This window comes from Camelimonas abortus (assembly GCF_042432745.1).
Classification (GTDB): domain Bacteria; phylum Pseudomonadota; class Alphaproteobacteria; order Rhizobiales; family Beijerinckiaceae; genus Camelimonas; species Camelimonas abortus.
In genome coordinates this window covers 2,451,780-2,508,657 of sequence record NZ_JBHLWR010000006.1, presented here as the reverse complement: position 1 = coordinate 2,508,657, position 56,878 = coordinate 2,451,780, and the positions used below count along the sequence as shown (strand labels likewise).

General features: G+C 68.7%; 53 protein-coding genes (2 of these 53 only partly in view). 34 read left to right on the top strand and 19 right to left on the bottom strand.

Annotated features, from left to right (window positions below):
- The 3 genes in view from gshB to grpE are tightly spaced (at most 57 nt apart) and all read left to right on the top strand, a layout consistent with a single transcriptional unit that may run on beyond the window.
- Window positions 1-528, top strand: partial view of a glutathione synthase gene (gene gshB / locus ACFFJB_RS13150; protein ID WP_376831913.1) — the 3' portion only. The gene continues 414 nt to the left of window position 1, outside the view; only the last 528 of its 942 coding nucleotides appear in the window; its start codon lies off the left edge, out of view; its stop codon occupies window positions 526-528.
- A 42-nt stretch (window positions 529-570) separates the two neighbouring features.
- Complete coding sequence (locus tag ACFFJB_RS13145; RefSeq protein ID WP_376831911.1) at window positions 571-3,396, top strand: [protein-PII] uridylyltransferase; 2,826 nt, start codon at window positions 571-573, stop codon at window positions 3,394-3,396.
- A 57-nt stretch (window positions 3,397-3,453) separates the two neighbouring features.
- The gene (grpE, locus tag ACFFJB_RS13140) at window positions 3,454-4,086 is read left to right on the top strand and encodes a nucleotide exchange factor GrpE (protein ID WP_376831909.1); all 633 of its coding nucleotides are present in this window, start codon (window positions 3,454-3,456) and stop codon (window positions 4,084-4,086) included.
- Between the two features lie 73 nt (window positions 4,087-4,159).
- Here grpE and ispG read toward each other — a convergent pair whose 3' ends face one another.
- Complete coding sequence (ispG, locus tag ACFFJB_RS13135; protein ID WP_376831907.1) at window positions 4,160-5,464, bottom strand: flavodoxin-dependent (E)-4-hydroxy-3-methylbut-2-enyl-diphosphate synthase; 1,305 nt, start codon at window positions 5,462-5,464, stop codon at window positions 4,160-4,162.
- Window positions 5,465-5,857: 393 nt separating this feature from the next.
- Here ispG and ACFFJB_RS13130 point away from each other — a divergent pair, with 393 nt between their 5' ends.
- The gene (locus ACFFJB_RS13130; protein WP_376831905.1) at window positions 5,858-6,319 is read left to right on the top strand and encodes a DUF2852 domain-containing protein; all 462 of its coding nucleotides are present in this window, start codon (window positions 5,858-5,860) and stop codon (window positions 6,317-6,319) included.
- Between the two features lie 61 nt (window positions 6,320-6,380).
- Here the strand turns inward: ACFFJB_RS13130 and rdgB are convergent, their stop codons facing one another.
- Together rdgB and rph are read right to left on the bottom strand one after the other, a co-directional pair.
- Window positions 6,381-7,058 carry an RdgB/HAM1 family non-canonical purine NTP pyrophosphatase gene (rdgB, locus tag ACFFJB_RS13125; protein WP_376831903.1) on the bottom strand — a complete coding sequence of 226 codons (678 nt, stop codon included), beginning with the start codon at window positions 7,056-7,058 and terminating at the stop codon, window positions 6,381-6,383.
- Window positions 7,055-7,771 carry a ribonuclease PH gene (rph, locus tag ACFFJB_RS13120; RefSeq protein WP_376831901.1) on the bottom strand — a complete coding sequence of 239 codons (717 nt, stop codon included), beginning with the start codon at window positions 7,769-7,771 and terminating at the stop codon, window positions 7,055-7,057. Before rph ends, rdgB begins: the two co-directional genes overlap by 4 nt.
- Before the next feature lie 207 nt (window positions 7,772-7,978).
- Between rph and hrcA the strand changes: the two genes are divergently transcribed.
- On the top strand, window positions 7,979-9,061 hold the full coding sequence (gene hrcA / locus ACFFJB_RS13115; RefSeq protein WP_376831899.1) for a heat-inducible transcriptional repressor HrcA: 1,083 nt from the start codon (window positions 7,979-7,981) through the stop codon (window positions 9,059-9,061).
- A gap of 34 nt (window positions 9,062-9,095) precedes the next feature.
- On the opposite strand, the gene ACFFJB_RS13110 is transcribed toward hrcA, so the two are convergent.
- Entirely contained in the window at window positions 9,096-9,617 is a 522-nt protein-coding gene (locus ACFFJB_RS13110) for a GNAT family N-acetyltransferase (RefSeq protein ID WP_376831896.1), read from the bottom strand.
- Window positions 9,618-9,757: 140 nt separating this feature from the next.
- On the opposite strand from ACFFJB_RS13110, the gene ACFFJB_RS13105 reads away from it, so the two are divergent.
- Window positions 9,758-10,564, top strand: a complete 807-nt coding sequence (locus ACFFJB_RS13105; protein ID WP_376831893.1) for an SDR family NAD(P)-dependent oxidoreductase — start codon at window positions 9,758-9,760, stop codon at window positions 10,562-10,564.
- Between the two features lie 342 nt (window positions 10,565-10,906).
- The gene (lepA, locus tag ACFFJB_RS13100; RefSeq protein WP_376831891.1) at window positions 10,907-12,712 is read left to right on the top strand and encodes a translation elongation factor 4; all 1,806 of its coding nucleotides are present in this window, start codon (window positions 10,907-10,909) and stop codon (window positions 12,710-12,712) included.
- 76 nt (window positions 12,713-12,788) lie between these two features.
- Here lepA and msrB read toward each other — a convergent pair whose 3' ends face one another.
- A complete protein-coding gene (msrB, locus tag ACFFJB_RS13095; RefSeq protein WP_376831889.1) occupies window positions 12,789-13,196 on the bottom strand; it encodes a peptide-methionine (R)-S-oxide reductase MsrB in 408 nt (135 codons plus the stop codon).
- Window positions 13,197-13,421: 225 nt separating this feature from the next.
- Here msrB and ACFFJB_RS13090 point away from each other — a divergent pair, with 225 nt between their 5' ends.
- The 20 genes from ACFFJB_RS13090 (at window position 13,422) to pnp (ending at window position 38,364) form a co-directional block, all read left to right on the top strand.
- Window positions 13,422-15,380, top strand: coding sequence for an adenylate/guanylate cyclase domain-containing protein (locus ACFFJB_RS13090; RefSeq protein ID WP_376831886.1), 1,959 nt, complete (start codon window positions 13,422-13,424; stop codon window positions 15,378-15,380).
- A gap of 135 nt (window positions 15,381-15,515) precedes the next feature.
- The gene (locus ACFFJB_RS13085; protein ID WP_376831884.1) at window positions 15,516-17,474 is read left to right on the top strand and encodes an adenylate/guanylate cyclase domain-containing protein; all 1,959 of its coding nucleotides are present in this window, start codon (window positions 15,516-15,518) and stop codon (window positions 17,472-17,474) included.
- A 210-nt stretch (window positions 17,475-17,684) separates the two neighbouring features.
- On the top strand, window positions 17,685-18,092 hold the full coding sequence (locus ACFFJB_RS13080; RefSeq protein ID WP_376832702.1) for a Fur family transcriptional regulator: 408 nt from the start codon (window positions 17,685-17,687) through the stop codon (window positions 18,090-18,092).
- Window positions 18,093-18,094: 2 nt separating this feature from the next.
- The gene (locus ACFFJB_RS13075; RefSeq protein ID WP_376831881.1) at window positions 18,095-18,874 is read left to right on the top strand and encodes a lysophospholipid acyltransferase family protein; all 780 of its coding nucleotides are present in this window, start codon (window positions 18,095-18,097) and stop codon (window positions 18,872-18,874) included.
- 190 nt (window positions 18,875-19,064) lie between these two features.
- On the top strand, window positions 19,065-20,492 hold the full coding sequence (miaB, locus tag ACFFJB_RS13070; RefSeq protein WP_376831879.1) for a tRNA (N6-isopentenyl adenosine(37)-C2)-methylthiotransferase MiaB: 1,428 nt from the start codon (window positions 19,065-19,067) through the stop codon (window positions 20,490-20,492).
- A complete protein-coding gene (locus tag ACFFJB_RS13065; RefSeq protein ID WP_376831877.1) occupies window positions 20,482-21,585 on the top strand; it encodes a PhoH family protein in 1,104 nt (367 codons plus the stop codon). Before miaB ends, ACFFJB_RS13065 begins: the two co-directional genes overlap by 11 nt.
- Window positions 21,582-22,106, top strand: a complete 525-nt coding sequence (gene ybeY / locus ACFFJB_RS13060) for an rRNA maturation RNase YbeY (protein WP_376831874.1) — start codon at window positions 21,582-21,584, stop codon at window positions 22,104-22,106. Before ACFFJB_RS13065 ends, ybeY begins: the two co-directional genes overlap by 4 nt.
- The gene (locus ACFFJB_RS13055) at window positions 22,103-23,086 is read left to right on the top strand and encodes a hemolysin family protein (RefSeq protein ID WP_376831872.1); all 984 of its coding nucleotides are present in this window, start codon (window positions 22,103-22,105) and stop codon (window positions 23,084-23,086) included. The genes ybeY and ACFFJB_RS13055 overlap by 4 nt, the downstream gene beginning before the upstream one ends.
- Complete coding sequence (lnt, locus tag ACFFJB_RS13050; protein WP_376831870.1) at window positions 23,086-24,723, top strand: apolipoprotein N-acyltransferase; 1,638 nt, start codon at window positions 23,086-23,088, stop codon at window positions 24,721-24,723. The genes ACFFJB_RS13055 and lnt overlap by 1 nt, the downstream gene beginning before the upstream one ends.
- Window positions 24,724-24,741: 18 nt before the next feature.
- Window positions 24,742-25,179, top strand: a complete 438-nt coding sequence (locus ACFFJB_RS13045; RefSeq protein ID WP_376831867.1) for a helix-turn-helix domain-containing protein — start codon at window positions 24,742-24,744, stop codon at window positions 25,177-25,179.
- Window positions 25,180-25,258: 79 nt separating this feature from the next.
- Window positions 25,259-26,434: a methionine adenosyltransferase gene (metK, locus tag ACFFJB_RS13040; protein ID WP_376831865.1), complete on the top strand. Its 1,176-nt coding sequence runs from the start codon at window positions 25,259-25,261 to the stop codon at window positions 26,432-26,434.
- 231 nt (window positions 26,435-26,665) lie between these two features.
- The gene (gene trmB, locus ACFFJB_RS13035; RefSeq protein ID WP_376831863.1) at window positions 26,666-27,364 is read left to right on the top strand and encodes a tRNA (guanine(46)-N(7))-methyltransferase TrmB; all 699 of its coding nucleotides are present in this window, start codon (window positions 26,666-26,668) and stop codon (window positions 27,362-27,364) included.
- Between the two features lie 195 nt (window positions 27,365-27,559).
- Entirely contained in the window at window positions 27,560-28,201 is a 642-nt protein-coding gene (rimP, locus tag ACFFJB_RS13030; protein ID WP_376831861.1) for a ribosome maturation factor RimP, read from the top strand.
- A 183-nt stretch (window positions 28,202-28,384) separates the two neighbouring features.
- Entirely contained in the window at window positions 28,385-29,995 is a 1,611-nt protein-coding gene (gene nusA / locus ACFFJB_RS13025) for a transcription termination factor NusA (RefSeq protein WP_376831859.1), read from the top strand.
- 103 nt (window positions 29,996-30,098) lie between these two features.
- Window positions 30,099-30,767 (top strand): RNA-binding protein, encoded by a 669-nt coding sequence (locus tag ACFFJB_RS13020; protein WP_376831857.1) that lies wholly within the window; start codon window positions 30,099-30,101, stop codon window positions 30,765-30,767.
- A gap of 226 nt (window positions 30,768-30,993) precedes the next feature.
- The gene (gene infB, locus ACFFJB_RS13015; protein WP_376831855.1) at window positions 30,994-33,717 is read left to right on the top strand and encodes a translation initiation factor IF-2; all 2,724 of its coding nucleotides are present in this window, start codon (window positions 30,994-30,996) and stop codon (window positions 33,715-33,717) included.
- Between the two features lie 182 nt (window positions 33,718-33,899).
- Window positions 33,900-34,319, top strand: a complete 420-nt coding sequence (gene rbfA, locus ACFFJB_RS13010; RefSeq protein ID WP_376831853.1) for a 30S ribosome-binding factor RbfA — start codon at window positions 33,900-33,902, stop codon at window positions 34,317-34,319.
- A gap of 69 nt (window positions 34,320-34,388) precedes the next feature.
- Complete coding sequence (gene truB, locus ACFFJB_RS13005; protein WP_376831852.1) at window positions 34,389-35,351, top strand: tRNA pseudouridine(55) synthase TruB; 963 nt, start codon at window positions 34,389-34,391, stop codon at window positions 35,349-35,351.
- A 182-nt stretch (window positions 35,352-35,533) separates the two neighbouring features.
- Window positions 35,534-35,803 carry a 30S ribosomal protein S15 gene (rpsO, locus tag ACFFJB_RS13000; RefSeq protein ID WP_376831850.1) on the top strand — a complete coding sequence of 90 codons (270 nt, stop codon included), beginning with the start codon at window positions 35,534-35,536 and terminating at the stop codon, window positions 35,801-35,803.
- 425 nt (window positions 35,804-36,228) lie between these two features.
- Window positions 36,229-38,364: a polyribonucleotide nucleotidyltransferase gene (gene pnp, locus ACFFJB_RS12995; RefSeq protein ID WP_376831848.1), complete on the top strand. Its 2,136-nt coding sequence runs from the start codon at window positions 36,229-36,231 to the stop codon at window positions 38,362-38,364.
- An 84-nt stretch (window positions 38,365-38,448) separates the two neighbouring features.
- Here pnp and ACFFJB_RS12990 read toward each other — a convergent pair whose 3' ends face one another.
- Window positions 38,449-39,159, bottom strand: a complete 711-nt coding sequence (locus ACFFJB_RS12990; protein ID WP_376831846.1) for a HugZ family pyridoxamine 5'-phosphate oxidase — start codon at window positions 39,157-39,159, stop codon at window positions 38,449-38,451.
- Between the two features lie 331 nt (window positions 39,160-39,490).
- Here ACFFJB_RS12990 and ACFFJB_RS12985 point away from each other — a divergent pair, with 331 nt between their 5' ends.
- The 6 genes from ACFFJB_RS12985 to ACFFJB_RS12960 all read left to right on the top strand — a co-directional run bounded on the left by ACFFJB_RS12985 (window position 39,491) and on the right by ACFFJB_RS12960 (window position 45,423).
- Window positions 39,491-40,189 carry a response regulator transcription factor gene (locus ACFFJB_RS12985; RefSeq protein ID WP_376831843.1) on the top strand — a complete coding sequence of 233 codons (699 nt, stop codon included), beginning with the start codon at window positions 39,491-39,493 and terminating at the stop codon, window positions 40,187-40,189.
- Window positions 40,190-40,372: 183 nt separating this feature from the next.
- A complete protein-coding gene (locus ACFFJB_RS12980) occupies window positions 40,373-42,139 on the top strand; it encodes a sensor histidine kinase (protein ID WP_376831841.1) in 1,767 nt (588 codons plus the stop codon).
- A gap of 37 nt (window positions 42,140-42,176) precedes the next feature.
- On the top strand, window positions 42,177-42,656 hold the full coding sequence (locus ACFFJB_RS12975) for an HPr kinase/phosphorylase (RefSeq protein WP_376831839.1): 480 nt from the start codon (window positions 42,177-42,179) through the stop codon (window positions 42,654-42,656).
- A 149-nt stretch (window positions 42,657-42,805) separates the two neighbouring features.
- On the top strand, window positions 42,806-43,207 hold the full coding sequence (locus ACFFJB_RS12970) for a PTS sugar transporter subunit IIA (protein ID WP_376831837.1): 402 nt from the start codon (window positions 42,806-42,808) through the stop codon (window positions 43,205-43,207).
- 14 nt (window positions 43,208-43,221) lie between these two features.
- Complete coding sequence (locus ACFFJB_RS12965; protein ID WP_376831835.1) at window positions 43,222-43,527, top strand: HPr family phosphocarrier protein; 306 nt, start codon at window positions 43,222-43,224, stop codon at window positions 43,525-43,527.
- 300 nt (window positions 43,528-43,827) lie between these two features.
- Window positions 43,828-45,423 carry a phosphoenolpyruvate carboxykinase gene (locus tag ACFFJB_RS12960; RefSeq protein WP_376831833.1) on the top strand — a complete coding sequence of 532 codons (1,596 nt, stop codon included), beginning with the start codon at window positions 43,828-43,830 and terminating at the stop codon, window positions 45,421-45,423.
- Window positions 45,424-45,559: 136 nt separating this feature from the next.
- Here the strand turns inward: ACFFJB_RS12960 and ACFFJB_RS12955 are convergent, their stop codons facing one another.
- From ACFFJB_RS12955 to trpS, 4 genes are all read right to left on the bottom strand, one after another.
- A complete protein-coding gene (locus ACFFJB_RS12955) occupies window positions 45,560-45,991 on the bottom strand; it encodes a GNAT family N-acetyltransferase (protein WP_376831831.1) in 432 nt (143 codons plus the stop codon).
- Between the two features lie 121 nt (window positions 45,992-46,112).
- Window positions 46,113-46,793, bottom strand: a complete 681-nt coding sequence (gene tsaB / locus ACFFJB_RS12950) for a tRNA (adenosine(37)-N6)-threonylcarbamoyltransferase complex dimerization subunit type 1 TsaB (protein ID WP_376831829.1) — start codon at window positions 46,791-46,793, stop codon at window positions 46,113-46,115.
- A gap of 24 nt (window positions 46,794-46,817) precedes the next feature.
- Window positions 46,818-47,381 (bottom strand): NifU family protein, encoded by a 564-nt coding sequence (locus ACFFJB_RS12945; protein WP_376831827.1) that lies wholly within the window; start codon window positions 47,379-47,381, stop codon window positions 46,818-46,820.
- A gap of 151 nt (window positions 47,382-47,532) precedes the next feature.
- Entirely contained in the window at window positions 47,533-48,573 is a 1,041-nt protein-coding gene (gene trpS / locus ACFFJB_RS12940; protein WP_376831825.1) for a tryptophan--tRNA ligase, read from the bottom strand.
- A 321-nt stretch (window positions 48,574-48,894) separates the two neighbouring features.
- On the opposite strand from trpS, the gene ACFFJB_RS12935 reads away from it, so the two are divergent.
- Window positions 48,895-49,896: an adenosine kinase gene (locus ACFFJB_RS12935; RefSeq protein WP_376831823.1), complete on the top strand. Its 1,002-nt coding sequence runs from the start codon at window positions 48,895-48,897 to the stop codon at window positions 49,894-49,896.
- A 102-nt stretch (window positions 49,897-49,998) separates the two neighbouring features.
- On the opposite strand, the gene coaA is transcribed toward ACFFJB_RS12935, so the two are convergent.
- The 9 genes from coaA to pimC form a co-directional block, all read right to left on the bottom strand.
- The gene (gene coaA, locus ACFFJB_RS12930) at window positions 49,999-50,979 is read right to left on the bottom strand and encodes a type I pantothenate kinase (protein ID WP_376831821.1); all 981 of its coding nucleotides are present in this window, start codon (window positions 50,977-50,979) and stop codon (window positions 49,999-50,001) included.
- 40 nt (window positions 50,980-51,019) lie between these two features.
- Window positions 51,020-51,340, bottom strand: a complete 321-nt coding sequence (locus ACFFJB_RS12925) for a phosphoribosyl-ATP diphosphatase (RefSeq protein WP_376831819.1) — start codon at window positions 51,338-51,340, stop codon at window positions 51,020-51,022.
- 2 nt (window positions 51,341-51,342) lie between these two features.
- Window positions 51,343-52,113, bottom strand: a complete 771-nt coding sequence (gene hisF / locus ACFFJB_RS12920) for an imidazole glycerol phosphate synthase subunit HisF (RefSeq protein ID WP_376831817.1) — start codon at window positions 52,111-52,113, stop codon at window positions 51,343-51,345.
- Window positions 52,114-52,117: 4 nt separating this feature from the next.
- Window positions 52,118-52,864 carry a 1-(5-phosphoribosyl)-5-[(5-phosphoribosylamino)methylideneamino]imidazole-4-carboxamide isomerase gene (gene hisA / locus ACFFJB_RS12915; RefSeq protein WP_376831815.1) on the bottom strand — a complete coding sequence of 249 codons (747 nt, stop codon included), beginning with the start codon at window positions 52,862-52,864 and terminating at the stop codon, window positions 52,118-52,120.
- Window positions 52,852-53,511, bottom strand: a complete 660-nt coding sequence (hisH, locus tag ACFFJB_RS12910; RefSeq protein ID WP_376832701.1) for an imidazole glycerol phosphate synthase subunit HisH — start codon at window positions 53,509-53,511, stop codon at window positions 52,852-52,854. Before hisH ends, hisA begins: the two co-directional genes overlap by 13 nt.
- Window positions 53,502-53,978 (bottom strand): DUF2628 domain-containing protein, encoded by a 477-nt coding sequence (locus tag ACFFJB_RS12905; RefSeq protein ID WP_376831813.1) that lies wholly within the window; start codon window positions 53,976-53,978, stop codon window positions 53,502-53,504. Before ACFFJB_RS12905 ends, hisH begins: the two co-directional genes overlap by 10 nt.
- A 95-nt stretch (window positions 53,979-54,073) precedes the next feature.
- Entirely contained in the window at window positions 54,074-54,661 is a 588-nt protein-coding gene (gene hisB, locus ACFFJB_RS12900) for an imidazoleglycerol-phosphate dehydratase HisB (protein ID WP_376831811.1), read from the bottom strand.
- 162 nt (window positions 54,662-54,823) lie between these two features.
- Window positions 54,824-55,984: an acyl-CoA dehydrogenase family protein gene (locus ACFFJB_RS12895; protein ID WP_376831809.1), complete on the bottom strand. Its 1,161-nt coding sequence runs from the start codon at window positions 55,982-55,984 to the stop codon at window positions 54,824-54,826.
- Between the two features lie 68 nt (window positions 55,985-56,052).
- Window positions 56,053-56,878 carry the 3' portion of a pimeloyl-CoA dehydrogenase large subunit gene (pimC, locus tag ACFFJB_RS12890; protein WP_376831807.1) on the bottom strand. Its footprint extends 374 nt past the window's final position, so the window shows 826 of its 1,200 coding nt (coding positions 375-1,200); its start codon lies beyond the right edge, outside the window — the gene reads right to left on this strand; the stop codon is at window positions 56,053-56,055.

Below are 56,878 nucleotides of genomic sequence, written 5' to 3'. Positions count from 1 at the left end.
CTCATCAGCCGGGACAAGGCGGAGATCGAGGCGTTCCGGCGTGAGCACGGCGCCATCGTCATGAAGCCGCTCTACGGCCATGGCGGCGCCGCGGTGCTGCGGGTGCTGCCGGAAGACCCCAATTTCGGCTCCATGTTCGACCTGTTCTCGGCCACCTTCCGCGAGCCGTGGGTGATCCAGCGCTTCGTGCCGGAGGTGACCGCGGGCGACAAGCGCATCATCCTCGTCGAAGGCAAGGCGATGGGCGCGGTGAACCGCGTGCCCGCCCCCAACGACATCCGCTCCAACATGGTGCGCGGCGGCGCCGCCAACGCCACAGAGCTTACGGAGCGTGAGCGGGAGATCTGCGAGACCATCGGCCCGGAGCTGGCGAAGCGCGGGCTGATTTTCGTCGGCATCGACGTGATCAACGGCAACCTCACCGAGATCAACGTCACCTCGCCTACGGGCATCCGCGCCATCCGCCGCATTGGCGGCCCGGATCTTGCCTGCGCGCTGTGGGACGCCATAGAAGCGCGCCGGTCCTGACGCAAGGTTAGCGCCAGCCGGCGCGGCGCAAGGAGGACGACATTGACCCCCGGGCCGGAACACGCCGCCGCAGCCGCAGAGCCCCCCGTCGGGGAGCCGGCGATCAATCCCGCGCAACTGGCCGGCGCCGCCATGGCGCTGGCGCGCCAGCATGGATCAGACCACGCCGGCCTGCGGCGCGACATGCTCGCCCTGTTCAGGAAGGCCCTGCAGGATGGCCGCGCCGAAGCCAGGGCGAAACTGCGCGAGGAACGCGACGGCCTGCGCTGCGCCCGGCGGCTGTCTCACCTGACGGACTGCGTGGTGCAGGCCCTGCACGCTGTTTACACGCAGCACGTGTTTCCGGTCAGCAATCCGTCCACCAGCGAACGGCTGGCCATCGTCGCCACCGGCGGTTATGGCCGCGGTGCCATGGCGCCGGGCTCGGACGTGGACCTGCTGTTCCTGACGCCGTGGAAGCCCTCGCCGTGGATCGAAAGCATCGTCGAGGCGGTGCTGTATTTCCTGTGGGACCTGAAGCTGAAGGTCGGCCACGCCACCCGCTCGGTCGACGAATGCATCCGCGAGTCACGCGGCGATCTCACCATCCGCACCTCGATTCTGGAGGCGCGCCTCGTCTGCGGCGATCCGGAGCTGTTCGACGAGCTGACCGCCCGCTTTGACCGGGAGGTGGTGGAGGGAACCGCCGCCGAATTCGTGGAGGGCAAGCTCAACGAGCGCGACGCGCGCCTGCGCCAGGCCGGCGCGGTGTCGCGCTATGTGGTGGAGCCCAACGTCAAGGAGGGCAAGGGCGGCCTGCGCGACCTCAACACGCTGTTCTGGATCGGCAAGTATGTCTACCGCGTGCGCGACGCGCGCGAGCTGGTGCGGGCCGGGCTGTTCCTGCGCCAGGAGTACGCCCGCTTCGCCGAGTGCGAGGAATTCCTGTGGCGGGTGCGCTGCCACATGCACTTCATCGCCGGCCGGGCCGAAGAACGTCTGTCCTTCGACATGCAGCCGCTGGTGGCGCAGGAGCTGGGCTACACCGACCGCGGCGGTCTCAGCGGCGTCGAGCGCTTCATGAAGCGCTACTTCCTCATCACCAAGGAAGTGGGCGACCTCACCGCCATCGTCTGCGCCGCCATGGAGGCGCAGCACGCCAAGAAACGGCCGATGCTGGACCGCTTCATCACCCGCCTGAAGCGGCCGGCGCGGCTGCGCTCGCCCGACTTCGCCATTGACACTGACCGGCTGACGGTGCGCAGCGACGAGGCGTTCCGCAACGATCCGGTCAACATCCTGCGGCTGTTCTGGCTGGCGCAGCGCCACAATCTGGCGCTGCATCCGCATGCGCGCCGGCTCGTCACCCGCTCGCTCAGGCTGATCAACAAGGCGGTCCGCGAAGATCCGGAAGCCAACCGGCTGTTCCTGGAGATCCTCACCTCGCCGAACTCGCCCGAAACCGCGCTGCGCGCCATGAACGAAACCGGCGCGCTCGGCCGCTTCATTCCCGAATTCGGGCGCATCGTGGCGATGATGCAGTTCAACATGTATCATCACTACACGGTGGACGAGCACCTGCTGCGCGCCGTGGGCGTGCTGTCGGAAATCGACGCCGGCCTGCTCGGCGACGAGCATCCGGTGGCGAACCGGATTTTCCCGACCATCCAGAACCGGCGCGCGCTCTATGTCGCCGTGTTCCTGCACGACATCGCCAAGGGCCGCCCCACGGACCACTCCATCGCCGGCGCGGCGGTGGCGCGGCGGGTGTGCCCGCGTCTCGGCCTCACCCGCGCGGAGACGGAGCTGGTGGCGTGGCTCATTGAACATCACCTGCTGATGTCGATGACGGCCCAGAGCCGCGACCTCGCCGATCCGGTCACCATCAGCAGCTTCGGCTCGGTGGTGCAGACCATGGAGCGGCTGAAAATGCTGATGGTGCTCACCGTGGCCGACATCAAGGCGGTGGGCCCCGGCGTCTGGAACGGCTGGAAGGGAGAGCTGATCCGCACGCTCTATTACGAGACGGAAAGCTACATCACCGGCGGCCATGGCGACGCGGCGCGCAGCGAGCGCATCCGCAACGCACAGGAAGCGCTGCGGGCGGAGCTGCCCGACTGGGACGACGACGCCTTCAACGCCTACGCGGCGCGGCACTACCCCGCCTACTGGCTCAAGGTGAACCTGGAGCGGAAGGCGCGCCACGCCCGGTTCATCCGCGGCTCGGAAGCCGCCGGCCTCTCAACCGCCACCATGGCGACCACCGACCGCTTCCGGGGCGTCACCGAACTGACGGTGATGGCGCCGGATCACCCGCGGCTGCTGGCGATCATCGCCGGATCCTGCGCCGCCGCCGGCGCCAACATCGTCGACGCGCAGATCTTCACCACCGCCGACGGCACGGCGCTCGACACCATCCTCATCTCGCGCGAGTTCGACGAAGACGAGGACGAGCTGCGGCGGGCGAAGCGCATCGGCGACGCCATGGTGCGGGCGCTGAAGGGCGAGGTGAAGATCGGCGATCTGGTGGCGGCGCGCGGCTCGCGCAGCCGCACCCGGCCCTTCAAGGTTGAACCCGAAATCGTTTTCGACAACAGCCTGTCCAGCAGGGAGACGGTGCTGGAGGTCTCCGGCCTCGACCGTCCCGGCCTGCTCTATGACCTCACCACCGCCATCGCCGCGCTCAACCTCAACATCTCGTCGGCGCACATCGTCACCTTCGGCGAGCGTGCGGTGGACACGTTTTACGTCACCGATCTCACCAACGCCAAGATCACGGGGGCCACGCGCCAGGCGGCGATCCGCCGGCAGCTGGCCCGGGTGCTGGCGCCTGAACGGGAGGAACCTGCCGGCGGCCGCAGGACGCCCGTTCGCGCCGCCGGTCCTTGATTTTACCCTCCGGGCATCTGATATGCCGGAGGAGCATCCCTTAACCATCCGAGTGACATGAACCAGAAGCCCAACGATCTTGAGGATACGGAAGTTTCCTCGCCGGCCCAGGACAACGCCGGCCAGACCGCTCCGGAGAGCGCCGGCGACGCCGGAGGCGAGGCCCAGCGCGATCCCTCGGACGTGATCGCCGCCCTGGCCGCCGAGAACGCCGAACTGAAGGATCGCGCCCTGCGCGCCCTCGCCGAGGCCGAGAACATGCGCCGGCGCGCGCAGAAGGAGGTGGCGGACGCGAAGGCATACGGCATCACCGGCTTTGCGCGCGACATGCTGACGGTGCTCGACAACATCGGCCGCGCCCTTGAGGCGGTGCCGGAGGCCGAGCGCGGCGGGCTGGACGAGCGGATGCGCGGCCTGGTCGAAGGCATCGAGCTGACCCGGCGCGACATGCTCAAGACGCTTGAGCGGCACGACGTGAAGCTGGTGGCTCCGCTCGGCGAACGGTTTGATCCCAACCTGCACCAGGCGATGTTTGAGGCGGAAGATCCCTCGGTGCCGACCGGAACGGTGGTGCAGGTGCTGCAGGCTGGCTTCACCATCGGCGGGCGCGTGCTGCGCCCGGCGCTGGTCGGCGTCTCGAAAGGCGGCCCCAGGGCCACGGCGCCGGAATCCCAGGCCGGCCAGGCCTGAACAGTTTCTTGAAACGACGGACATGAAAACGCCCGGAGCAGGCCTCCGGGCGTTTTCGCAAGCGCGCGGGCCGTCAGCCGGTGGCGGCGCGCCGGTCGCCGCCGGCGCCGAAGCGACGCTCGATATAATCCTCCACCAGCCTGCGGAAATCGGCGGCGATGGTCGGGCCGCGCAGGGTGGCGGCCTTGGCGCCGTCAATGAACACCGGCGCCGCCGGGCTCTCGCCCGTGCCGGGAAGGGAGATGCCGATGTCAGCGTGCTTCGACTCGCCCGGCCCGTTGACGATGCATCCCATCACCGCGACGTTCAGGTTCTCGACGCCCGGATAGCGTCGGCGCCACGCCGGCATGGAGGCGACGATCCACTCCTGGATGTCGCGCGCCAGCTCCTGAAACACGGTGGAAGTGGTGCGCCCGCACCCCGGGCAGGCCGCCACCAGCGGCACGAACGTGCGGAAGCCCATGGTCTGCAGCAGCTCCTGGGCGGCGCGCACCTCCAGGGTGCGGTCGCCGCCAGGCTCGGGCGTCAGCGAGAAGCGGATGGTGTCGCCGATGCCCTCCTGCAGCAGCACGCCGATCGCCGCCGAGGAGGCCACGATGCCCTTGCTGCCCATGCCGGCCTCGGTAAGACCAAGGTGAATGGCGTAGTCGGCGCGGCGGGCCAGCTCACGGTAGACCGCGATCAGGTCCTGCACCGCCGACACCTTGGCGGACAGGATAATGCGGTTGCGCGGCAGGCCGATCTCTTCGGCGCGCCGCGCCGAACGCAGCGCCGACTGCACCATGGCCTCACGGGTGATGGCCCTGGCGTCGCGCGGGCTGGGCGACGCGGCGTTCTCGTCCATCAGCGCGGTGAGCAGCTCCTGGTCGAGCGACCCCCAGTTGGCGCCGATGCGCACCGCCTTTCCGTGGCGGATGGCCATCTCGATGATGGCGCCGAACTGGCGGTCGCGCCTGTCGCGGAAGCCGACGTTGCCAGGATTGATGCGGTATTTGTCGAGCGCCTCCGCGCAGGCCGGATGATCGGCCAGCAGTTTGTGGCCGATGTAATGGAAGTCGCCGACCAGCGGCACGTTGACGCCGATGCGCGCAAGCCGCTCGCGGATGCGCGGCACGGCGGCCGCCGCCTCGTCCCTGTCCACGGTGATGCGCACCAGCTCCGAGCCGGCGTTGGCCAGCGCCGCCACCTGGCGAACGGTGGCGTCAACGTCGGCCGTGTCGGTGTTGGTCATGGACTGGACCACCACCGGAGCGCCGCCGCCCACCTGAACGTCGCCGACCATGACGCCGACGGTGCGGCGGCGGGGCGCAGGTCCGGCCACGTCAATAGCGCTGGCCTGTGCGAGAAGCGGCTCTGGCTGCTTGTCCTGGCTGGTCACGGCGGCGTCCTGTTGCGCGTCCCGCCGGCGACTGGCGCGGCGGGCGAACTGTCCGCGGCGTTTATAGCGGGGTTTCGCGCTCCGTCACAGGGCGCCGCTGCGGCGACATCATGACCGCGCCGCCACGACGCCCTCCCCGGCAAGCGTGGCCAGAACAGTGTTTGCTGGCGCGTTTCATGTTTTTCGTGGTCGTTCCGTAAAATTTTCGCCGGCGCCGCTTGCGATGACGTAACGCGGCCACGATCTCATGTCACATGTGGAGCCAGACGCGCCTTCTGAATCCTTGTCCTTACGCAAGGGCAAAAGAAGGATTTTTTCCGGAAATGCGCTGTCCGGCGCCCGCGCCGTTTTGGTCAGACGTCCCGGCAGGACGTCTCAACTGGAGAAACCGTCATGACCGACACCGCTTCGCCATCATGGGACGCCCGGCGATCCGGCGACAGGAGCTGCCGGCCGCCACGGCGCGCGCTGGAAATCGTCGGCATCGTCTTCGCCTTTGTCTGGTTCTGGCCGCTGGCGGTCGCCTACATTGTCTGGAAGCTGATGGGGTATCCCGTTCCGGCCGAATTCGCCGCCTTCATGGAGCGTAACTTCACCTGGCTGCGCGGCTCGCCGTTCGCGGCCAGAAGCGGGGGCGCGGGCGGCGGTCCGGCCGCGGGCCCCACCGGCAACAGCGCCTTCGATGACTATCGCCGCAGCGAGCTGGAGCGGCTGGAGGCCGAGCGCAGGCGGCTGGATGAGGAGGCGCGCGAATTCAGCGCCTTCCTCGACGAACTGCGACAGGCCCGCGACCGCGAGGAGTTCGACGCTTACATGCGCCGGCGGCGCCAGGCCGCGCCGGCCGGCAGGGCCTGACCCCCCGCGTCAGGACGTCGAACGGACAGGAAAGAAGGGCCCGGACAATCCGGGTCCTTTGTCATGCCTCGCCCTGTTGCAGCAGCGCCCGGGCGAGGAGCACGAACGCCCGCGCGCGGTGGGAGAGCCCCCCCGGACCGCCGCTGCGCGCGTCCTCCCAGTCCACGCCGTGCTTCTCCTGAGACGACATTTCGCCAAAGGTGCGCGCGTGCCCGTCGGGCCGGAAGACCGGATCGTAGCCAAAGCCGCGGTCCCCGCGCGGCGGCCACACCAGATCGCCGAACACCCGCCCCTCGAACAGGGCTTCGTGGCCGTCCGGCCAGGCCACCGCCAGGGCCGAGACAAAATGCGCCCGGCGCCGGCTTTCAGGTCCGTGTCCGCGCATGACGAGCTCGTCGTTGATGCGGGACATGGCGGCGACGAAATTCTTGTCCGGACCGCCCCAGCGCGCCGAGAAAATGCCAGGCGCGCCGTCGAGCGCCTCGACGCAGATGCCGGAATCATCGGCGAGCGCGGGCAGGCCGGACGCCCGGGCCGCCGCCCGGGCCTTGATGGCGGCGTTCTCGGCGAAGGTCGTTCCGGTTTCATCCGGCTCGGCCAGGCCAAGCTCTCCGGCGGACACGGCCTCGACGCCGAACGGCGCCAGCAGCTCGCGCATCTCCGCCAGCTTGCCGGGATTATGGGTGGCGATCACCACCCTGCCGGACAGGCGGCGCGCCGCCTCACTGGCTCCGCTCATTTGCCAATCGCCTCTTTCTGCAGGGCCACCAGCCGGGCGGCGCCGTGACGGGCCAGACGCAGCAGCTCGAACAGCTCCTCGTCGGTGAACGGCTTGCCCTCGGCCGTGCCCTGAATTTCAACGATGCCGCCGGAGCCGGTGAGAACGAAGTTGGCGTCGGTCTCGGCGGTTGAGTCCTCGGCGTAATCGAGGTCAAGCACCGGCACGCCCTGGTGCACGCCGCAGGACACTGCCGCCACATGGTCCTTCAGCGGCTGGGTGTTGATGATGGAGCGGGCGCGCATCCACTCGATGCAGTCATGCAGCGCGACCCAGGCGCCGGTGATCGAGGCGGTGCGGGTGCCGCCGTCCGCCTGCAGCACGTCGCAGTCGATGGAGATCTGCCGCTCGCCCAGCGCCGGCAGGTCCACCACCGCCCGCAGGGAACGCCCGATCAGGCGCTGGATTTCCTGGGTGCGGCCGGACGGCTTGCCGGCGTTCACCTCGCGGCGGGTGCGCTCCATCGTGGCGCGCGGCAGCATGGAGTATTCGGCGGTGACCCAGCCGCGCCCCTGACCGCGCAGCCAGGCCGGAGCGCGATCCTCGAGCGAGGCGGTGCAAAAGACGTGGGTGTCGCCAAAGCGCACGAGGCACGAGCCTTCGGCGTAACGGGCCACGCCGCGCTTCAGCGTCACCTTGCGCATTTCATCGGGGGCGCGTTTCGAAGGCCGCATGTAACGTTCCTGACTTCCAAGTTTGAATGACCGGTTTTCTATACCCGCTGGCCGCCCCCACCGTAAGGGGCGGCTGGCCTGTCCACGCGCCGGCCGGCGCGCCCCGCCCCCGCTGGCGAATGCGGCCTGTCCCCGCTAAATTGTGGGAAAAGCGAGGGATCCATGCGCGCCAGCCGCAGGTATGGTTTCACGAGGAGCCGGGAAGAATTGGGGACTTTTCAGAACAGGGGACCGCGCCCCGCGGCGCATGCAACCCTGAATGAGCGGTCTCGCGAGATTTTCCGCCAGATCGTCGAAAACTACCTCGCCACAGGCGAGCCGGTGGGATCGCGCAATCTCGCCCGCGTACTGCCCATGCACCTGTCCCCGGCGTCGATCCGCAACGTCATGTCGGATCTGGAGCACGCCGGGCTGATCTACGCGCCCCATACCTCCGCCGGCCGCCTGCCGACGGAGACAGGCCTGCGTTTTTTCGTGGACGCCGTGCTGGAGGTCGGCCATGTGGCCGACGAGGAGCGCGAGCGCATCGAACTGGAGATGCGCGCCGCCTCCAGCGACCGCTCCGTGGAGGCGATTCTCGCCCAGGCGACCCAGGTGCTGTCCGGCCTGTCGCGCGGCGCCGGCGTGGTGCTGACCACCAAGGTCAACGCCCGCCTGCGGCAGATCGAGTTCGTCCGGCTCGGCCCGCGGCGCGGCCTCGTCGTGCTGGTCAGCGACGACGGCAATGTGGAGAACCGCCTGCTGGACCTGCCGGAAGACCTGCCCTCGTCGGCGCTGGTGGAGGCGGCCAACTTTCTCAACGCTCGCATCCGCGGCCGCACCCTGGCCGAGCTCAGACGCGACGTCGCCAGCCAGCGCGCCGCCATCCAGCGCGAGCTGGACGCCATCACCGCGCGCCTGGTAGAGGCGGGGCTGGCGGTGGCGGGCGGCTCGGGCGAGACCAGACAGCTGATCGTGCGCGGCCAGGCCAACCTGCTGGAGGACGTGACCGTCGGCGAAGATCTGGAGCGCATGCGGCTGCTGTTCGCCGACCTCGAAACGCAGAAGGACGTCATCGACCTTCTCTCCCGCGCTGAAGAGGGCGACGGGGTGCGGATTTACATCGGCTCGGAGAACAAGCTGTTCTCGCTGTCGGGCTCATCCACCATCGCCGCCCCGTTCCGCGACGCGGAGGAGCGCATCATCGGCGTGGTCGGGGTCATCGGACCGACGCGCCTCAATTACTCGCGCATCATTCCGATGGTGGACTACACGGCGAAAGTCGTGTCGGAACTGTTCAGGCAGCGCTAGGCGCGCCCGGCCGGCGGCGCGGACGAAACGCCGCTCAGCGGCTGCCGTCGAGAATTTTCTGCATCAGCAGCAGGTCGATCCAGCGGCCGAACTTGCGGCCGACCTCCGGCATCAGCCCCACGCGCACGAATCCGAACGCCTCGTGCAGGCGGATCGACGCCTCATTGTCGGCGGTGATGGCCCCGACCATGACATGCTTGCCGCAGGCGCGCGCCGCCTCAACCAGCGGCTCCATGAGGGCCCGGCCCACGCCCCGGCGATGAAAACGCGGCGCGACGTAGACCGAGTGCTCCACGGTCGCCGCATAGCCGTCGAAATGCCGGAAATCGCCAAAGCTGGCGTAGCCGGCGACGGCGCCGTCCACTTCCGCCACGAGGAACGGATAGCCGCGGGCGCGCCGGTCCGCCATCATCGCCAGCCGGTTCTCGAGCGTCACCGGAGTTTCCGTCCAGACCGACGTGGTTTCAAGCACCGCCCAGTTGAAGATGTCGAGGATCGCCGGCGCGTCCCGGTCCGAAGCCGGGCGGACGATGACCATCTGCCTGTCCTGGGCCATGGCTGCTGTCTCCTCCTGCTCCGGCCGCAGGCTCCGGCGCGGCGGCTCGCGGCGAAAACCGCTTGAGCCCGCCGGCGCGGACGTGCACACCGGAATGCGGATTGCTGGCGGCGCCAGCAGATAACACCGCGGGAGGAAACATGAACAGTCTCTTTTCCCTGGAGGGGCGCGTGGCGCTGGTGACCGGCGGCTCGCGCGGCATTGGCAAAATGATTGCGCGCGGCTTCATCGCGGGCGGCGCCAAGGTTTACATCAGCGCGCGCAAGGCCGCCGCCTGCGAAGCCGCCGCGGCGGAGCTCTCCGCCTCCGGCGGCGAATGCATCGCCCTGCCGGCCGACATCTCCACCGTGGATGGCGCAAAGGCCCTCGCCGCCGGGATCATGCGGCGGGAGGAGCGGCTCGACATCCTCGTCAACAACGCCGGCGCGGCCTGGGCGGCGGAGTTCGACGCCTTCCCGGAGAACGGCTGGGACAAGGTGATGAACCTGAACGTGAAGTCGCCGTTCTTCCTCACCCAGGCGCTGGCGGGCCATCTGCGCCGCTCCGGCGCCAGCGGGCGACCGGCCAAGGTGATCAACATCGCCTCCATCGACGGCATATTCCTCAATCCGCTGGAGACCTACTCCTACGCCGCCTCCAAGGCCGCCCTCATCCATCTCACCCGCCGCCTGGCGGCGCGGCTCATCGCCGACAACATTGTGGTGAGCGCCATCGCCCCCGGCCCGTTCAGCTCGGACATGAACATCGCCGCGCGCGATGAGGCCGAGGCGGTCGCCAGACGGGTGCCCGCGGGCCGCATCGGCCATGACGACGACATGGCCGGCGCCGCGATCTATCTGGCCTCGCGCGCCGGCGACTATGTGGTGGGGGCGACGCTCACCGTCGACGGCGGCGTGGCCTTCGCCAAGCCCGGATTTGAGGGCGACAGCTGGGCCGAGCGCGGATGAGGCCGCCCCGGGGAGGGGCGGGATGATCCGGCGGCTGCGCCTGACGCAGCGCCAGCGCGGAAGACCTGACGGGACGGCCAGCCGCCCGCTCCCCTCCTCCTGGCGGGCCCTGGCGGCGCCGGCGACCATCCGTTCGCGCCGCCGGAGCCCGCAGCCGCGCGCCGGACGGGCGCTCACGACGGCGCGCCCCCCATGTCTCCCGCGCCTTGCGGCGCGCATGTTGCGCGGATCCTGGCGCAGACTTGGCGAAGCTCCCGGACGCTGCTATTGCCCTGCGAGGTTCCGAGCAGTGTCCCCTTCCGCCGGCGCTTCTGTTCGCCGCGGCAGCCGCCCAGAGAGAAGATGGCGCCCCATCCCATTGACAACATTCGCAACTTCTCAATCGTTGCGCATATCGACCACGGCAAGTCCACGCTGGCGGACCGGCTGATCCAGGCCACCGGCGCGGTGTCCGAGCGCGACCTGGGCGAGCAGATGCTCGACTCCATGGACATCGAGAAAGAGCGCGGCATCACCATCAAGGCGCAGACCGTCCGTCTGGAATACCGGGCGAAGGACGGCAAGACTTACATCCTGAACCTGATGGACACGCCCGGTCACGTGGACTTCGCCTATGAGGTCTCGCGGTCGCTGGCGGCCTGCGAGGGCTCGATCCTCGTCGTGGACGCCTCCCAGGGCGTGGAGGCGCAGACCCTCGCCAACGTGTACCAGGCGCTGGACGCCAACCACGAGATCGTTCCGGTCCTGAACAAGATCGACCTGCCGGCCGCCGAGCCGGAGCGGGTGAAGGAGCAGATCGAGGACGTGATTGGCCTCGACGCCTCGGAAGCGATCCCGGTCTCGGCCAAGACCGGCCTCGGCATCCCCGACGTGCTCGAAGCCATCGTGCAGAAGCTGCCGCCGCCGGAGGGCGACGAAACCGCGCCGCTCAAGGCCATGCTGGTGGACAGCTGGTACGACTCCTACCTCGGCGTGGTGGTGCTGGTGCGCATTGTCGACGGCGTGCTGAAGAAAGGCATGACCATCCGCATGATGGGCTCCGGAGCGACCTATGGCGTCGACAGGGTCGGCGTGTTCCGGCCCAAGATGCAGGACGTGGCCGAACTCGGCCCGGGCGAGGTGGGCTTTTTCACCGGCTCGATCAAGGAAGTGGCCGACACGCGCGTCGGCGACACCATCACCGACGACCGGTGCCCGACCGCCGAGCCGCTGCCGGGCTTCAAGCCGGCGCAGCCGGTGGTGTTCTGCGGCCTGTTCCCGGTGGACGCGGCCGATTTCGAAGACCTGCGCTCGGCCATGGGCAAGCTGCGGCTCAATGACGCCAGCTTCACCTATGAGATGGAGACCTCGGCGGCGCTGGGCTTCGGCTTCCGCTGCGGCTTCCTTGGCCTGCTGCACCTTGAGATCATCCAGGAGCGGCTGGAGCGCGAGTTCAACCTTGACCTCATCTCCACGGCCCCCTCCGTGGTGTACCGGCTGAACATGAAAGACGGGACGCAGATCGAGCTGCACAACCCCGCCGACATGCCGGACGTGGTGAAGATCGAGAGCATCGAGGAGCCGTGGATCCGCGCCACCATCATGACGCCGGACGATTATCTCGGCTCCATCATCAAGCTGTGCCAGGACCGGCGTGGCGAACAGGTGGAGCTGAGCTACGTCGGCAAGCGGGCCATGGTGGTCTATGACCTGCCGCTCAACGAGGTGGTGTTCGACTTCTACGACCGCCTGAAGTCCGTGTCCAAGGGCTACGCCTCCTTCGACTATTCGGTCACCGGCTACCGCGAGGGCGACCTGGTGAAAATGTCGATCCTCGTCAATGGCGAGCCGGTCGACGCGCTCGCCATGCTGGTGCACCGCGCCCGCGCCGAAACGCGCGGCCGCGCCATGTGCGAGAAGCTGAAGGACCTGATCCCGCAGCACCTGTTCCAGATTCCGGTCCAGGCGGCGATCGGCGGCCGCATCATCGCCCGCGAAACCATCCGCGCCCTGCGCAAGGACGTGACCGCCAAGTGCTACGGCGGCGACGCCACCCGCAAGCGCAAGCTGCTGGAGCGGCAGAAGGAGGGCAAGAAGCGCATGCGCCAGTTCGGCAAGGTGGAGATCCCGCAGGAGGCGTTCATCGCCGCCCTCAAGATGGACGACTGACGCCGCGCCGCCGGCCGGGCCGCAAAAATCCGGGGCGCTTCCGCGGGAAGCGCCCCTTTTTCACGTCCGCCCCGGCTCAGTCCGGGACGAAAATGGTGGCGACGCCGTTGATGCAGTAACGCAGCCCCGTGGGCGGCGGACCGTCAGGAAACACGTGCCCGAGGTGGCCTCCGCACTGGCTGCAGTGCACCTCGGTGCGGATCATGCCGTAGCTGCGGTCCTCGCTGGTCTCGATGGCGCCTGGCTCGGGGCTGTCGAAGCTCGGCCAGCCCGTTCCGCTGTCAAATTTTTTTGCGGATGAGAACAATTTTTGGCCGCATCCCGCGCAGACAAAGGTTCCGGGTCGGGTTTCATGCAATAACGCGCAACTGCCTGGCCGTTCGGTGCCATGACCACGCAACACCGCATACTGCTCCGGCGTCAGGCGACGGCGCCATTCCTCTTCGGTATAGGAAACGGGATATGTTTTGCCCGCGCGACTCATGAGCTGTCACTCCCTGTCGACGCATCCCGGCCCTGACAGGGCCGGCGGCGTCAGGCGCCGTATTGTGTAGCCGGCCGGCCGCCAGCGCAACGCCAGCCGGGCGTCGCCGTCCGGACGCCCCGGCGGAGCGCCCGGCGCGGGGCGGGCAGGCATAACCCGCCAGTCTTCCCAGACCTCATCTCGTGGAATTGCATGAGCGCCACCGGACATACGCAGAGCGGGCCCATGGCGGCCCCCAGCCCGTTCCGGCGCCGGCTCGCCGTGATCATGGCGGCGGACGTCGCCGGTTACTCGCGCCTGCTCGCCACGGATGAGGAAGAGGCGCTGGCGCTGTTTCACGACTGCCGCCGGCTGTTCGAGGCGGAGGTGACGCGTTTCGGCGGCCGCGTCTTCAACACCGCCGGCGACGCCATCATGTCGGAGTTCACGTCGTCCGTTGAAGCGGTGCGGGCGGCCATGGCCATCCAGCGCGCCCTCGAGGCGCTCAACGCCGGCTACCCGGTCCAGCGACGGATATTGTTCCGCATCGGCATATCGGTCGGCGACGTCGTGGAGGACGGCGACGACCTGCTCGGCAACGGCGTCAACATCGCCTCACGGCTGGAAGGGATCGCGCGCCCCGGCGGGATCTGCGTGTCGCGCGGAGTATATGACACCGTCATGGGGAAAATTTCCGCCCGGTTCCGGGAACTGGGGCCGACGCCGCTGAAAAACATCCCGCATCCGGTCGAGGCGTTCGCCATCATCCCCGACGGCGAAGACAGCCAGGAGAACAGCCAGGAGAACGGCGCCCGCGCCGCCGCCACGCCGGCGGCGGGCGAAGCCCGCGCGCAGCGCAATCCCGCCCGCATGCGGGCGCGGCGGTGGCGCCGTCATGGTCTTTCCGGCCCGCCGCGCCCGCCGCTGTTCCGGGGACGCCTGTGGCGGCGACTGACGCAGATTCTGCTGGTCACCATCGCGATCTCGCTCGCCGTGCCGACCATCCGGCTCGTGCGCCAGCAGCTGGAGATTCAGCTCGGGCTGCGTCCGGCCACGTCCCGGCTCACGGCGCCGCCGCAGGCGGGGCCAGCGGACCGCAACGCGGCGGCCAGGGCCGCCTATGAGCGGGGCCGGCTGCTGGAAAGCCAGGGCCGTGCGGACTCGGCGAGCGTGGCCTACACGGAAGCCGCGCGCGCCGGCTACGTTGATCCGCCGGTACGCCTTGCCGCGCTCATTCGCGCGCGCGACGGCGCCGACGCGGCGCGCGAAGCGCTGGCGGACCTCGCGGCCATGACGAAGGACCAGGCGGCGCGCATGGTTTACCTCCAGCAGCTGGGCGCGGCCGAGCGCATTCCGCGCCTGCAGCGGATGACTGAAGAAGCGCCGGACTTCGCCCCGGCCTGGTTCGCGTTCGCCATGGCGCTGGATGACGGCCGGAGCATGCCGCCGACGCTGGCGCGGATGCAGGCCGGGAAACATGCGCTGGAGGCGTTTCTGGACAGGGTCCGTCGCGGCGCCGCCAGACGTTATTTTCTCGACGACGGCCTTCTCAATGAGTGGACCGCGCGCGCGGAGGCGCGCCTCAGCGAGCTGGACGCCGCGCTGGCGGGACGAAACGTCCGCCCGGCGCTGACCTTCGCGCCGTCCGCCCGCGGCCTCACGGTCACGGTGACGCTGCCGGAAGACGCCACGGACGTGCGCTATCGCGTGGGCGATCACGGAAATTACACGCGCGCCGATCCGGGCGCCGCCAGCGGCGCCGGCGTCCGCAGCGCCAGCTTCACCCTGCCTGCCCCGGCCGGCAGGATCGCCCTGCAGGTGACATATACGGACGTGAACGGAATCACCGCCGGGCCGTTCGATTACAGTTTTGATCCCGAGGCGCACGCCAGGACGAAGGAGCGCGCGGTGCTGCTCGCCACCTCGGGCTCGTGGGTCACCTGGGCCACGGACCGCGACGAGCTGTTCTTCCCCTATCTGCTGTCGCATCGCTGCGCCATTCGCAGCGCCAGCGTCGGCTTTGACGGCGCGCCCCCGGAAACCGCCCTGCCGCTGCCAAAGGAAGGCTGCGACAAGGGATCGCCGCCCCCGGCCGGCGCCCAGAACAGCATACCGGTTCCCCACGACGCCCGGAGCGTCACCGTCCGCCTCGTGCTCGCCAATGGCGACGCCGCGCCGGACGTCACCATCGCCCGTGAGCCATGACCGCACCATAATGGTTTATTCAGTCAATATCTGGCGCTAGAACCTGTCGCCATAGCGTTGCGCGCCCCGCCGTCACCCGGACGAAGGAGCGCGCGTCCGGACCGCCGCCAGGCGTCGCCAAACCAGTGCAGCGGCATGGCCAGAAATTCTTCCGCTCCCCGTTTCAGCCTCCAGATGGTCGTGACGGTCACCTTCGCGGCGATCATCGTGCTCATTGTCGGCGGCCTGTCGTGGCTGAACCACAGGAGCATGGCGCATCTGGCGCACAATGAAGCGCTGGCGCGGTTCCGCGATCTCTCCCGGCAGATCCGGGACGAAGCCAATGACCAGCTGGCCACAGCCCATATTTTCCTGAAAACCATCACCGACACGGCGACGCCGGACCAGCCCGACATCGCGGCCGGGGAGCTGCTGCTGGGGCTGCAGCGCAGCCTGCAACAGACCGCGCCGGCGGTGCTCGCCCTGCTGTGCGGCTTTCCCGACGGCTCCCTGGTGATGAGCCAGCGGATCACGCATCACATCGCCGGCGCGCCGGCGGGCGCCGCCTACCGCATTCTGGTGACCCGTCCGGACCCGGCCAGCGGCCGGTTCGTGCGCACCGGGGTCTATGTCGACGCCAGGGGAAACGTGCTTGGCCCCACGCCCCGGGAAATCACCGACTATGACGTGCGCACCCGCCCCTGGTACCAGCAGGCGGTGAAAACCAGCGCTCCGGTGACGCCGCCGCCCTACCGCTTCGCCACCACCTCGGAAATGGGCGTCACGCTCGCGCAGCAGGCCGAGGCCGCGCCGGGGGTCGTCTACGGCATCGACGTGCTGCTGTCAGATCTCGACGACGTGCTGGCGCGCATGAAGACCCACGCCCGTCAGGAGCTGGTGCTGTTCACCGCCGCCGGCGAGCTCGCCGCCCACCCCACCGGACGCCGCCAGCGCGCCGGCGACGCGCCCACCGGCCCCAACGGGCTGCCGCTGATGGACCAGCTTGGTTCGCCGCTGCTGCGCGCGATCCACGCGGCGTGGCGCCAGTCCCCGACGCCGGGCGACCGCTTCGTTTCCGTCAACGGCGATCCCTACGTCGCCCATTTTGATCCGGCCATGTCCGGGACGCAGTTGGTGACGGCCATCGCCATGCCGCAGTCGGCGATCATGGGACCGGCCAATGACATGGCGCGGCGCAGCGTGGCGCTCGGCCTGCTCGCCCTGGCGATCGCCATGCCCGCGGTCTATTTCGCGTCCCGCAGCATCACCCGTCCGCTCAAGGCCCTCGCCGCCACCGTGCGGCACATCATCTCGTTCCGGGGCATTCCCGCGCCGCCGCCACCGTCCCGCATCGCCGAAATCCACGAGCTGTCCGGGGCCGTCACCGGCCTTGAGCTGGCGATGAAGAACTTCATGCGCTACGTGCCGCGCCAGATCGTGCGCAGCATCGTCGCCGAGGGCGTCCAGCCCACCCTGGGCGGCGTGCGGCAGTCGGCCACGGTGGTTTTCACGGACATCGCCAATTTCACTGGTCTCGCGGAGAAACTCGATCCGGAGGCGCTGATGCAGATCCTGTCGCGCTATTTCGCCGCGATCGGCGGAGCGCTGGCCGACTCCGGCGCCACCATCGACAAGTTTATCGGCGACGGCGTGATGGCCTTCTGGAACGCCCCGGAGCCGCAGCCGGACCACGTGGCGCGGGCATGCCATGGCGTGCTCGACGCCGCTGAACGGCTGCGCCGGCTGAACGAGACGTTCCGCGCGGAGGGCCTGCCGGAACTGCATACCCGCTTCGGCGTCCACACCGGCGAAGCGGTGATCGGTCATGTCGGCTCCTATGACCGGATCAACTATACGGTGCTGGGCCATACGGTGAACGTCGCCTCCCGGCTCGAGGCGCTGAACAAGGAGTTCGGCACCTCCATCCTCGTCACTGAAGCGGTGCGGGACGCCGCCGGCGGCGGCTTCATTTTCCGCAGGGTGGGCGAAACCTCGGTGCGCGGGGCAAGCAGCCGCATCACCGTGTACGAGCTGTGCGGGGAAACCCGCGATGCGACCGGAAACAGTGAGGAAAACCGGGAAAAACGGGCGGAAGAGCCGGCGGACGCCGACTGAGCGGACGGCCCTGCTTGCCTCGGCCGCCTCCAGGACGGTAAATCCTTGCGGAGCATGCATTGACGCCCTGTCCTGGAGGATGGCGCCGCGGGCGGCGGCCTGCTGGCGGGACGACGCAGGGAGAATTACGTGGCTCAGTTGCAGCAGGGCAGGTCCCAGCGTTCACGCGTTTCTGACATTGAGCTTGCCTGCCGGGACCATGGCCTGCGCATGACAGGCCAGCGGCGCACCATCGCCCGCGTGCTGGCGGAGATGGACGACCATCCGGACGCCGAGGAGCTGCACCGCCGCGCCGCCGAAATCGACCCGCGCATTTCGCTGTCGACGGTTTATCGCACAGTGCGGCTGCTCGAGGAGGCGGGCATTCTCGCGCGGCACGAATTCGGCGACGGCCGCGCCCGCTACGAGCGGGCCACGCGCAGGCACCACGACCATCTGATCGACGTGCGCACCGGCGCGGTCATCGAGTTCCATTCGGAAGAAATCGAGCGCCTGCAAACCATCATCGCGCGCGAGCTGGGCTACCGGCTGGTGCGGCATCGACTGGAGCTGTATGGCGTTCCGCTTGACGACAGCGATCCTGTCGACGGGGCGGACGCCGCCGACAAGTCTGGCTGACGATGGGGAACCTGCGCGCCGGCCGCCGCATCGCGGCGCTCACCGCCATCACGCTGGCTGGCGTTCCCGTGCAGTGGCTGGCGCTGCGCCTTGGCCTGCGCCCGGTCTATCGCGCGCTGCCGGTGCTGTTTCACCGGCTCGTCTGCCGCATCATCGGCGTCCGGGTGCAGGTGCGCGGCGAACCGCCCGGGGAGGGCGGCGCGCTGCTGGTCTCGAACCACATCTCGTGGGTGGACATCACCGCCATTTCCAGCGTGACGCCGCTCTCGTTCATCGCCAAGTCGGAAGTGGCGGGCTGGCCGGTATTCGGCCTGTTCGCGCGCCTGCAACGCTCCATTTTCATCGACCGCTCACGGCGGACGGCGACCGCAGAGGTCAATGCGACCATCGCGCAGCGCCTGGCGGACGGCGACGCGATGGTGCTGTTCGCCGAGGGCACCACCGGCGAAGGCCTGCGGGTTCTGCCGTTCCGTTCGGCGCTGGTCGGCGCGGTGACGGCCCTGGCCGGCGACCGGCCGGTCCGGCTGCAACCCATGAGCATCTGTTACGTCCGCCGCACCGGCCTGCCGGTGGGGCGCCGGCTGCTGCCGCTCATCGCCTGGTACGGCGACATGGACCTGGCGCCGCATCTGATGGAGCTGCTGCGCAGCGGCCATGTGTGGGAAGCGGTCATCAGCTTTGGCGAACCGCTTGATCCGGCGCTGCCCCGCAAGGTGGCGACGCGCGAGGCCGAAACATTCGCGCGTGAATCCATCCGCCGGGCCAGGCGGGATGCGGCATGACGCCGTGACGGTCGCGCCACATTGCGGCGCCATCCGTCGCGGAAATGGAGTAGGGTGGCGCGCTGGCCGGGCGGCCCGGCGCGCCTTTCCCCGATTGCGGGCGGACGGCGCGCGGCGGCGACGCCCATTGCATCGCCCTGGCGCGACAGGCCCGGGCCCAACCGGAAGTGGTCTGACCAACGTGAAAAACGTGAAAAAGGTTCACGTCAAATCATATGGCTGCCAGATGAACGTCTACGACGCCGAGCGCATGGCGGACGTTCTGGCCGCGCAGGGCTATGAGGAGACGCCCAGCGTCGACGACGCCGATCTGGTCATCCTCAACACATGCCATATCCGCGAGAAAGCCGCCGAGAAGGTGTATTCCGAGCTTGGCCGGATCCGCGAGAACAAGGCCGTCCGCGCCCGGCAGGGCCTTGAGACGCGGGTCGTGGTGGCCGGCTGCGTCGCCCAGGCGGAAGGCGCCGAAATCATGCGCCGGGCGCCGGTGGTGGACGTGGTGGTCGGCCCGCAGAGCTATCACCGCCTGCCGGAGCTGCTCGCCGCCAGGAACCGCGACGCGGCGATCGACATCGAATTTCCCGTCGAGGACAAGTTCCGCGCCCTGCCCGCGCGGCGCAACGGCGCGGAAGGCCGCAACGTCTCGGCGTTCCTCACCATCCAGGAAGGATGCGACAAGTTCTGCACGTTCTGCGTGGTGCCCTACACGCGCGGCGCCGAGACGTCGCGGCCGGTGGCGGCGCTGCTGGAGGAGGCGAAACGCCTCGTTGGCCTCGGGGTGAAGGAGCTCACCCTGCTTGGCCAGAACGTCAACGCCTGGCACGGCGAAGGTCCGGACGGCAAGACCTGGAGCCTGGGACGCCTGCTGCGCCGTCTCGCCGACATCGACGGCGTGGAGCGGCTGCGCTACACGACCAGCCATCCACGCGACATGGACGACGAGCTGATCGCCGCCCACCGCGACGTGCCGCAGCTGATGCCCTACCTGCATCTGCCAGTGCAGGCCGGCTCCGACCGCATCCTGGCGGCGATGAACCGCAGGCACACGGCGGACGACTACCGGCGGATCATCGACCGGGTGCGCGCCGCCCGCCCGGACATCGCGCTCTCCTCGGATTTCATCGTCGGCTTCCCGGGAGAAACGGACGCCGATTTCGCCGAGACCATGCGCCTGGTGAACGACGTCCGCTTCGCCAGCGCCTTCTCCTTCAAGTACAGCGCGCGTCCGGGAACGCCGGCCGCCGATCGCGAGGACCAGCTGCCGGAGGACGTGAAGTCGGCGCGCCTCGCCGAGCTGCAGGCGGCGCTGGAGCGCGACCGCATTGCGTTCAACCAGGCCATGACCGGGCGGGTCATCGAGGTGCTCGTGGACCGCAAGGGCCGCGCCGCCGGGCAGATGGCGGGCAAGTCGCCCTATCTCCAGGGCGTGCACTTCGAGGCACCGGAAGCGATCTTCGGCGCAGTCGCCGTCGTGGAGGTTCTGGAGGCGACGGCCGGCAGTCTGCGTGCGCGTTATCTCGGCGTAAAGGGCGCCTCCGCGTTGGGCGGCGGCGCTTTTCATCAGGCGTCCGCGGCGCCATATTCAGGGGCGGCGCAAGGAATTGCGAATGCAACGTGACGACGACGCCCCGTTCTCCTCTTCAAGACGCGACTGGAGCAGCTCCAGACCGGCGGGGCGGTCCGGCCTGCCCCTGAAATCCCGGACGTCACAACCGGAGATCATCGTCACGCTGGACGATAACCGTCTGGCCGGGCTGGTGTTCGGGCAGTTCGACCAGCATCTGGCGCATATCGAGCGGCGGCTGAACGTCATCGCCAACGCCCGCGGCAACAAGGTGGCGCTGTCAGGCGAGGCCGCGCCCGCCGCCCGCAAGGTCATACTCGCGCTCTATGAGCGGGCGCGCGCTGGCGAGATGATAACGCCCGGCGACATCGACGGCGTCATTCAGGAGGTGGCGTTGCAGGGCAATCTGTTCGGCGCCGACGACGGCGCCGCTCCCGCCCACTTTCGCCAGGTGATCACCCGCAAGCGCGGCGTGCGCGCCCGCAACGCCGCGCAGGACGACTATCTGCGCGCCCTGCAGGACAACGAGCTGGTGATCGCCGAAGGTCCGGCGGGCACCGGCAAGACGTGGCTCGCCGTGGGCCACGCCGTCTCCCAGCTCGAGCAGGGCGCGGTTGAGCGCATCATCCTGTCGCGCCCGGCGGTGGAGGCCGGCGAGCGCCTCGGCTTCCTCCCCGGCGACATGCGCGAGAAGATCGATCCCTATCTCAGGCCGGTCTATGACGCGCTCTATGACTTCATGGACGCGCGCACGGTGGAGCGCGGTCTCGCGACCGGCATGATCGAGATCGCTCCCCTCGCCTTCATGCGCGGCCGCACGCTCTCGCGTGCGGCGATCCTGCTCGACGAGGCGCAGAACTGCACCACCATGCAGATGAAGATGTTCCTGACGCGGCTCGGCGAAGGATCGCGCATGATCGTCACCGGCGATCCCTCGCAGATCGACCTGCCGCCCGGCCAGCAGTCGGGACTGGTGCAGGCGTCGCGCATCCTGCGCGAGGTCGAGGGCGTCGGGCATGTCCGCTTCTCGGAAGGGGACGTGGTGCGTCACGACCTGGTGCGGCGCATCGTGGCCGCCTATGAGGAAGACGCCCGCGCCCAGGCGGCCCGGCGCGCGGACGAGCATGTTTCCGGAACCCCAGAATGACCCCGCGCCCTGAAATTGACGTCGTAAGCGAAAGCCCCCTGTGGGACGGGCTGCCGGACGCCGCGGCGCTGGCCGGGCGCGCGGCCCTCGCCGCCGTGGCCGGCACCGGCGTGCCGGTGATGGACGGCGCCGAAATCTCCATCCTGCTGGCGGACGACGCCACGCTGCGCGAGCTGAACCGCACGTGGCGCGACAGGGACAGGCCCACCAACGTGCTGTCATGGCCGGCGGCGGAGCGGGAGGCGCTGGCGACGTCCCCGGTGTGCGGCGACATCGCCATTTCCTGGGAGACGCTTGCGCGCGAGGCCGGTGAAGAAGGAAAATCCGTCGCCGACCATTTCACCCATCTGGTCGTGCACGGCGTGCTCCACCTTCTGGGCTACGATCACGAGACCGACGAAGAAGCCGAAGAAATGGAAGGACTGGAGGTGCAGATCCTGGCGGGTCTCGGCGTGGCGGATCCCTATGCGACGGTCGCCGGACCTGGCGATGACCCGTCCCGGAGGGCGGAGCGAGCATGAACGAGGACCGAAGTTCACATTCCGGACGATCCTCTCACGGAGCGGCGAAACACGACGCGCCGCGCTGGTATGAACGGCTGCTGGCCCTCGGCCGCCACCGCGGCGGCTCCGTCCGCGACGAGCTGGAAGACGTTCTGGAGCATAGCGCGCCGACCGGCGAATTCTCCCCGACTGAACGGGCGCTGTTGCGCAACGTGCTGGCGCTTAACGAAATGCGCGTTGAGGACGCGATGGTGCCGCGCGCCGACATCGTCGCCATTCGCGAGGACGCCAGCCTCGCCGACGCGCTGGCCCTGTTCCGCTCGGCCGGCCACTCCCGTCTGCCCGTATACGGCGAGTCGCTGGATGACCCGCGCGGCATGGTCCATATCCGCGACTTTCTCGATTACCTCGCCAGCTGCACGCCGCATGACGGCGGCGAAGCGCCGGCCTTCGCGGCCATCGATCTTTCGGTCTCGCTGAAGGACGCCAACCTGCTGCGGCCGGTGCTTTACGTGCCGCCGTCCATGCCCGCCGCCGACCTGCTGGCCCGCATGCAGTCCAGCCGCACGCACATGGCGCTGGTCATTGACGAGTATGGCGGCACCGACGGCCTCGTCTCCATGGAGGACGTCGTCGAGCTGATCGTGGGCGACATCGAGGACGAGCACGATTTCCATGCAGGGCCGATGATCGCGGCCGGCGAGAACGGCGCCGTGGAGGCCAACGCGCGCGCCAGCCTTGAGGAGATCTCGCGCGCCCTCGGCGTGCCGCTGGCGGAGTCGGAATTCGCCGACGAAATTGACACGCTCGGCGGTCTGGTCGCGCATATGGCGGGACGGATACCGGCTGCCGGCGAATTCATCGAAGGCCCCTTTGACCTCGTGTTCGAGGTGCTGGAGGCTGATCCGCGGCGCCTGAAGCGCATACGCATTCACCGGAACGCCGGCGCGGGCCATTCCGCCGGCGTGAGCGGCCCAGACGTCGCCGACCGTCCGTAATGGCTCCGCTTGCGCATCGACTGGCGGCGGCGCCCGCCTGGTTACGCCGGGCGATCGCCTGCCTCGCCGGCGCGACGGGCGCGCTCGCCTTGCCTCCCCTGGGCCTCTTTCCAGCCCTTGTCGTGGCCATGACCGTCGCCGTATGGCTGCTTGACGCCGAGCGCCTTCGGCGCGCGGGGGCAGGCATGCTTCGCCCCTCCCTCATCACCGGCTGGTGGTTCGGGTTCGGCTATTTCGTCGCCGGCCTGTGGTGGCTCGGCGCCGCGTTTCTGGTCGAAGCGGACGAATTCGCCTGGGCGCTGCCGCTGGGCGTCATCGGCCTGCCCGCGCTGCTGGCCCTGTTCCCGGCGGCGGGCTTCGCTCTCGCCGGCTGGCTCTGGCGGCCGTATCCCGGGCGCATTCTGGCTTTCGCCGGCGCGCTCGGCCTGTGTGACTACCTGCGCGGCGTCCTGTTCACCGGCTTCCCGTGGAACACCTGGGGCATGGCGCTCGGCGCCCATCTGCCGACGGCCCAGATCGCCTCCGTCGTCGGCCTGTACGGCCTCGGGGTGCTCGCCGTCGCCATCGCCGCCGCTCCTGCCGCCCTGGACATCGACTGGCGCGCCGCCGCGCGTCGCGCCCGGACCTGCGCCCTGCTGCCCCCCCTGCTCGCCGCCGCGACGCTGGCTGCGCTTTTCATCTATGGCGAAATGCGCATTCCCGCCGGCCCCGCCGCCACGGTTTCCGGGGTGAAGCTGCGCGTGGCGCAGCCGGGAATTACCCAGGACACCGCGGTGTTCAACTGGGAGAACCGCGAGAAGATCCTGAACCATTACGTGCGGCTGACGGAAGGCGCAGGCGTCGCCCCGCTGGCGACCTCCGGCGTCACCCATGTCTTCTGGCCCGAATCCGCCTTCCCGTTTCTTCTGGCCGATTCGCCTGACGCCCTGCGGGTCATCGGCGACATGCTGCCGCCAGGCGCCGTGCTGGTGACCGGGGCCGCGCGCGGCGAGGGGAACACGCCAGGCGGCCGGCCGGAGCGCTATTACAATTCCATGCAGGTGGTGGATCACGCCGGCCGCATCGTCGATTTCTACGACAAGTCGCGGCTGGTGCCCTTCGGCGAGTATCTGCCTTTCGGCGGCGTGCTTGACGCGCTTGGCCTGCGCCAGTTCGTGCACGTGCCGGGCGGCTTCACCGCCGGGCGCCCCGGCGGCGGCCTTACCGTGCCGGGATTGCCGCCCGTGACGCCCCTCATCTGCTACGAAGCGATTTTCCCCGGCCACGGCGCTCCGCGCCGGCGCGAGGGCGTCATCGTCAACGTCACCAACGACGGCTGGTTCGGCGACACGCCCGGTCCCTGGCAACACTTCGCCCAGGCGCGGTTACGGGCCATCGAAAGCGGCCTGCCGCTGATTCGGGCGGCCAACACCGGCATTTCAGCGGTTCTGGATCCGTGGGGCAGGACCGTCGCCATGCTCCCGCCCGGCGAGACGGGTTTTATTGATTCCGCCTTGCCTCAAGCAATCTCAACAACGATATACACAAGGCTCGGCAATTTTTTCTTCGCCTTTCTGCTGATTTTCTGCTTTTCTTTATCTGCGCCGTCCCTCAAACTTGGGGGCCGCCGCCATGGTCGTCAGGACGTGCGTTCGTGACTCCAACGGAGACAGACGGTGAGCAAGGCCCGCAATCCCATTGACCAGTACGTAGGCAGCCGGGTTCGCATGCGGCGAATGCTGGCCGGGATCAGCCAGGAGAAACTTGGCGAAGCGCTCGGCGTTACTTTCCAGCAGATCCAGAAATACGAAAAAGGCGCCAACCGCATCGGCGCCAGCCGGCTGCACCAGATCGCCCAGGTGCTGGGCGTTCCCGTGTCGTTTTTCTATGATGGCATGACGGCCGCCCCGCAGACCGGCGAAGGCTTCGCCGAGGGCGTCACGTCAGACAACGTCAGCCAGTTTCTGGCCACCGCCGAGGGGCTGCACCTCAACCGGTGTTTCGTGCGCATCAGCGACGCGCGCATTCGCCGCAAGATCGTGGCCCTGGTTGAAACAATCGCCAACGCCCAGCCGCAGACGGGCGCGCCGGCGCATGGACAGGAACGGTTCTGATCCTTCCGTCTCTGGCCCTTGACGACGTGAAGACAGTAACCTACCCAAGCCTGCGTGCGAATTTCGTCTGGAGGCCCGGGTGTCGCGTCTGAACTACCTTTTCACAAGTGAATCCGTGTCCGAAGGTCATCCGGACAAGGTTTGTGACCGCATTTCCGATACCATCGTCGACGCCTTTCTGGCGGAGGCGCCGGAGGCTCGCGTGGCGTGCGAGACTCTCGCCACCACCAACCGCGTCGTCATCGCCGGCGAAACCCGTGGCCCGGCCACGCTGACCCACGAGTACCTCGCCCATCTCGCCCGCATGGCCATCCGCGACATCGGCTACGAGCAGGATGGCTTCCACTGGGAGAAGGCGCAGATCGACGTTCTGCTGCATGGCCAGTCCCAGGACATCGCCATGGGCGTGGACGCCCGCGACAACAAGGACGAGGGCGCCGGCGACCAGGGCATCATGTTCGGTTACGCCTGCCGGGAAACGCCGGAGCTGATGCCGGCCCCGATCTATTACGCCCACAAGATCCTGCAGCGCCTGTCGCAGGCCCGCCGCTCCGGTGAATCAGGCGTGCTTGGTCCGGACGCCAAGAGCCAGGTCACCGTCCGGTATGAGAACGGCAGGCCGGTGGGCGTCACCGAGATCGTCGTCTCGACCCAGCACATGGACGAGAGCCTCACCTCGCACGACGTGCGGGCGATCATCGAGCCCTACGTCCGCGAGTCGCTTCCCGGGGGCTGGATCACCGACCAGACGATCTGGCACGTCAATCCCACCGGCAAGTTCGTCATCGGCGGTCCGGACGGCGACTGCGGCCTCACCGGCCGCAAGATCATCGTCGACACCTATGGCGGCGCGGCGCCCCACGGCGGCGGCGCCTTCTCCGGCAAGGATCCCACCAAGGTGGACCGTTCGGCCGCCTACGCCGCGCGTTACCTCGCCAAGAACGTGGTGGCGGCGGGTCTCGCGGATCGCTGCACCATCCAGCTCTCTTACGCCATCGGCGTGTCGCGGCCGCTGTCGCTGTACGTCGACCTGCACGGCACCGGGCAGGCGGATGAAGCCAGGCTGGAAAAAGTGCTGCTGGAGGTGATGGACCTGACGCCGCGCGGCATCCGCCAGCATCTGGCGCTTAACCGGCCGATTTACGCCCGCACCGCCGCTTATGGCCATTTCGGCCGCCCGCCGGAGGCGGACGGCGGCTTCTCCTGGGAAAAGACCGACCTCGCCGAGACCATCCGCGAGGCGGTCGCCGGCTGACCAGAACGGGGCCATCCCTGAATCGCGACGCCGCCTCAGCCGGGGCGGCGTTTGCTTTCGGCGCAACGGCGCGCGGCGACGGCGCCCTCACGGGCCCCGCGCGAAGGCCCCGGGACGGCGGCCTCGACAAGGGCGCGCGACGTTGCGTTCACCGCCTGGGTCCCTTCGCCCGGGCGCCTGCCCTGAACGGCGTTTCGTCCTGTTCAGGGAATGCTTCACTGCGGATTTCAGATGGCTACGGAACAGTATCGCTCCGGATCGTTTTACGGGCGCAGGAAGGGGCATCCGCTGCGCGGGCATCAGGCGCGCCTGATGGAAGAGACGCTGCCGCGCCTGCGCGTCGCGCCCGGCCCGGTGACCGACGTCAACAGCCTGTTCGCGGGCAAGGTCCGCGAGGTCTGGCTGGAAATCGGCTTTGGCGGCGGCGAGCACCTGCTGCACCAGATGCAGCGCAACCCGGAGGTTGGCTTCATCGGCTGCGAGCCGTTCATCAACGGCATGGCCAAGCTGCTGGCCGGCGATCCGGATCCGTCCCGGCTGGCGCTCCATGACGCCGACGCGGCGGAACTGTTGCCGCGATTGCCCGCGGCGTCGATCAGCCGCGCCTTCATCCTGTACCCGGACCCGTGGCCGAAGCGCCGGCAACGCAAGCGGCGCATCATTTCCCCGGCGAACGTCGCCAGCCTGGCGCGCGCCCTGAAGCCGGGAGCCGAATTCCGCTTCGCCACGGACATCGACGATTACGCCGCATGGACGCTGGCGCGCGTGCTCGCCTCCGGCTATTTCGACTGGCCGGCGGAGAAGGCCGACGACTGGCGCCTGCCCTGGCCCGACTGGCGCACGACCCGCTACGAGCAGAAGGCGTTCCGTGAAGGGCGCGCGCCCAGCTACCTGACCTTCATCCGCAACGCCGCGCCCGTGGCTGAATGAGGAGCGGCCGGCGCGCTTGCAATGGCCTGCCGCCGGGTCTATCTATGGGTCATTCCATCATTCCAGAACGGTCCGGAAACGGACCGAACCGGAGAGTGGGCTCCAGCCGGGGTCCGCTCTTTTTTGTCTTAGCCGGAGCCTGCTGGCCCGCCCGACGGCGGGAGCAAACCTCCGGCGCAGGTGAGGTCGGGCGACATGACCGATGTTTCGGACAGGCGGGTCATCACGGAAACTGGCGTCGCGGCGCGCGTCGCTGCGATCGTCGAGCCGGTGATCGAGGACCTGGGTTACGTCCTCGTCCGCGTCAGGGTGACCGGTCTTAACGGCTGCACGGTCCAGATCATGGCCGAGCGTCCGGACGGCACGATGAGCGTCGACGACTGCGAGATCATCAGCCGCGCCGTTTCCCCGGCCCTGGACGTGGATGATCCGATCGACCGGGCCTATCACCTGGAGATCTCGTCGCCAGGCATCGACCGCCCCCTCGTGCGGGTGTCAGACTTCCAGCGCTGGGCGGATCATGAGGCGCGCATCGAGCTCAACGCCCTCGTCGCCGGGCGCCGCAAGTATCGCGGCGTGCTGCGGGGGTTGGACGACGGTCACGTCCTGCTGGAGCGGCCGGACGCCCCGCCGGCGGAGGAGCGTCTGGCGCGCCTGCCGCTGGCGGACATCCAGGAAGCCCGTCTCGTGCTGACCGACGCGGTGATTGAAGAAGCGCTGCGTCGCGACCGGGCCGCGCGGATGGCGCGCGGCGAAAGCGATGACGGGGACCTGGCGGATGAGGACGCGCCGGTTCCGCCGGAGGACCGGCCGCCGCCCCGCCGGCGGCGGCACTGACGCCATTTTCCTGCCGGAGGCTGACCCGTTCAGACCGCCGCGGGAGCTGGACGCGACGCGGTTTCCGCCGCGGCGCTTCACCTGCAAACCTGGCGCGGGCCAGAGATGGCCGCCCGAAAGATGTCAAACCTGCCAGCGCTTCCGCCCCTGGCTGTCGTGACAACGGTTCAAAAGGAGAGGCTCATGGCCATCAGCGCCAACAGGCTTGAACTGCTGCAGATCGCAGATGCAGTGGCCCGCGAGAAGGCGATCGACCGGCAGATCGTGCTCGCCGCCATGGAGGACGCGATCCAGAAGGCGGCGCGCTCCCGTTATGGCAGCGAGACCGAGATCCGGGCGGAGATCAATCCGAAGACGGGCGAAATCCGCCTCTCCCGCCTGCTGCTGGTCACCGACCAGGTGGAGAACGACGCCATCCATATCTCCCTGCCGGACGCGCAGAAGCGCAATCCGGCGGCGCAGATCGGCGACTACATCGCCGAAACGCTCCCGCCCTTTGATTTCGGCCGCATCGCCGCCCAGTCCGCCAAACAGGTGATCGTGCAGAAAGTGCGTGAGGCCGAGCGCGACCGCCAGTACGAGGAGTTCAAGGACCGCATTGGCGAAATCGTCAACGGCCTCGTCAAGCGCGTCGAATACGGCAATGTGGTCGTCGATCTCGGCCGCACGGAAGGCATCATCCGCCGCGACGAGCTGATTCCGCGCGAAACCTTCCGCCCCGGCGACCGCGTGCGCGCCTATGTGTACGACGTCCGCCGCGAAACCCGCGGCCCGCAGATCTTCCTGTCGCGCACCCATCCGCAGTTCATGGCGAAGCTGTTCGCCGCCGAGGTTCCGGAGATTTACGACGGCATCGTCGAGATCAAGGCCGTGGCCCGCGATCCGGGCTCGCGCGCCAAGATCGCCGTCACCTCGCGCGACAGCTCGATCGACCCTGTCGGCGCCTGCGTCGGCATGCGCGGCTCGCGCGTCCAGGCGGTCGTCGCCGAGCTCCAGGGCGAGAAGATCGACATCATTCCGTGGTCCCTGGACAACGCCACCTTCATCGTCAACGCCCTGCAGCCGGCCGAGGTGGTCAAGGTCGTGCTGGACGAGGAGAGCGAGCGCATCGAGGTGGTGGTGCCGGACGACCAGCTGTCGCTGGCCATCGGCCGCCGCGGCCAGAACGTCCGCCTCGCCTCGCAGCTGACCGGCTGGGACATCGACATCATGACCGAGGCGGAGGAGTCCGAGCGCCGGCAGAAGGAGTTCACCGAGCGCACCGCCCTGTTCATGGAAGCGCTGGACGTCGACGAAGTGGTCGGCCAGCTGCTGGCGTCCGAGGGCTTCAGCTCGGTTGAGGAGCTGGCGGTCGTCGATCTCAGCGAACTGTCGTCCATCGAGGGCTTCGACGAAGACACCGCCCAGGAGATCCAGACCCGCGCCCAGGAATATCTCGACCGGCTGGAGCAGGAGCGCGACCAGCGTCGCATCGAGCTCGGCGTCTCGGACGAGCTGCGCGAGATCGACGGCGTCACCACCGCCATGCTGGTGGCGTTCGGCGAAAACGGCATCCTGACGGTGGAGGATCTGGCCGGAGCGATTCCGGACGACCTGTGCGGCTGGGCCGAGCGCAAGGACGGCGAGGTGATCCGCCACAAGGGCGCGCTCGACGGGCTCGACGTCTCGCGGGTGGAGGCGGAGAACATGATCATGGCCGCGCGCGTGCGCGCCGGCTGGATCGAGCCCGAGCCGGAAGAGGACGAGCCGGCTGACGGCGAAGGCGCGGACGAAACCGCCCCGGACGCCGGCTGATCCGCGGCGCGTTCCGGCGGAGCCGGGCCGGGCCCGGATCCGCCGTCCCGGCGCATCCCGGGGCGCGGCGCGCCCCGCAACGACCTGATCTGGACGGATAGGCGTGGCGAAACGACCGGAAGACGACGAACAGGGCCCGCTTCGACTGTGCGTGGTGACGCGCGAGTCGGCGCCGCCGGAGCAGATGCTGCGCTTCGTGGCGGGGCCGGACGGCCAGATCGTGCCCGACATCCGGCGGAAACTGCCGGGTCGCGGCGTGTGGGTCCGGCTTTCCGCCGCACATGTGCGTGAAGCGGCCCGGCGTAACGCGTTCGCCCGCGCGCTCAGGCGAAAAATTGCGGTTTCCCCGGACATCGCCGACCAGGTGGAGGCTTTGCTGCGAAAAGACACATTGCAGGCGCTTTCATTCGCCAATAAGGCAGGTGAAGCGGTTACGGGCTTCCTCAAGGTTGAAAACGCGGTGCGCGGGGGACGCGCGGCCGTGGTGCTTCACGCCAGCGAAGCGGCTCCGGACGGCGTCCGGAAAATCGCCCAGGCGATTTATCGCCGCCAGATGACCGGCGGACCGGCGATTCAGGTCGTCGATGCGTTTGACTCGCGTGATTTGGGTTTGGCATTAGGGGGGGAACATGTGATACATGCTGCCCTGGAGGCTGGCCCGGCCACTGCAGGTTTTCTGAAGCGCTGGGCCAGGCTGGACGCGTATCGGGGATCGCCGGCGCAGGACGCGTCCGCCCCCGACGACCAGCCGGGCGAAACCGCGCCCGATTGATTGCAGCGTGATCCCCCCATCCCGCGCCAGGGCCTTGCGCCCGGGAGCACGGAGACCTTCCCGCCGGCGCCGGCCATCGCCGGCTTGAAGCGGATTTTCAGAAACTGTCGGTCGGTTCATGCTGAACCTGATGTCCGGCAGATTGACAGGCGCATGGAAGAACGCCATGCACCTGCACGAACCATATGCGGACCAGGCGATCCGGCGTACGAGCGGCAGGAACGGAATGAGCGATAGCAAGAACCCGGGCGACAAGACGAGCGGCGGCGGCCAGAACAAGACGCTGTCACTCAAGCGCCCGGTCGAGCATGGAACGGTAAGGCAGAGCTTCTCTCACGGCCGCAGCAAGTCTGTGGTGGTCGAGAAGGTGAAGCGCCGCGCCGTCTCCGGGGAGGCGAAGGAAGCGGCTCCGGCGGCCGCGTCGCGTCCTGCCGCGACGCGCCCTGCGGCGTCGCAGCCCGCCGCCGCCACGCCGCGGCGTCCCGCCGGCCAGCGCCAGACCGGCGTGGTGCTGCGCACCCTGACCGAGGAAGAGCGCGAGGCCCGCATCCGCGCCCTCGCCCTCGCCAAGGGGCGCGAGGAAGAAGAGCGCCGCAAGGCCGAAGAGGAGGAGCGCCGCCGTCAGGAGCGCGAGGCCGCCGAGCGCGCCGCCCGCGAGGCTGAGGAAGCCCGCCGCCGCGAGGAGGAAGAGCGTCGCAAGGCTGCGGAGGAGGCCGCGCGCAAGGCCGGCGCCCCGGAGACGGGCGCCGCCCCGCGCGAGGCCACGCCGCGCTATGAAACCGGCCCGGCGACGCCGACCGCCATCGTCGCGCGTCCGCGTCCCGCCGGTTCGCGGCCGCCTGTCCTGCTGTCGCCGCGTCCGCCGGCGGCGCCCAGGCAGCCTGAGCCCGCCAAACCTGAATCCGCTCCGGAAGCGCCGGCTGCGCGTCCCGCGCCGGCGGCTGCGCCCGCACGCACCGCCGCGATCGCCGATGACGACGCACCGCGCGGCCGCCGGCCCGGGCAGCGCCCGTCGGCTGCGCCCAAGCCGGGCAAGTCCGTCGCCGGCGAGGAGCGTCGCAGGGGACGGCTCACCATCAACACCGCGCACAACGCCGGCGAGGAGCGCACCCATTCGGTGGCCGCCTTCCGCCGCCGCATGCAGCGCATGAACCGCGGCTCGGCGAACGAGCAGAAGGAACGTCTGTCGCGCGAGGTCACTATTCCCGAGACCATCACCATCCAGGAGCTGGCCAACCGCATGTCGGAGCGCGCCGTTGACGTGATCCGCATGCTCATGCGCCAGGGCCAGATGCACAAGATCACCGACGTGATCGACGGCGACACCGCCCAGCTCATCGCGGAGGAGTTCGGTCACACCGTGCGCCGCGTCGCCGACGCCGATGTTGAGGAAGGCCTGTTCAGCGACGACGATCCGGATGAGACCAAGCTGCCGCGTCCGCCGGTGGTGACCATCATGGGCCACGTGGACCACGGCAAGACCTCGCTGCTTGACGCCCTGCGCAAAACCCGGGTTGTCGAGGGCGAGGCCGGCGGCATCACCCAGCACATCGGCGCCTACCAGGTGACCTCGCCGCTCGGCGGCAAGATCACCTTCATCGACACGCCCGGCCACGCCGCCTTCACCGCCATGCGCGCCCGCGGCGCCAGGGTGACGGACATCGTGGTGCTGGTGGTGGCCGCGGACGACGGCGTCATGCCGCAAACCATTGAGGCCATTGACCACGCTAGGGCCGCCGGCGTGCCGCTGATCGTGGCGATCAACAAGATCGACAAGCCCACGGCCGACCCGCAGCGCGTGCGCAACGAGCTGCTGCGCCACGGCGTGGTGGTGGAGTCCATGGGCGGCGAAACCCTCGAGTTCGAGGTGTCGGCCAAGACCGGCCTCAATCTCGACAAGCTGCTCGAGGGCCTGCAGCTGCAGGCGGAGATTCTCGACCTGCGCGCCAATCCGGACCGTTCGGCGGAAGGCAGCGTCATTGAGGCGAAGCTTGACCGCGGCCGCGGTCCGGTGGCCACGGTTCTGGTGGAGCGCGGCACGCTGCGCGTCGGCGACATCGTCGTCGCCGGCTGCGAATGGGGCCGCGTGCGCGCGCTGGTGGCTGACGACGGCCGGCAGCTGAAGGAGGCCGGACCGTCCGTGCCGGTCGAGGTGCTGGGCTTCAACGGCACGCCGGAGGCCGGCGACCGCGTCGCGGTGGTGGAGAATGAAGCCCGCGCCCGCGAGGTCACCGAGTTCCGCACCCGCCAGCGGCGCGAGAAGCTGGCCGCCCGCGGCGCCGCTTCCGGCCGCTCGCTCGCCGACATGATGCGCGACCTGCGCGAGGGCGGCGGCAAGAAGGAGCTGGCGCTCGTCATCAAGGGCGACGTGCACGGTTCGGTGGAGGCGATTCGCGCCTCGATCGAGAAGCTTGGCAACGACGAGGTGACGGCGCGCATCCTGCACGCCGGCGTCGGCGGCGTGACCGAGTCGGACGTCACCCTCGCCAGCGCCTCCAGGGCCACGGTGATGGGCTTCAACGTCCGCGCCAACAAGGAGGCCCGCGAGGCCGCCGAGCGCGCCGGCGTCGAGATCCGCTATTACAACGTCATCTACGACCTCATCGACGACGTGCGCGACGCCATGTCTGGCCTGCTCACGCCCACGCTGCGCGAGCACAAGCTCGGCGAGGCCGTGGTGCAGGAAGTCTTCGACGTGTCGAAGGTCGGCAAGGTGGCGGGCTGCCGCGTCTCGGAGGGCGTTGTGGAGCGCGGCGCGCATGTGCGCATCATCCGCGACAGCATCGTCATCCACGAGGGCAAGCTCAGCCAGCTCAAGCGCTTCAAGGACGACGTCAAGGAAGTCACCTCCGGCCAGGAGTGCGGCATGTCGTTCGAGCGTTTCGAAGACATGCGCAAGGGCGACGTGGTGGAGTGCTACCGCGTCGAGGAAATCCGCCGCACGCTCTGACCCTTGTGAGACCTAACATGGCGGCGGCGCGCTCCGGCGCGCCGCGCGCCGTTTTGAACGGACCGGTTCGCGCGTCCGGCAGGCTCCGGAGCGGGACGCAACAGCCTGCGACAGCCTGCGGCGCGCCGGACGTTCGCGCGCGGAGCCGCAGGCGCCGCGCCTATCCGGGAACATGATCCGACATGGCCAGACGCGCCGCCCCAACTGCCTCCGGTCCCTCGCAACGCCAGCTTCGCGTCGGCGAGCTGGTCCGCCATGCGCTCGCCGAGGTGCTCGCCCGCGGCGACATCCAGGACACGGCCCTCTCCGGCGGACTCATCACCGTGCCGGAAGTGCGCATGACGCCGGACCTGCGCCTTGCCACCTGTTACGTGATGCCGCTTGGCGGCCGTGACGAGAAGCCGGTGCTGGCGGCGCTGGAGCGCAACAGGAAGTTCCTCCGGCAGGAAGTGGCCCGCCGGATCAATCTCAAATTCGCTCCGGACCTGCGTTTCCGGCGCGACGAAACCTTTGACGAAGCGGCCCGCATCGAAAAGCTGATGAAGTCCGAGAAGGTGCAGGCCGACCTCCAGCGTCCGGCCGGAACCGGCCCGGACGACTGACCGGACCGCCTTCTTTCGCCGGCATGTCGCGACGGCTTCCCGCCGCGCGGCGCTCCAGATGGAAAGCTGATGACTGAAGAACCAGAAAGCAGGATCGTGGCTTCCGTGGCGCCGCGTCCAAGGAAACGGGACGTCAACGGCTGGGTGATCCTGGACAAGCCGGTGGGCATGACCTCGACGCACGCGGTGGCGGTGGTGAAGCGCCTGTTCCGCGCGCGCAAGGCTGGCCACGCCGGCACGCTCGATCCGCTCGCCTCCGGCGTGCTGCCCATCGCCCTCGGCGAGGCCACCAAGACGGTTCCCTATGTTATGGACGGCCGCAAGGCCTACGCCTTCACCGTCAAATGGGGCGAGGAAACCAATACCGATGACGGCGAGGGACACGTGACCGCCAGCTCGCCGGCCCGTCCCGGCGATGACGAGATCGTGGCGCTGCTGCCCCGGTTCACCGGATCCATCCTGCAGGTTCCGCCGAAGTTCTCCGCCATCAAGATCGACGGCGAGCGCGCCTATGACCGCGCCCGCGACGGCGAGGACGTGGAGCTGCAGCCCCGGGTCGTCACCATCGACGAACTGCGTCTGGTGCGGACCACGGAAGACCACGCCCTGTTCGAGGCGGAATGCGGCAAGGGCACCTATGTGCGCGCCATCGCCCGCGACCTCGGACGCGATCTTGGCTGCTATGGCCACGTCGCCGCCCTGCGCCGCACCATGGTCGGCCCCTTCGGGCTCGAGCATGCGGTGACGCTCCAGCAGCTCGAGGAAGCGGCCGCGGCGGCCGCCGACGGCCTGCCGGACGCCGCCCTGCAGCCGGTGGCGTCGGCCCTGCGCGAGCTGCCCGCCATCGCCGTCAACCGCTCGGACGCTGCGCGGCTGGCGCGCGGCCAGAGCGTGCTGCTGCGCGGCCACGACATTCCCCCGGCCGGCGAAACCGTCGCGGTGTTCTGCACCGGCCGGCTGGTGGCCCTGGCGGACGTTGAGGCGGGCGAACTGCACCCCCGGCGGATCTTCAATCCCGGTCAGGGGCGCTGACCCCGCCCTGCCGGTCCGGCGCCTTCCCTCCATGGGACTATAGCCAAGACGGCCGCTTTCGTGCATAAGCGCTCCAGTGCGAGGCATACGGCGCGCCTGGCGGCGTCGCCGCGCTTCGTGTTTTCCGACCCTGCTGGACGACATCCCGGCAGGGCCATCTCCAGCTGAAAGGGGACATCCCGATGTCGATTACTCCCGAGCGCAAGCAGCAGCTCATCAAGGAATACGCCACGTCGCCGGGCGACAGCGGTTCTCCGGAAGTGCAGATCGCGATCCTCACGGAGCGCATCATCAATCTGACGGAGCACTTCAAGACCCACGCGAAGGACAACCACTCCCGTCGTGGCCTGCTCAAGATGGTTTCGCAGCGTCGCAAGCTGCTTGACTATCTGAAGGGCAAGGATGAGGCTCGCTACCGGTCGCTGATCGAGCGTCTGGGCATCCGTCGCTAAGGCGCCGGAAGGTCCCGGCCGGAGACCGGCCGGGACCGCTGGCGGCGCAGGCCGCCGATCTGCCGTCGTGATCCGGCGCACGCGCCCGCGACGGCCCGGCCCGGACCATTCCGGGCGGCACGACAGTCCGGACGGGGACGTTTGCAAGAATTCCCCGTTGACCGGAGCAGATGAACCGGCGCGCCGGCGTCTGGCGAAGGGCCAGAGACGCTGCGGCGACGCCACCGGCGCAGGAGCGCCATGACACGGGATCAGCCGCAGGGGTGATCCGCACGGGGCCCGGGAGGCCCCAGGGTTCCGGCCTTGCCGGAGCAGGATAGCCGGATGCTCGCCGCGCGCATGGACGCGCCCCCGCCCGCGAGCCTCCCGCCGTCTTGCTCATGGCTTAGGGGTGGCCGGACCTCCTATCCATGGAAAGAGCGTACATGTTCGACATTCAACGCGAAGAGCTGATCTGGGCGGGACAGAAGCTGACCCTCGAGACCGGTCGCATCGCCCGCCAGGCCGACGGCGCCGTGCTCGCCACCTATGGCGAGACCACCGTGCTGGCCACCGCCGTCGCCGCCAGGGAGCCCAAGCCGGGCGTCGACTTCCTGCCTCTCACGGTGAACTACCAGGAGAAGGCGTTCGCCGCCGGCCGCATTCCCGGCGGCTATTTCAAGCGCGAAGGCCGGCCGAGCGAGAAGGAGACCCTGGTCTCCCGCCTGATCGACCGCCCCATCCGCCCGCTGTTCGCCGACGGCTGGCGCTGCGACACCCAGGTGATCGTCACCGTCCTGTCGCATGACCTGGAAAACGATCCGGACATTGTCTCGATGATCGCCGCCTCCGCGGCGCTCACGCTGTCCGGCGTGCCGTTCATGGGCCCGATCGGCGCCGCCCGCGTCGGTTACATCGACGGCCAGTACAAGCTGAACCCGACGCTTTCCGAGCGCGAATCGTCAGCGCTTGACCTGGTGGTCGCCGGCACCAGCGACGCCGTGCTGATGGTCGAGTCCGAGGCGCACGAGCTGTCGGAAGACGTGATGCTCGGCGCCGTGATGTTCGGTCACAAGCATTTCCAGCCGGTGATCGACGCCATTATCCGCCTCGCCGAGCGCGCCGCCCGCGAGCCGCGCGAGCTGGTGATCCCGGATACCTCCGAGATCGAGAAGGAGGTTCTGGCCATCGCCGAGGCGGATCTGCGCAAGGCGTACCAGATCACCGACAAGCAGGCGCGTTACGCCGCCGTGGACGCCGTGCGGACGAAGGTGTTCGAAACCCTGTTCCCGGAAGGTCAGGAGCCGCGCTTCTCCGAGGAGGCCGTCAAGGCGGTGTTCAAGGAGCTGCAGGCCAAGATCGTCCGCTGGAACATCCTCGACACCGGCGTGCGCATCGACGGCCGCGACGTGCGCACCGTGCGCCCGATCGTCTCCGAAGTGGGTTTCCTGCCGCGCACGCATGGCTCGGCGCTGTTCACCCGCGGCGAGACCCAGGCGATGGTGGTGGCCACGCTCGGCACCGCTGACGACGAGCAGTATGTGGACGCGCTGGAAGGCACCTACAAGGAAAACTTCCTGCTCCATTACAATTTCCCGCCCTATTCCGTGGGCGAGACCGGCCGTCTGGGCTCCCCCGGCCGTCGCGAAATCGGCCACGGCAAGCTGGCCTGGCGCGCGGTGCGCCCCGTGCTGCCGCCCAAGCACGAGTTCCCCTACACCATCCGCGTGGTATCGGAGATCACCGAGTCCAACGGGTCGTCGTCGATGGCCACGGTCTGCGGCTCGTCGCTGGCGCTGATGGACGCCGGCGTGCCGCTGCGCGCCCCGGTGGCGGGCATCGCCATGGGCCTCATCCTTGAGGGCGAGCGCTTCGCCGTGCTCTCCGACATCCTTGGCGACGAGGATCACCTCGGCGACATGGACTTCAAGGTGGCGGGCTCGGCCAGGGGCATCACCGCGCTGCAGATGGACATCAAGATCTCCGGCATCACCGAGGAGATCATGCGCGTGGCCCTGGCGCAGGCGAAGGCCGGCCGCGAGCACATCCTTGGCGAAATGGCCAAGGCGCTCAGCACCGCCCGCAGCGAGCTCGGCCAGTATGCGCCGCGCATCGAGACCATGAAGATCCCGCAGGACAAGATCCGCGAGGTCATTGGCTCGGGCGGCAAGGTCATCCGCGAGATCGTGGAGAAGACCGGCGCCAAGATCGACATCAGCGACGACGGCACCATCAAGATCGCCTCGTCCGACCCGAAATCGATCGAAGCGGCCATGAACTGGATCAAGTCCATCGCCGCAGAGCCGGAAGTGGGCGTCATCTACGAGGGCACGGTGGTGAAGACCACCGAGTTCGGCGCTTTCGTCAATTTCTTCGGCTCCAAGGACGGCCTCGTCCATATCTCACAACTGGCGCCGCAGCGCGTCGCGCGGGTCACGGACGTCGTGAAGGAAGGCCAGAAGGTCAAGGTGAAGCTGCTCGGCTTTGACGAGCGCGGCAAGGTCCGCCTGTCGATGCGCGCTGTCGACCAGGTCACCGGCGAGGACCTGGAGGCCAGGCAGAAGGCGGCCGAGGCCGGCTGAGCGGCGGTCTGGTCCGCTGACGGTTACGCCGCCCGGGGCATGCGCTCCGGGCGGTTTTTCTTTGGCGGCGCCAGCAGCCGCCGGTCAGCCGGCCCGGGCCTGCTGCGCCAGTTCCCGCAGCAGCGCGGCGAGCGCGCGCGCGTCATGAACGCGGCGGGGAAACGGCGCGCGCGCCACGCTGTCGCCAAGCCGCAGATCCATGCCTTCCGGATCGACGCCGGTCATGATCCACGGTCCCGGCCCGCGCCCGGCCAGTTTCACCGCGTAAAGCTCCACGGCGTCGGCGTGATCCGCGTTCATGTGGGCGAGGACGCGCTCTTCGCTGGCCACGAGATCCGCGGCGCCGTCCAGCGACGTCAGCAGCTCCGCCGGCTCCAGGGCGACGACGCGGCCGAATCCCGCCACCAGACGGACGCCCTGCGGAACGATACGGAAAAACCGGAAATCGCTGAAACCGGCGTACATCGCGGCGTCCGGATTCCGGGCGAGAAACCGGCGGCGCACGGCCGGGTCGCCGGCCGGCTCCATCCGGCCCGTTATGCTGATCCGCGGCGACGCCAGAGGATCGCCGCCGCCGACGCTGGCCAGCAGCAGCGAGACGCGGCTGTCCCGGTCGATATTGGCGGTGTGCCGCGCCAGCGACGACAGCAGCGTCACCGGCGCGCCGTCCGCCGCCGTGGCCAGGCTGACCAGCGAGGCGCAGGGAGCGCCGTCGGCCTCAAGGGTCGCCAGCGCGCCGTAGCGGGCCTCGCGCAGGAGCTTCTTCGCCTCGGCGATGGCGTCTGATTTCTTCACCGTCTCCCCCCGTTACGGGTCAATACGAACGTCGCTGGCCAGTTTCCTGGAAAAACGTTATGGTAGGGCTCCGTCTGCGAACGCATGTTCACCGGCGGCGGTCAGGCGCAGGCGGCGCCCCCCTGTCCGCCCTGCGGACGCCTGGCCGGCGCCACGACTGCCCGGCGCCACGACTGCCCGGCCCCACGACTGCCCGGCCCGGGACCTCCGCGCCGGCGGGTTCGCCGTCTGGACGCCTTGTTTCGGCCTTGTTGGAGCGCACAATCCGACCCACTTAAAGCAGCAGGTGGCCGGGGCGGCCATCGCGCGAATCCGGGAACAGCCATTCACAATGCCAACGATCGCTCTCGTTGATGACGACCGCAACATCCTGACCTCGGTTTCCATCGCCCTGGAATCCGAGGGATACCGGATCCAGACCTACACGGACGGCGCCTCGGCCCTGGACGGATTCAAGACCAATCCGCCGGATCTCGCCATCCTCGACATCAAGATGCCCCGGATGGACGGCATGGAGCTGCTCCGCCGGTTGCGGCAAAAGAGCGACCTCCCGGTGATCTTCCTCACCTCCAAGGATGAGGAGATCGACGAGCTGTTCGGGCTCAAGATGGGAGCCGACGACTTCATCCGCAAACCTTTCTCCCAGCGTCTGCTGGTGGAGCGGGTCAAGGCGGTGTTGCGCCGGGCCAGCCCGCGCGACCAGACCGCCATGCGCGACAGCGATTCCCGCGTGCTGGAGCGCGGCGCGCTGAAGATGGACCCCGAGCGCCACACCTGCACCTGGCGCGGCGAACCGGTGACGCTGACGGTGACGGAGTTCCTGATCCTGCAGGCGCTGGCGCAGCGCCCGGGCGTGGTGAAGAGCCGCAACGCCCTCATGGACGCCGCCTACGACGACCAGGTCTATGTTGACGACCGCACCATCGACAGCCACATCAAGCGGCTGCGCAAGAAGTTCAAGGCGGTGGACGAAAACTTCGAGATGATCGAAACGCTTTACGGCGTCGGCTACCGCTTCAAGGAAGTCTGACGGCCGGCTGGCGACAGGGCGCGGCGGCGGCAGGGAACGGCGGGGCGCCGGCGCGCGCCGCGCGGGGGCTGGCCCTGGACGGCGCGCGAGACAGGCGGGATGGCGGCGGCGCGGCTCCGCCGGCCCGGAAGGTAACTGATGGAAGACAGCTCCCGACACGGCCAGACCGCGCAGGCAGCCGGGATGGATGCTGACGACGCCGGCGAGGAGACGGGCGCCGAATCCCCGCTCTCCCTGCCGGCGTGCGCGCGCCAGTACGCGCGTCTCCTGCTCACCCGCATGTCGTCCAGCCTGACGCGGCGGATCGTGATGCTCAATCTCGCCGGCCTGGTGGTTCTGCTGGTCGGCTTTCTGTACCTCAACCAGTTCCGCGAAGGGCTTATCGAAGCACGGGTCCAGAGCCTGCTGACCCAGGGCGAAATCATCGCCGGCGCCATCGCCACCTCGGCCACCGTTGAAACCGACGCGGTCCAGATTGATCCCGACAAGCTGCTGCAGCTCCAGGCGGGGGAGAGCGCGGGGCCGCTCGACGAACCGCCCTCGCCGCTGGAGTTCTCCATCAATCCGGAGCGGGTGGCGCCGCTGCTGCGCCACCTGGTCACTCCGACCGGCACGCGGGCGCGGGTTTACGACCGTGAAGGCCAGCTGCTGATTGATTCGCAGTCCCATCTGGTGCGCGGCGACGTGCTGCGGCTCGATTTGCCGCCCATTCCCCGCGAGCCGCCCGGCTGGCTCGACAGGCTGTGGGAGAAGGTCCGCGGCTGGATGCGGCCGGCCGGCCTGCCCGCCGAGGTGCTCACCACCACCAACGGCCGCTCGCTGCCGGAAGTTGTCAGCGCCATGTCCGGCAAGCCCGCGTCGGTGGTGCGGGTGAACAGCAAGGGCGAGACCATCGTTTCGGTGGCGGTGCCGATCCAGCGCCTGAAGTCGGTGCGCGGCGTGCTGCTGCTTTCAACCCAGGGCGGCGACATCGACCAGATCATCGCCAAGGAGCGGCTTGGCCTGTTGCAGGTGTTCCTGATCGCCGCGCTGGTCATGGTGCTGCTGTCGTTCCTTCTTGCGGGGGCCATCGCCGGCCCGATCCGCCGGCTGGCGGAGGCGGCGGACCGGGTGCGCCGGGGCGTGCGCGCCCGCCAGAGCATTCCTGACTTCACCAGCCGCGCCGACGAAATCGGCCACCTCTCGGGGGCGCTGCGCGACATGACCACCGCGCTGTACAACCGGATCGACGCGATCGAGAGCTTCGCCGCCGACGTGGCGCATGAGCTCAAGAATCCGCTGACATCCCTGCGCAGCGCCGTCGAGACCCTGCCGCTGGCGAAAACCGATGAATCACGGGGCCGCCTGCTGGAGATCATCCAGCACGACGTGAAGCGCCTCGACCGCCTGATCAGCGACATCTCCGACGCGTCGCGCCTTGACGCCGAACTGTCGCGCGAGGACTCTGAGCCGGTGGACGTGGCCGGACTGGTTGAGGGCGTGGCCAGCATCGCCAATGAGGTCCGCCGCGACGGCCAGGCTCCGATCGAACTGTTCGTGGAGCCGCATCCGCTTGGACGGGACGCCTTCATGGTGATGGGACACGGCGGCCGGCTGGGACAGGTGATCAACAACCTGGTGGACAACGCCCGTTCGTTTTCGCCGGAGGGCGCGACCGTACGCATCTATCTGCGCCGGCTTCGCCATGACGTGGAGGTCCGGGTTGAGGACGACGGCCCCGGCATTCCGGAACACGCCCTGGAGCGAATCTTCGAGCGTTTCTATACCGACCGCCCGCACGGCTTTGGCCAGAACTCCGGCCTCGGCCTGTCGATCTCGCGCCAGATCGTCTCCGCCCACAAGGGCTCGATCACAGCGCGCAACCGGCGCGCGCCGGCGGCCGGAGACGTGGAAGGCAAGGTGCTGGGCGCAACCTTTGTGGTCAGGCTCCCGGCGCTGGTCGCCCAGTGAGCGGCGCGCGCCGGCGTGACCAGCCTGTGGAGGCATGATGAACCCTCCCGCCGCCAGCCAGCCGCCCCCCCCGGTGGAAAAAGCGGTCGCGATCCACGCCACATGCATCGTCGTGGGCGAATGCGGCGTCCTGTTTCTGGGAGAAAGCGGCGCGGGCAAGACAAGCCTGGCGCTGGAGGTTCTGGAGGCCTGCGCCGCCGCAGGCCGCTTCGCGCGACTGGTCGCCGACGACCGCACGCTGCTGCGCGTCGCGGGCGGCCGGATACTGGCGGGGCCCCACCCGGCCATCGCCGGCCGTCACGAGCTGCGCGGCGCCGGCGTCCGGCAGGCGGCCCATGAGCCTCTGGCGCGGCTGCGGCTCGTGGTGCGCTGCCAGCAGGCTCCTGCGCCCCGCTACCCTGAAGCGCAGGAGCCGTGGACGTTTCAGGGCGTCGCCCTTCCGGCCGTCGTCGCCGGCGGCGCGGAACGGCGCAGCCGGCTCGTTCTGGCCGCGATTGAGGACATCATCAACGCGTGATCGTGCTACAGTAGGGGAGCCGTCGGGCATCTGGGCGAAAAGTCGCATCCCGCTTGCAAGGACGGCCGCTATGCTCAAAATATTCTCTCCTCTGGAGACTCCAGCGGCCCCTCAGGCACCGGGGACTGGCGTCGCAAATGGGAATCTAAATGATCGGTCTTGTGCTTGTGACGCACGGGTGTCTGGCCACCGAGTTTCGCTCCGCCCTGGAGCATGTCGTCGGTCCCCAGGAGCAGGTGGAAACCATCACCATCGGGCCGGAAGACGACATGGATACGCGACGCCAGGACATTCTGGACGCCGTACGACGCGTTGACACCGGTAGCGGCGTGGTCGTCCTCACCGACATGTTCGGCGGCACGCCGTCAAATCTGGCGATTTCCTGCATGGCCGACAGCCAAGTTGAAGTCATCGCCGGCATCAACCTTCCCATGCTGATCAAGCTGGCCAGCGTCCGCGAGGACACGCCGCTGGCCGACGCCGTGCTGCAGGCCCAGGAAGCAGGTCGCAAGTACATTAACGTCGCCAGTCGCGTGCTGGCGGGCAAATAAGAAGGGCGTGAGCGTTGCAACCGGACAAGGAGACCGCCCTGCCCGACGGCGTCCTTTCGCGCGAGCTGCCCATCATCAACCGCAAGGGCCTGCATGCGCGCGCTTCGGCAAAATTCGTCCAGACCGTCGAGCGCTTTGACGCGGACGTGACGGTGTCGCGCTGCGGCGAAACCGTCGGCGGACGGTCCATCATGGGTCTGCTGACCCTGGCCGCCGCAAGGGGAACCACCGTCACGGTCACTGCCTGCGGGCCGGACGCCGCCGCAGCGCTTGACGCCATCGAAGAGCTGCTGGCCAGCCGTTTTGGCGAGGAGGAGTAACCGCCCCCGCCGGGCGGCCTGACGCAGCGGACGGGGCGCAGCATTCAGCCCCGCAGCAACGCTGGATATTTGACCTTATTTTGTGCAACTTGACTAAATTTTCAGCCGCGACCGGTGGCGGCGAGACAAATTGACAGCCTGGGCCGCGGAGCAATCACTGCCAATTGCAATTGCCGTCCTTTGGCGCGTAGAAAGCGCGTCAGAGTTCTGTCATGAGAACCCAGCCTATCGATTGTCGAGGCCGTCCATGGCTGCTGCAGCCCACTGAACGGCCCTGCCGGAGGACGTTTCGTGGAAAACGTGGGCGTATTCAACAGTGCGTATGACGCCGGCTCGACCGGTTTCCGCAACCTGAAACGGGTTTACTGGAACCTTGAAGCGCCGCTGCTCTATGAAGAGGCCCTCGCCCGCGGCGAGGCGAAGCTCGTGCGCGGCGGCTCCATCGTGGCGGAAACCGGCGTGCACACGGGTCGCTCGCCCAAGGACAAGTTCATCGTCCGCGACGCCAACACCGAAAACACGGTCTGGTGGGACAACAACGGCGCCATCACCCCGGCGCAGTTCGACACCCTGTTCGCGGACTTCATCGCCCATGCCGAGGGCAAGGACCTGTTCGTCCAGGACCTCTATGGCGGCGCCGACCCCGCCCACCGCGTGCGGGCGCGCGTGTACACCGAGTTCGCCTGGCACTCGCTGTTCATCCGCAACCTGCTGATCCGCCCGGATCGCAGCGAGGTCCCCTCTTACGTTCCGGAGATGACGATCATCGACCTGCCGTCGTTCCGGGCTGATCCGGCCCGTCATGGCGTGCGCTCGGAGACCGTCATCGCGCTCGACCTCACCCGCAAGATCGTGCTCATCGGCGGCACCAGCTACGCCGGCGAGATGAAAAAGTCGGTCTTCACCTACCTGAACTACGTGCTGCCGACCGTGGGCGTGATGCCGATGCACTGCTCGGCCAACGCCGGCCCCGAGGGCGACGTGGCCATCTTCTTCGGCCTCTCCGGCACCGGCAAGACCACGCTGTCCGCCGACCCGAAGCGCACGCTGATCGGCGACGACGAGCACGGCTGGGCGCCGACCGGCGTGTTCAATTTCGAGGGCGGCTGCTACGCCAAGACCGTGCGCCTCTCCCGCGAGGCCGAGCCCGAGATTTACGCCACCACCGAGCGCTTCGGCACCGTGCTCGAAAACGTGGTCGTGGATCCGCTGACCCGCGAGCCTGACTTCGACGACACGTCGAAGACCGAAAACACCCGCTGCGCCTATCCGCTGGACTTCATCCCGAACGCCTCGTCCACCGGCCGCGCGGGCATTCCGAAGAACATCATCATGCTGACGGCGGACGCGTTCGGCGTGATGCCGCCGATCGCCCGCATGACCCCGGCCCAGGCCATGTATCACTTCCTGTCCGGCTACACCGCCAAGGTCGCCGGCACGGAGAAGGGCGTGACCGAGCCCCAGGCGACGTTCTCCACCTGCTTCGGCGCTCCGTTCATGCCGCGCCATCCGTCCGAGTACGGCAACCTGCTGCGCGAGCTGATCGCGAAGTATGGCGTGACCTGCTGGCTGGTGAACACCGGCTGGACCGGCGGCAAGTACGGCGAGGGTCACCGCATGCCGATCCGCGTCACCCGCACCTTGCTCGGCGCGGCCCTCGACGGCTCGCTGAACAAGGTCGCGTTCCGCAAGGATCCCAATTTCGGCTTCGAGGTGCCGGTGTCGGTTCCGGGCATCGAGGACAGCATCCTCGACCCGGTCCAGACCTGGGCCGACAAGGCCGCCTTCGCCGCCACCGCGGAGCGGCTGGTGAAGATGTTCCACGACAACTTCCGCACCTTCGAGGCGCATGTGGACGCCGAGATCCTCGCCGCGGCTCCGGGCGCGGACAAGTAAGCCGGACGCAGGGCGCGCGGCGGCCCCCGTCGCGCGCCGCAGGGTCTGCCGCCTGCGGGCTCCGCGGGAGGCGAAAGAAAAAGCCCGGGCCTTGCCGCCCGGGCTTCGTCGTTGCAGGCCTGCGCGCCCGACGCCGTCACTGCGCGTCGATGTCCGGCAGGGCCAGGCTCATCAGAATGGCGTTCAGGCGTTCGCCCGCCGGGCCAGCGTAATAACCCTTGCGCTCGCCCACTGTCTCAAAGCCAAAGCGTTCATAAAGGCGGCGGGCGGGCGCATTCCCCTCCTCCACCTCCAGATGCACCGTGCGGACGCCGCGCCGGCGCAACCCCTGCAGGTGCGCCGCCAGCAGCGGCGCGGAGAGGCCGCGGCCGCGCCAGCGCGGCGCAAGGGCGATGGTGAGCACCTCCGCCTCGTCGAGCACGCAGCGGCTGAGCGCAAAGCCTGCGGGACTGTCGCTGGCGCCGGGCGGGAACAGGCCGTCGGCCTGCACCATGTCGTCGCGCATCATGGCGGCCATGGTGTCCTCGTCCCAGCCGCGGGCGAAGCTGGCGGCGTGAATCGCCGCCATTACGGGCGCGCAGGAGGGCCGCAAGGGCCCGACGGCGACATCGCCAGCATCAGGACGCCAGGACCGCCAGAAACTGCTCAGAAGGCTTCCTGACGCCATTCTCCGCCCCCTCCCCGACGCGCTACCGCAACGCCAGCGCGCCGTCCTGCGGCTTTGCGTCCGGAGCCCGCAGGTAATACGGCTTCGGCAGGGCCGTGGCCGGATCGGCGACGGCGCCGAGGCGCGCCACCCAGAGCGGATCCGGATAAAGGGAGTTTTCCGCCACGACGGCGTTCACGCCGACCGACCAGGCCTCACTGGCGAGCAGGCCGGCGCCTGATCCGGAGATGACGAGGTTTCCGGAGCCAAGCAGACGGGCGGCGTCACGCACCGACGCCAGACGGGCCGGCACCACCACGCGGCCGCCAGGCGCCACCGCCTGCACGAACACCTGGCCGTGGCGGGCGTCAATGGCGGCGACCGCCACCCTGTCTCCCGCTGTCGCCACGACAGGGCCAAGCAGCGCCGACAGGCTGGTGACGCCAACGACGGGAACCTTCAGGGCGAGGCCAATGGCGCGGGCGGCGGCGATGCCGATGCGCAGGCCGGTGAAACTGCCCGGCCCGACCGTCACCGCCACACGGTCAATGGCGCCGAAGCCGCCCGGCGCGCGGGCGATCACCCGCTCCAGCAGCGGCGCGAGCGCTTCGGCGTGCCCGCGCTCCATCGGCATGATCTCACAGGAAAGGGCCTCCGCCGCTCCCCTGTCGGCGACGCATGCCGAACAGGCGCCGAGCGTGGTGTCAATCGCCAGTACCCGCACCCCTGACTCTCCTGTCCGCCACTGTCAGACAGCTTCGACCGCCTGAACGTCCGGCAGGAAGTGCCGGAACAGGTTCTGAATGCCATGACGCAGCGTCGCGGTCGAGGACGGGCAACCGGAGCACGCGCCCTTCATGGCGAGATATACGGTGCCGTCCCGGTAGCCGACGAAGGTGATGTCGCCGCCGTCGGCCGCCACCGCCGGGCGCACGCGCGTCTCCAGCAGGTCCTTGATTGTCTCGACGACGCCGGCGTCGGCCTCGTCATAGAACTCCTCGCCCGTCGCAGCGGCGGCGGCCGCGCCTGGATCGGTCACCACCGGAGCCCCGGACTGGAAGTGCTCCATGATGGCGCCGAGCAGGGCGGGCTTCAGGTGGATCCATTCCCCCGCCGACTTGGTGACGGTGATGAAGTCGGCGCCAAGAAACACGGCGGCGACGCCTTCGACGGCGAAAAGCCGCTCGGCCAGCGGCGAGACGGCGGCGTCCTCCCGGCTGCGGAAATCGAGGACGCCCTCGGCCATCACGGTGCGGCCGGGCAGAAACTTGAGCGTGGCCGGATTCGGCGTCGCTTCGGTCTGGATGAACATGGCGATGCTCCTTACGCGCCGGTTCAAGGCCGGCGGCAGGTGAAAGCGACGGTGCGCCGCCCCGCGGGGACAACGCAGCGGATACGCCGACAATATGGCGACCGCCCGCCCGCTAAGCAACGCGGCCAGACGCGCCCTTTTCTGCGCCGGCTTATCTTGCGCGGATGAAGCCGAGGATGTCCTTGACGTCCTTCATCGTCTGCTCGGCGATGGCGCGGGCCCGGTTGGCGCCGTCCACCAGCACGGAGTCAATATAGGCCTCGTCGGCCATCAGGCGGCGCATTTCCGCGCCGATCGGACCGAGTCGGGCCACCGACAGGTCCACCAGCGCCGACTTGAACGCCGAGAACTGGGCGCCGCCGAATTCGGCCAGCACCTCGGCCTTGGTGCGCCCGGCCAGCGCCGCGTATATGCCGACGAGATTGTCGGCCTCCGGCCGGTCGGCGAGCCCCGCCTCCTCGGAGGGCAGCGGCAGCGGGTCGGTCTTGGCCTTGCGCACCTTTTGCGCGATGGCGTCGGCGCTGTCCGTGAGATTGATGCGCGAATAGTCGGACGGATCCGACTTCGACATCTTGCGCGAGCCGTCGCGCAGGCTCATGACGCGGCGCGCCGGTCCCTGGATCAGCGCCTCCGGCAGCGGGAAGTAAGCCTCGCCGAAGCCGTTCGCCTCGATGCTTTCGCGATAGTCGTTGTTGAACTTCTGCGCGATGTCGCGGGTCAGCTCGAGGTGCTGCTTCTGGTCGTCGCCCACCGGCACGTGCGTGGCGCGGTAAACGAGAATGTCGGCGGCCATCAGGTCCGGATAGGTGAAGAGGCCGACGGACGCGTTTTCCCGGTCCTTGCCCGCCTTCTCCTTGAACTGCGTCATGCGGTTCAGCCAGCCCATGCGGGCGACGCAGTTAAAAACCCAGGCGAGCTCGGCGTGGGCGGACACCTGGCTCTGGTTAAAGACAATGTGGCGCCTGGGATCGATGCCCGCGGCGAGAAACGCCGCGGTGACCTCGCGGATCTGGCGCGTCAGTTCGGCGGGCTTCTGCGGCACGGTGATCGCATGCAGGTCCACGACGCAATAGATGCATTCGTAGCGTTCCTGCAGCTCCACGAAACGCTGGATGGCTCCCAGATAATTGCCCAGGTGCAGATTACCCGTGGGCTGCACGCCCGAAAACACGCGCTGGCTGAACGTCGCCATACTGCTTCACCATCACCGTGGTTGCCACTGCGGCGGTTTCCGGTCGCCCCTGAGGCTGGCGACGCCTGAAATCACCGTGCCTTCACCGCCAGACGCAATGGCCCATTGCGCCGCTGGCTGGCGTTATGGCCCCCCTTGCGCCGGCGCGCAAGCAATACCGCGGGCAAATACGGCGTCCGCCAGGCGTAGCGCCCGCCCGGCCTTGCAAATTAGGCGCTTGCGGTTCGCCGCCGGCGCCGTCTATGTGAGCTCCGGCGCGTTCCGCCTCAGGCCCGAGCGGCCGGGAACCGCGATAACCGGCGAAACGACCCGAGGGGCGACATGGCTGAACGGCGATACGACGTGCTTGGCATCGGCAACGCGCTCGTGGACATTCTGGCGCGTACCGACGAGGCCTTCCTGCTGGCGCATGGCGTCGCCAAGGGCAGCATGCAGCTGGTGGACGAACGACAGGCCGACGCGCTTTACGCCGCCATCGGCGCCACCACCACAGTCTCCGGCGGCTCCGCCGCCAACACCATCGCCGGCGTCGCCGCGCTCGGCGGCCGCGGCGCGCTGATCGCGCGCGTGCGCGACGACGCCCTTGGCGCGACTTTCGCCCATGACCTGCGCGCGCTCGGCGTCGCCTTTTCGCCTGCCCCCGCCGCCAGCGGTCCGGGCACCGGCCGCTGCATCGTGCTGGTGACGCCCGACGGCGAGCGCAGCATGAGCACCTATCTCGGCGCCGGCCAGGATCTCGCCCCCGATGACCTCGACGAGGCGATGATCGCCGCCGCGCATATCGTTTATCTGGAAGGCTATCTGTGGGATCCGCCGCAGGCGAAGGCGGCGTTCCTGAAAGCGGCGGAGATCGCCCACGCCAATGGCGGCCGGGTCGCCATCACCCTGTCCGACGCGTTCTGCGTCGACCGCTACCGGGCGGAGTTCAACGAGCTGATCGACCGCGGGACCGTCGACATCGTTTTCGCCAACGAAAGCGAGATCAGGTGCCTGTACGAAACCTCGTCCTTCGACACGGCGGTGGACCAGCTGGCGCAGCGGGCGGTTCTGGGCGTGGTGACGCGCTCGGAGCAGGGCTGCGTCGTGCTTGACCGGGGCGACCGCGTCTACGCGCCGGCCGAACCGGTCTGCAAGCTGGTGGACACCACCGGCGCCGGCGACCTGTTCGCAGCCGGCTTCCTGTTCGGCCTGGCGCAGAACCGGCCGCTGGAGGTCTGCGCGCGTCTGGGCGCCATCGCCGCCGCCGAGGTCATCCAGCACATGGGCGCCCGGCCCCAGTCAGACCTGCGCCAGCTGGTGATCCAGTCCGGTCTGGCGCTCTGAAGCCGCGCCCGTCAGCGCCCGACCGTCAAAACGCCAGCGGCGCCGGAACCACCGGCGCCGCTGGCGTTCTGGCTGGCGTATCTCCCCGCCCGGCCGCGCGTCTCAGAGCCGGCGCAGGGAGACGACCTCCACCTGGTGGCTCGGCCCCTTGCGCAGCACCAGACTGGCCCGCCGGCGGGTGGGCAGCACGTTCTCGCGCAGGTTGCGCAGGTTGATGCGGCTCCACAGACGCTCGGCCATCTGCAGCGCCTCGGCCTCGCTCACGCTGGCGTATTTGCGGAAATAGGACTGGGGATCGCGGAAGGCCGTTTCGCGCAGGCGCATGAAGCGCGACACGTACCACTCGTGCAGCAGGTCTTCGTCGGCGTCGAGATAAACCGAGAAGTCGAAGAAATCCGAGACGAACGGAATGTCCCGCCCGTCCCTGGGAAGACGCGCCGGCTGCAGGACGTTCAGCCCCTCGAGGATGAGAATGTCCGGCTGGTCGACGATGATCTGTTCGCCAGGAACAACGTCATAGACGAGGTGCGAGTAAACCGGCGCGGCGACATTGCGCTTGCCGGCCTTGATGTCCGACAGGAAGCGCAGCAGCTTCTGGGTGTCGTAACTTTCCGGGAAGCCCTTGCGCTCCATCAGGCCCTGGCGCTCCAGCTCCGCGTTGGGATACAGGAAGCCGTCAGTGGTGACGAGATCCACCTTGGGGGTGTTGGGCCAGCGCGCCAGCAGCGCCTGCAGGATGCGGGCGGTGGTGGACTTGCCCACCGCCACCGAGCCGGCGATGCCGATGATATACGGGGTCTTCGTCTCCTGCTCGGCCATGAGGAAGCGCTGCGTCGCCTTGAACAGCCCCTGGGTGGCGGCGACGTAAAGCGACAGCAGGCGCGAAAGCGGCAGATAGATCTCGATCACCTCTTCGAGCGAGACCGGATCGTTCAGCGACTGGAGCCTGACGACCTCCTCGCCCGTCAGTGTCAGCGGCGTATCGGCGCGCAGGCGCGCCCACTCCGCCCGGGTGAACTCCCGGAACGGCGATACGGGCCGTTCGTCCTCGCTGGTCGGCTGCGTCTGTCGTGTTGCCGTCATGATTGGATCCGTATTCCTCCCCCGCCTCGCAACGCGCCGGCTATTTGGGACGGGAGGCCTTTTCCTGCAGGCCGGACTGCGCCGTGCGGCGCTGCAATTCGTCCATGACGGCGCTCACCGGAACGCCGGCGCCGCGCAGGACCACAAGCAGGTGATAGACAACGTCGGCCGCCTCCGCGGTCAGATGGACCGCATCTCCGGAAACCGCCGCGAGCGCGGCTTCCACGGCCTCCTCGCCCAGCTTCTTGGCGGCTTTCATGGGGCCGCCGGCAAGCAGGCTGGCGGTGTAGGACTCCTTCGGGCCGGCTTCAGCCCGCGCGGCGATGATCTGCTCCAGGTCCTGCAGGGTGAAAGCGCCCATGGTCACAGCCTCACCGGTATGCCGGCCGCGGCCATGTGGGCCTTGGCCTGCGCCACGCTGTACGCGCCGAAATGAAAGATGGAGGCCGCCAGCACGGCGCTGGCGCCGCCCTCCAGCACGCCCGCCACAAGATCATCCAGCGTGCCGACGCCGCCGGAAGCGATGACAGGGGCCTTCACCGCGCTGGAAATCGCCTTCATCAGCTCCAGATCGTAGCCCGAACGGGTGCCGTCACGGTCCATGGAGGTGACCAGCAGCTCGCCGGCGCCCAGGGACACGACCTCCTGGGCGAAAGCGATTGCGTCAATGCCCGTCGGCCGGCGCCCGCCATGGGTGAAAATCTCCCAGCGCGGCGGCGCGCCTTCCGGCGAAACGCGTCTGGCGTCGATGGCCACCACGATGCACTGGTCGCCAAAGCGCTCGGCGGCCTCGCGCACGAACTGGCGGTTGTTCACCGCCGCGGTGTTGATCGACACCTTGTCGGCGCCGGCCAGCAGCAGCCGGCGGATGTCCTCGACCGTGCGGACGCCGCCGCCGACCGTCAGCGGCGTAAAGCAGACGGCGGCGGTGCGCTGGACGACGTCGAGCAGGGTGCTGCGGTCCTCATGGCTCGCCGTAATGTCCAGGAAGCACAGCTCGTCGGCGCCGGCCGCGTCATAGGCGCGCGCCGCTTCAACCGGATCGCCCGCGTCGACGAGATCGACGAACTGCACGCCCTTGACGACGCGGCCGTCCTTCACGTCCAGGCACGGGATTATGCGAACTTTCAGCATGGGCTCAGCACCTCGCCGCGGCCAGCAACGCAAGTGCCTCAGCGGGATCAAGGCGTCCGTCATACAGCGCCCGGCCCGAAATCGCCCCTTCCAGAATCGCGCAGTCGGGTTGCGCCAGACGCCGGACGTCCTCGATCGACGCAAGGCCGCCGGAGGCGATCACCGGAATCGACACCGCCCGGGCGAGCGCCAGCGTTGACTCAATGTTGAGGCCGCCCATCGCTCCGTCGCGGCTGATGTCGGTGAAGATGATGGCGGCGACGCCCGCGTCCTCAAACTTCCTGCCGAGCTCCACGGCGCCGATTTCGGACAGGCTGGCCCAGCCTTCCACCGCCACCTTGCCGTCGCGGGCGTCGATGCCTACGGCGATGCGGCCTGGAAACGCCCGCGCCGCCTCGCGCACGAACTGCGGATTGCGAACGGCGGCCGTGCCGATGATCACGCGCGAGACGCCCCGCGACAGCCAGCCCTCCACGGTGCGCATGTCGCGGATGCCGCCGCCCAGCTGCACGGACGTGTCCGGCACGCTGGCCAGAATGGCTTCGACCGCCCGGGCGTTGACCGGATGACCGGCGAAAGCGCCGTCGAGGTCGACGATATGAAGCCACGAGAACCCCTGGGCGCGGAAGGTCTTCGCCTGCGCCGCCGGATCGTCGTTGAACACTGTCGCCCTGTTCATGTCCCCATGGACAAGCCGGACACACTGACCTTCCTTAAGGTCAATCGCAGGGAACAGGATCACGGTCGCCACCTGATGAAGTTGGACAGGAGCGCAAGGCCGAACGCCTGGCTCTTTTCGGGGTGAAACTGGCTGCCGGCGATGTTGTCGCGCGCCACGAAAGCGGTGATGGGGCCGCCATAATCCGTCGTCGCCACAAGATCCTCGGGGTTGGCGGGCGTGAGGGCGTAAGAGTGGACGAAATAGGCGTCGCGGGGGCCGGAACCATTCAGCAGGCTGTCCAGCAGCGGATGCGGACGCGCCTGGGTAAGCGTGTTCCAGCCCATATGGGGAATCTTGAGCGACGGATCGGACGGCCGGATCGGCGCCACGTCGCCGCTGATCCAGTCCAGCCCGTCAGTGACTTCATATTCGAGGCCGCGGGTCGCCAGCAGCTGCATGCCGACGCACACGCCGAAGAACGGCCGCCCGCGCGTTTTCACCACCTCGGTGAGGGCGTCCAGCAGGCCGTCCACCGCGTCGAGGCCGCGCCGGCACTCGGCGAAAGCGCCCACGCCGGGCAGCACCACGCGATCTGCAGCGCGCACCACGTCCGGATCGGAGGTCACGCGCACCTGCACGGACTGGCCTGCGGACGCCGCCGCCGCTTCCAGCGCCTTGTGAACCGAATGCAGGTTGCCTGAGCCATAATCAATGACGACGACCGAGCTCAACGGGATACCTCCGGCTCAGGAAAAAGACCGACAATGTCCGCTCCGGACCGCGTCGTCAGGGTGACGCGAACCTTTTCTTCTGTTGCGCCGGCGGCGAACCGCCGGAGCAACGCGCCTTCCGCTTCATCGCGCGTCCGCGCGACCTGAACGTCCGCCAGACGGAACCCGCGCCGCGCCAGCGCGCGCCCCTGGATCTCCCCGGCTTCGAGCCCGGCGAACATATGGATGACCGCCAGCCCGCTCGCCAGATACAGCGGCGGCATGCCGGACCAGCCCGCGAACCCCAGCCAGGCGCCGTCCGCGACAATGGCGCCAAGCGCCGCCAGCCAGCATCGCCGCCACAGGAACCACAGCGGCGGCGCGATGAACGCCGGCCAGCTGAAGCCGTCCCGGACGACGACGGCGCGTTCGGCCTGCGCCTTGCGGTCAGGCGCGCCTGCGACAGCCGGAACATGGAGCAGATATGCGCGCATGGTTCAGTCGCCTCGGTTCGCCGGAGGCCATCCGCCCGGGCCGCCGGGACAGGCCCTGCCAGGGGCGGCGATCCGCCGGCCTGGCCGGCCGCCGGTCAAAGGGCGCCCTTGGTTGAGGGAATACGGTCGCCCTCCCGCGCATCAACGGTCACCGCGGCCCGCAGCGCCCGGCCAAGCGCCTTGAAGCAGCTTTCAGCGATATGATGGCTGTTGACGCCGTAGAAGGTCTCCACATGCAGCGTCAGCCCCGCGTTCACCGCGAAAGCCTGGAAAAATTCCCGCACCAGCTCGGTGTCGAACGTTCCGATTTTCTGGGACGGGAATTCGGTGCGAAACACCAGAAACGGCCGGCCGGACACGTCGACGCACACCCGCGACAGCGTCTCGTCCATGGGCACGTGCGCGTCGGCGTAGCGCACGATGCCGCGCTTGTCGCCAAGCGCCTGGCGGAACGCCGCGCCAAGGGCGATGCCGCAGTCCTCGACGGTGTGGTGGTCGTCGACATAGAGGTCGCCGTCGGCCTCCACTTTCACGTCAAACAGGCTGTGGCGGGTGAACAGGTCGAGCATGTGATCAAAAAAGCCCACGCCGGTCGACACGCTGGCCTTTCCCTCGCCGTCGAGGTTGATGCTCACCGAGATTTTCGTCTCGTTCGTCGATCGCGCCACTTCGCCCACACGCATCGCGCGCTCTCCCGTGCTGGAACCCGCCGCCGTCACGGCGACCGCCACATATCATCCCGGACGCAGGGCGGGAAACAAAAATAAGAGCGGCCGGCCACAAACTGGCCGGCCGCCGTCTGGCGGTCACAGGGGACCGGAACGGCCAGTCCCGAAGCGGCTGTCTCAGCCAGCGTCCGCCGGCAGCAGGCCGCCAAGATCGGACAGGATGCCGAGGTGGTGGTCCGCGTCGCCGAACATGGCGTCGATCATGGTGAAGCGCTTGAGGTAGTGACCGATGGCGAACTCGATGGTCACGCCGACGCCGCCATGGAGCTGCACGCCGGTCTTGCCGACGAGGCGGCCCGAACGGCCGATCTGGACGCGGGTCGCCGCCATGGCGCGGGCGCGCTCCAGGTCGTCGTCCTCCTGCGCCATCATGGTGGCGTACATGGCCATGCTGCGCGCCTGCTCGGTGGCGGTGAACATGTCCACGGCCTGGTGCTGCAGCGCCTGGAAATTGCCGATCGGCTGGCCGAACTGGTGGCGGGTCTTGATGTACTCCACCGTCAGCTCGAGGGCGCGCTGCATGCCGCCCACCGCCTCGGCCGCCGTGGCGGCGACGGCGTCATCGTAAACGCGGCGGATGACCTTGAGGCCATTCTCCGCGTCGCCGCCCAGCAGGGCGTCCGCGCCCACCCGGACGTTCTCCAGGCGGATGGTGGCGGCGCGCATGCTGTCCTGGGTGGCGTAGCCCTGACGGGACACGCCGGCCGTGTCGGCCGGAACGAGGAACAGGCCGACGCCCGTCTCATCGGTCTGGCCGCCGGAGACCCGGGCGCTCACCACCAGCAGGTCGGCGCTGTCGCCATGCAGCACGAACACCTTCTCGCCGTCCAGCGCCCAGCCGTCGCCGTCGCGGCGGGCGGAAGCCGCCACATTGGCGAGATTGTACCGGCTCTGCGGCTCGGAATGGGCCAGAGCCAGCTTGAGGCTGCCGTCAGCGATGGAGGGAACGACGCGCTGCTTCTGCTCCGGCGAGCCGCCGCGACGCACCGCGCCGCCGCCCATCACCACCGTGGCGAGATAGGGCTCGACGACGAGACCGCGGCCCAGCGCCTCCATGACGATCATGGTGTCCACGCCGCCGCCGCCAAAGCCGCCGTCCTCCTCGGCGAAGGGCAGGCCGAGGATGCCGAGCTCGGCGAACCGGCTCCAGATCTCGTCGCTGTACCCCTTGGGGCCGGCGATGTGCCGCTTGCGCGCCTCGAAGTCGTAATGGTCGGCGACCAGACGCTCCACGCTGTCTTTCAGCAGGCGCTGTTCTTCACTCAGATCAAAGTCCATGGCTCATTCAATCCCTTGGGGCTCGACGGCGACAGGCGCCGGAGCCCCGATGCTGGAGGGGCCGGCGATCAGAGGCCGAGCACCTGCTTGCTGATGATGTTCTTCTGGATCTCGTTGGAGCCGCCGTAGATCGACACCTTGCGGTAGTTGAAGAAGTTCGGCGCGGCGGTCAGCGCCCACTCCGGCGCGGCGGCCGGTTCGTTGCGGCCCTCGCCGTCGTGATGCAGCTGGTAGGGAATGGCTTCCGGACCGGCGAGCTCGACCATCAGCTCGGTGAGCGCCTGCTGGATCTCCGAGCCCTTGATCTTGAGGATCGAGGAGGCCGGATCGGGCTTTCCTTCGAGAGTCGCCATGTTCGCCACCACGCGCATCTGGGTCATTTCCAGCGCCTTCAGCTCCACCTCGAGGGCGGCGAGCTTTTCGCGGAAACGGGCGTTTTCGATCATCGGCGGATTGCCGTGGCGCGACTGGGAGGCCAGACGCTTGATGCGGCGCACGCGCTCCTTGGAGGCGCCGACCCGGGCGATGCCGACGCGTTCGTTGCCGAGCAGGAACTTGGCGTAATCCCAGCCGCGGTTCTCCTCGCCGACGAGATTCTCGGCCGGAACGCGCACGTCGTCAAAGAAGACCTCGTTCACCTCATGGCCGCCCTCGATGGTGATGATCGGCCGGACGGTGATGCCGGGGGTCTTCATGTCGATCAGCAGGAAGCTGATGCCCTTCTGCGGCTTGGCCGCCGGATCGGTGCGGACAAGGCAGAACATCCAGTCGGCGTGCTGGGCCAGGGTGGTCCAGGTTTTCTGGCCGTTGACGACGTAGTGATCGCCGTCACGACGGGCGGTGGTTTTCAGCGAGGCGAGGTCAGAGCCCGAGCCCGGCTCCGAGAAGCCCTGG

Coding starts and splice junctions, on each gene's coding strand:
- hisB (WP_376831811.1), bottom strand. CDS start 54,661: ATGCGTGTGGGCGAAGTGGCGCGATCGACGAACGAGACGAAAATCTCG.
- lepA (WP_376831891.1), top strand. CDS start 10,907: ATGGCGCCCCATCCCATTGACAACATTCGCAACTTCTCAATCGTTGCG.
- ACFFJB_RS12935 (WP_376831823.1), top strand. CDS start 48,895: ATGGCTGAACGGCGATACGACGTGCTTGGCATCGGCAACGCGCTCGTG.
- ACFFJB_RS12925 (WP_376831819.1), bottom strand. CDS start 51,340: ATGGGCGCTTTCACCCTGCAGGACCTGGAGCAGATCATCGCCGCGCGG.
- ACFFJB_RS12955 (WP_376831831.1), bottom strand. CDS start 45,991: ATGGCGGCGATTCACGCCGCCAGCTTCGCCCGCGGCTGGGACGAGGAC.
- ACFFJB_RS12985 (WP_376831843.1), top strand. CDS start 39,491: ATGCCAACGATCGCTCTCGTTGATGACGACCGCAACATCCTGACCTCG.
- ybeY (WP_376831874.1), top strand. CDS start 21,582: ATGACCCCGCGCCCTGAAATTGACGTCGTAAGCGAAAGCCCCCTGTGG.
- ACFFJB_RS12980 (WP_376831841.1), top strand. CDS start 40,373: ATGGATGCTGACGACGCCGGCGAGGAGACGGGCGCCGAATCCCCGCTC.
- msrB (WP_376831889.1), bottom strand. CDS start 13,196: ATGAGTCGCGCGGGCAAAACATATCCCGTTTCCTATACCGAAGAGGAA.
- ACFFJB_RS12975 (WP_376831839.1), top strand. CDS start 42,177: ATGAACCCTCCCGCCGCCAGCCAGCCGCCCCCCCCGGTGGAAAAAGCG.
- coaA (WP_376831821.1), bottom strand. CDS start 50,979: ATGACGGCAACACGACAGACGCAGCCGACCAGCGAGGACGAACGGCCC.
- hisF (WP_376831817.1), bottom strand. CDS start 52,113: ATGCTGAAAGTTCGCATAATCCCGTGCCTGGACGTGAAGGACGGCCGC.
- ACFFJB_RS13075 (WP_376831881.1), top strand. CDS start 18,095: ATGGGGAACCTGCGCGCCGGCCGCCGCATCGCGGCGCTCACCGCCATC.
- ACFFJB_RS12895 (WP_376831809.1), bottom strand. CDS start 55,984: ATGGACTTTGATCTGAGTGAAGAACAGCGCCTGCTGAAAGACAGCGTG.
- nusA (WP_376831859.1), top strand. CDS start 28,385: ATGGCCATCAGCGCCAACAGGCTTGAACTGCTGCAGATCGCAGATGCA.
- rbfA (WP_376831853.1), top strand. CDS start 33,900: ATGGCCAGACGCGCCGCCCCAACTGCCTCCGGTCCCTCGCAACGCCAG.
- ACFFJB_RS12970 (WP_376831837.1), top strand. CDS start 42,806: ATGATCGGTCTTGTGCTTGTGACGCACGGGTGTCTGGCCACCGAGTTT.
- ACFFJB_RS13130 (WP_376831905.1), top strand. CDS start 5,858: ATGACCGACACCGCTTCGCCATCATGGGACGCCCGGCGATCCGGCGAC.
- ACFFJB_RS12905 (WP_376831813.1), bottom strand. CDS start 53,978: ATGCGCGCATATCTGCTCCATGTTCCGGCTGTCGCAGGCGCGCCTGAC.
- pnp (WP_376831848.1), top strand. CDS start 36,229: ATGTTCGACATTCAACGCGAAGAGCTGATCTGGGCGGGACAGAAGCTG.
- grpE (WP_376831909.1), top strand. CDS start 3,454: ATGAACCAGAAGCCCAACGATCTTGAGGATACGGAAGTTTCCTCGCCG.
- ACFFJB_RS13055 (WP_376831872.1), top strand. CDS start 22,103: ATGAACGAGGACCGAAGTTCACATTCCGGACGATCCTCTCACGGAGCG.
- ACFFJB_RS13065 (WP_376831877.1), top strand. CDS start 20,482: ATGCAACGTGACGACGACGCCCCGTTCTCCTCTTCAAGACGCGACTGG.
- truB (WP_376831852.1), top strand. CDS start 34,389: ATGACTGAAGAACCAGAAAGCAGGATCGTGGCTTCCGTGGCGCCGCGT.
- infB (WP_376831855.1), top strand. CDS start 30,994: ATGAGCGATAGCAAGAACCCGGGCGACAAGACGAGCGGCGGCGGCCAG.
- rdgB (WP_376831903.1), bottom strand. CDS start 7,058: ATGAGCGGAGCCAGTGAGGCGGCGCGCCGCCTGTCCGGCAGGGTGGTG.
- ACFFJB_RS12945 (WP_376831827.1), bottom strand. CDS start 47,381: ATGTTCATCCAGACCGAAGCGACGCCGAATCCGGCCACGCTCAAGTTT.
- ACFFJB_RS13085 (WP_376831884.1), top strand. CDS start 15,516: ATGGCCAGAAATTCTTCCGCTCCCCGTTTCAGCCTCCAGATGGTCGTG.
- ACFFJB_RS13080 (WP_376832702.1), top strand. CDS start 17,685: ATGACAGGCCAGCGGCGCACCATCGCCCGCGTGCTGGCGGAGATGGAC.
- trpS (WP_376831825.1), bottom strand. CDS start 48,573: ATGGCGACGTTCAGCCAGCGCGTGTTTTCGGGCGTGCAGCCCACGGGT.
- ACFFJB_RS13105 (WP_376831893.1), top strand. CDS start 9,758: ATGAACAGTCTCTTTTCCCTGGAGGGGCGCGTGGCGCTGGTGACCGGC.
- ACFFJB_RS13110 (WP_376831896.1), bottom strand. CDS start 9,617: ATGGCCCAGGACAGGCAGATGGTCATCGTCCGCCCGGCTTCGGACCGG.
- rpsO (WP_376831850.1), top strand. CDS start 35,534: ATGTCGATTACTCCCGAGCGCAAGCAGCAGCTCATCAAGGAATACGCC.
- rimP (WP_376831861.1), top strand. CDS start 27,560: ATGACCGATGTTTCGGACAGGCGGGTCATCACGGAAACTGGCGTCGCG.
- trmB (WP_376831863.1), top strand. CDS start 26,666: ATGGCTACGGAACAGTATCGCTCCGGATCGTTTTACGGGCGCAGGAAG.
- ACFFJB_RS13090 (WP_376831886.1), top strand. CDS start 13,422: ATGGCGGCCCCCAGCCCGTTCCGGCGCCGGCTCGCCGTGATCATGGCG.
- lnt (WP_376831870.1), top strand. CDS start 23,086: ATGGCTCCGCTTGCGCATCGACTGGCGGCGGCGCCCGCCTGGTTACGC.
- rph (WP_376831901.1), bottom strand. CDS start 7,771: ATGCGGCCTTCGAAACGCGCCCCCGATGAAATGCGCAAGGTGACGCTG.